Below are 47,050 nucleotides of genomic sequence, written 5' to 3'. Positions count from 1 at the left end.
TAATTCTGACCACCTACTTAGTAATTTTCAACTAAGCCGATGAGATTTTGTCGCGGAAAGTTGTGCAACCATTTCTGTACGAGATGAAACATCAAGCTTACGGAACATTCGTTTTAAAGCTTGCTTGACCGAATTTTCTGTGATCCAAAGTGCCTTCCCTATTTCTGCGTTGGTTTGTCCCAATGCAACTAATTCAGCAATTTGACATTCACGCGGCGTTAAGCAGTCTGTTTTAAACGATTGAATTTTTAACCGTACTGTTGAAACCCAGACTGATAAGTGTAAGCAGATCGCACTTAAATCAGTTAAGTTTTGTGTATCGAATGCAGACATTGACTGTTCACGTGTGCAACCCACTACACCGATTAATTGTCCACCACTAACAATCGGCCCTGCCATGACGTGCCAATGATCTAATCGAGGACAAATCATTGTCCAAATCTTAGGTGATGTCACTAAGGCTTCATGAACAGGTGCGTGGCGTTCTACAAGATAACGGACAACTGGATTATGTTCAATAGATAACCCAATTTGCCAGGTTTTTTGAAGACTACGCTCTGCTAAAGACAGTTGCTCAAAGAAAAAAATCCCCGCTCGCTTTGCTACAAAATACTCACCAATTCTTGGGATGACACGCGATCACAAATCTTGTTCATCTTTGACTTGGTTGATGGCTTCAAATAAAAGCAGCAAAGTACTGGTCATTAGACCTCTTGCATGAATAGAAGGAAAAGATACTATAGGTAGGTCAAGGGAGCTAAAGCAATGACCTACGAAAAACTCAAAGAACTAAAACGAAGTGAATTTAAGCGTCGGTGCGGCGTACATCCAGAAACATTTGAGAAAATGGTGAACATTCTCAAACCAGTACGCTTATCGTCAAGGAAAGCGAGGAGGACAGAACAAGTTAAGTGTTCAAGATCAATTACTGCTCACCTTAGAATACTGGAGAGAATATCGCACACAGTTTCACATCGGACAAACATGGGGAGTCAGTGAAGCTACCGTCTGTCGAACGGTGAGAAAAGTAGAAAATCTACTGATTCGTTCGGGGGAGTTTCGTTTGTCTGGAAAAAAACAGTTGCATCAGTCAGCTTATGAGTGGAAGGTTTTAGTAGTAGATGTTACCGAAGTACCCGTTGAACGACCGAAAAAAAACAGCGTCACTACAGAGCGTGGCTTTTAAGAAGCGTCACACCTTAAAGGCGCAAGTAGTACTCGAACAGGATACGGGGCGGATTGTCTGTACCGCCATCGGCTTGGGTCGAGTTCATGATTTTCGCTTGTTCAAAAATAGTCGTCTACCTTTATTGCCCTCGCAGTTAGTTCTTGCCGATAAAGGTTATCAAGGTCTGGTCAAGCTTCATCAAAACAGTTGTACGCCAACTAAAAAGCCCCGCCAAACTCAAACATTATCTCAAGCTAAACGACAACACAATTCTTTACTTAGCCAGTCTGAGAGTACTCGCAGAACACATCAACCGACGACTTAAGATTTTTAGGATTCTTTCGGAGCGTTATCGCAATCGCCGTAAGCGATTTGGCTTACGGTTTAACCTGATTGCTGGTTTACTCAATCACGAACTTTCCCTGACTTTTTGATTCATGCAAGAGGTCTATTGTTGCAATCTCAAAAAGTGTACTCGAACGAGGACTATCAAAAGCCAATTGGTTTTTCTAAGCTTAACACTAATGCTAATGATAGGAAAAAACCATGTTTCAATATGCTCACCCTGAAGTTTTAGTCGATACACAATGGTTACTCGCTCATCTCAACAACCCAATGGTACGAGTAGTTGAAGTCGCAGGTACTCCGCCCTTGCAGGGCGGAGCCTGCTGCGACCGCCCAGCCGCGGTTAATACCAGTCCAGAACCTTACAAAGATGCTCATCTTCCTGGGGCAATTTTCTGGAATATTTTTAGCGATCTACTCAAGCCTGACCTGAGCATGAATCTAGAACCAACTGCTATTGAAAAACTGCTATCACATTCAGGGATTTCTCATAACACAGCAGTAATTGCCTATGGCAGTTATCCTGACACAGGAGCTTGGCTCTTTTGGCTTTTGAAAACCTTTGGACATGACAAAGTGTATGTCCTCAATGGTGGTTACCAAAAATGGGTTGCTGATGGTTGTCCACTTACATCAGAATTATCAAATTTTGCACCTACTCAATATCAAGCTCAATCCCCTGATTCTCGTTTTCGGGTACTACAGGCAGAAGTTCAAGCATCTCTAGGACGCAATGATTGTGTCTTACTAGATGTTCGTACTCCTGAAGAGTATTATGGCGAAGTCTTTATGCTTAAACCACCAGAAGGAGCAGAACGAGGCGGGCATATTCCAGGTGCTATACATCTTGAGCATACTCTAACGCTCAATAAAGATGGTACCTATAAATCAGCACAAGAGCTACAGACTCTCTACAGCAGCAAAGGCATCACAGGAGATAAAAATATTTTTCCTTACTGTGCTATTGGTGGACGTTCGGCATCGACATGGTTTGTTTTGAAATATTTACTTGGTTACCCTAATGTCAGAAATTATGATGGCTCTTGGAATGAGTGGAGCCGTTTACCTCATACACCAATTGAGCAGTCATCATTATTGTAATCGGCTTTGGCAGCTTTGAATCAGCCCAAAGATTTTGCCAATTCTTTGATCAGGTGAAAAACTTTTTCAGATCTTGATGATTTTTGGAGAATTTGTGTCTCTCTCATCGAAGAAAGCCCTTTTTGACGCGAGTCAATTGATTATGAGAAATTTTGAGAGCCGCTTAATCAGTCTAAATGAAAAAGAGGGTTTGATAGTAATTTTTATTGGGTTTTTAGTTAACCATTTCTGACACTTTTGCTCGTGTTGACTCTTTCTTTTTAATAGCCATTTCTCATGAATGCAAGGCCAATGAGAGGAATTGGCAACCAGAGACGAAAATGAATTGAAAAAATCAAAAAATAGATTTTGCGGTTTTCTGTTCGAGGTGCTATTTATTTCTAGCTTCCTATTGTCTGAGGGACTTGAGTTATATTAAAAGTTATTAATCCGATACGGAAGAAGAAACCACCTGTGACGACTGAAACCAACTTGCCTTCTTTGAGAGAGTCATCTCCTTCGATTAATAGTTCTACTGAGCAAGCTTCGTCAGTTAACACCAATGACAATTTTCAGTGGACAAAACAATGGTATCCGATCGCTGTCGTTGATTTTCTTGATCCAACTCGTCCTCATCAAGTGCAACTTTTAGGCCAAGATTTAGTATTGTGGAAAGATGGTACAGGTCAATGGCGATGTTTTGAAGATGCTTGCCCTCATCGACTAGCCCCCCTTTCGGAAGGTCGAGTTGAAGCGGATGGTACCTTGTTATGTGCTTACCATGCCTGGCGTTTTGAAGGGACTGGTAAATGTGTCCGTATCCCCCAAGCCAAAGACGCAGCAACAGAATCAGAAATTTGTGCCAATGTCAAGGCTTGCGCTAAAGTTTATCCAACACAAGAACAGCAAGGATTATTATGGGTTTGGGGCGAATCAGGTTCAGACGCTTTAATTGAAAGCCAATCTCGTCAGCCTAGAACTATACCCGAATTAGAAACCAACTCAGATCAGGTCGTAAAATTATTTTGGAATATTCGAGATTTGCCCTATGGGTGGGACTTTTTTATGGAAAATGTGGCAGATCCCGCCCATGTTCCCGTTTCACATCATGGACTGGTGGGAAATCGCTACAGAGATGCTCAGTATTATGATATGCCCCGAATTCGAGAAATCTCAACTCAAGAAGGATTTTCTTTTGGGGTGACGACAACGAATCCGACAGTTATTGGTGCTGTCCATGACTTTCAGCCACCCTGCTTGATGAAAATTAGTTCGACTTTTACTGATGGTGGACAACTCATTTTAGTTCTTTATGCAACACCAACTCGTCCAGGATGGTGTCGTCATATTGGTTGTCAGATCTTAGTGAAAAATCATGAGGGAAAAACCCCCAAAGGTTTAGCATTTTTCGCCCTACCGATGCCTACTTGGCTCGGTCATGTCTTGGCTTCTTTGTTCTTGCATCAAGACTTAGTATTCTTACATTATCAAGAGAAAACCCTGCTGAAGCAACAAAGCGAAAAATGGCTAGATGCAGTTTATACCCCCAATTCTCAAGATAAAATGGTCATTACTCTACGTCAATGGTTGCAAAAACGAGCAGGTGGCGGTGTTCCCTGGTTTGGTGGGTCTAATTTGATGTATCCTCCTCCACAATCAGATAAACGCCAGCTTTTTGATGTCTGGACAACTCATACTCAACACTGTACCGTTTGTCAGAAGGCAGTATCGCGAATTGAACGCTTGAAAGCACTATCTTATGCAGGTGCAATACTTTTGTTGCTCGTTGCGCTGATGGTCGATGCGCGAGCGGTTTCGGTTCAAGCTGCTCTAATGAGGGCGGGAGAATCTTTTTTAGGAATTTGGCCCCCTGTTTCGTTCTGGGTATTGTTCGGTTTGGCTGCTTTATGTGGAACGACGGGTTATTTACTACAAAGATTTAGTCGCTTGTTTTATGTCTATGAGTTTGATCATGCTCAAAATCATTAAATTTGAGATCAATTTATATAGAGCGCACGGCAGGCAGACCCTAAGTGGAATATCTGTGGGATTGACCAGCTTATTCTCTCCATTTAAACAAAATCAAAAACAAGTGGACTATTTTAAAAACTTGCTCAAACAGAGATTGATAGAAACTAACCCATCTCAAAAGATGAAGAAGTTGTTAAAGCATCTCTAAGGGAGTCGGTTGAATAGGTGGTGGAAAGGCAGTATCTAAGGCTTTCAATTCTTCAGCACTCAAGTGTAGATCTAAAGCGGCACGATTCTGCTCTATGTGATCAATACGGCTTGATTTAGGAATAACAATCACATTTTCTTGGTGTAGGAGCCAGGCAAGTGCTACTTGAGCCGTCGTTATTCCTCGTTCGTGGGCGCACTGGCGAAGCCAGATCCCTGAGGGATCGCCTTGAGAACTCGGTTGTTCAGTAATCGTCCCTGCTCAATTGGAGAATAAGCCATAAGCGGAATCCCACGCTCTTTACACCAGGGAAGCAAGTCCCACTCAATTCCTCGTCGTTTCAAATTGTAGAGAACCTGGTTTGTTGCAATTGCATTTCCACCCTTTAAATGAGTCAGTTCTACCATGTCACTGAGGGCGAAATTGCTCACGCCATAGCTTTTAATTTTACCTGCTTGTTGGAGTGTCTCAAAGGCTTCTAGAGTTTCTGCCAGTGGCACCGAACCCCGCCAGTGTAACAAGTAGAGATCTAAATAGTCTGTATTCAACCGTTTAAGACTCCGTTCGCAAGCGGCGATCGCTTTTTGTCTTGAGGCATTGTGCGGATAGACTTTGCTAACTAAAAAGACCTCAGAACGACAGTTAGCGATTACCGAAGCAATGACTTCTTCGGCTCCGCCTTCTCCATACATTTCAGCCGTATCAATTAGAGAAAGTCCCAGAGCTAATCCATGACGCAAAGCCTCAATTTCACTCTGATGATGACGAGCATTTTCCCCCATCCGCCAAGTTCCCATGCCGAGAACGGAAATATTCTGACCAGAGGGAAGTTTAAGAGTTCGCATAGGGGACATTCTAATAAGAGTTCTTTCTGTGTAATTTTATCAACGACTAAGCAGTGGCATAAGGCATTGCTGGGGTAAGGACTTGTTCAATTTCTCGCAAAATTTCATCGCTTAACTCGACATCGGAGGCGGCTGCATTATCGACCACTTGTTCAGGACGGCTTGCGCCAATAATAGCAGCAGACACCCGTTGATCTTGCAAAACCCAGGCTAAAGCCAGTTGTGCCATTGAAATGTTTAGACGTTGAGCGATCGGTTTCAGGTTTTGTACCGCTTTTAGAACGCGCTCATCGAGTAGATCTCTCATAAAGCCATTCATTTTCTCATTTGCCGCACGGGAATCTTGAGGGGGTGCTTCACCTAGTTTGTATTTGCCAGTGAGAACCCCTTGAGCCAGAGGTGACCAGACGATTTGACCAATTCCATTTTCTGCACACAGGGGAAACACTTCTGCTTCTGGTTTACGCCATAGCATCGAATATTGAGGCTGACTGGAGATGAATTTCTCCACATTCGGAAGATTGATCGCGGCCTGAATTTGGGCGGGACTCCACTCACTAAAGCCAATGTAACGGGCTTTTCCTTGACGCACCACTTCTGTTAGGGCGGTCATGGTTTCTTCGAGGGGAGTATTCACATCATAGCGGTGACACTGATAGAGATCGACATAATCGGTGCGAAGTCGTTGCAGGGAAGCATCGATCTGCTTATGAATTTGAGTAGCCGATAATCCGAGATCAGTGTCGGACATGGGAAAATAAACTTTGGTCGCCAGGATATATGAGGCACGATCAACTCCCTGCAGGACTTCCCCTAGCAATGATTCTGCTGCACCCCGTCCATAGACATTAGCAGTATCGATAATATTAATCCCAACATCAAAGGCTTTGTGAACGCAGGCTTCGGCTTGTTGGCGTTCTACAGCACCTCCGTAGGTTAACCACGAACCTAAAGCAATTTCTGAAATCTGAAGATCGCTATTACCAAGCTGTCGATACTTCATGTTTGTATCTCCATTCAAGATTTATTGATTAAAGTCTTGATTCCCTTAACCTAAGAGATTAAACATCGACTCAACATCTTTCTTCTGGTAGAGCAAAAGCGGTAACTAATTGCGATTTACAACATAGGGTCACGTTGTAAATGAATTGATTAGGTTCTCTAAAATAAGTTCAATGTTGTTGGGTGATGGCACTCTTAATTACGTCAACATATCAATCATGTGTGAGCGTAATTAGGCAGGCTAAAATAGGAAGAAACGCTAGTTCGGCTCAACCTGATAAAATGACCGTAATTACCTTTTAAGATTAACTGAAGAAACGACAATTTTTCAAGCAACAATGACCGTAATTTTTTCGTATTGTTGTTAAACACTTTTCTATCAAAGTAGTTAATCTTGATCGTGATCGCTTTTTCATCGGTTGACACATCAATCATTGCCATTTGACTCTACCCAGTTCATCATTATCATCAAAAAGATTAAAATGATTATCATTTTAATCATTAATTTTTCTCAAAAATTCTTTAAATTAATTCATCGTAATTCGGTATTAAAAATGACAATTAAATAGAAGACCGAAGCAGTAAGGTAACAGTTAAATTCCCAAAAACGTTCAAGTTTCGCAAAGCTCTTCTCAACCGCAGCGATCAATAGGAGTTCTGAAAAATGCCACAAACCCTCTTTAAAATCGACCTGACTAAATCCATGTGCGAGCAAGAAATAGTCGGTCATAATCGTTGGCATCCCGATATCCCAGCAGTTGTTTCCGTCAATCCTGGCGAGGTCTTTCGCATCGAATGTAAAGACTGGACAGATGGACAGATCAAAAATAATGATGATCCCAGTGATATTCGAGACGTTAAGCTAACCGTTGTTCATGTTCTGAGTGGCCCAATTCATGTCAATGGCGCACAACCTGGCGATATTTTAGTCGTCGATCTCCTAGATATCGGAACCTTACCGGGCGATGAATGGGGATTTACAGGAATTTTTGACCGAGGGAATGGCGGCGGTTTTTTAACTGACCATTTTCCCAATGCAGCAAAAGCAATTTGGGATATTCAGGGAATTTATACCAGTTCTCGTCATATTCCAGGCGTTCAGTTTGCTGGCCTTTCTCATCCTGGTTTAATCGGTTGCGCTCCGTCTCATGAACTCTTAGCCTTGTGGAATAAACGAGAAAAAGCTCTCGTCGAAAAAGGTGGGCCACCCTGGAAACCGCCAATCCCTCCGCTTGCTGCTTTACCGAATCCTGAAAACGCCATTTTAGGGTCACTCAAAGGCTCAGACTTTGAACGAGTAGCCGCCGAAGCCGCCAGAACCGTTCCTCCACGCGAACACGGTGGCAATTGTGATATTAAAAACCTCTCTAAAGGGTCACGAATCTATTTTCCTGTCTATGTTGAGGGAGCAAAACTTTCGATGGGTGATATCCATTTCTCACAAGGGGATGGTGAAATCTCTTTTTGTGGAGCAATTGAAATGGCAGGATATCTCGATCTTCATGTGGATCTAATTAAAGGAGGCGTTGAAAAATACGGATTGATTAACCCCATTTTCAAACCTGGCCCTGTTGAACCGCGTTACTCAGAGTATCTCGTTTTTGAAGGAATCTCAGTCGATGAGTTTACAGGAGAACAATATTATTTGGATGCTCATGTTTCCTATCGTCGTGCATGTTTAAATGCGATTGAATACTTGAAAAAATTCGGCTTTACAGGCGAACAAGCGTACTTACTCCTGAGTTGCGCTCCCGTTGAAGGTCGAATCAGTGGCATTGTCGATATTCCCAATGCTTGCTGTACTTTGGCTTTACCGACTGGAATTTTTGAGAAAAATATTTTACCCGTTTAAAATTATGCCTTTGTATGAATATTGCTGTACCAGTTGCGGTGAGTTTGAAGCGTGGCGGACACTAGCAGAACTTGAACAACCGATGTCCTGTCCTAACTGTAATCTAGTAGCCAAGCGTCTTTTTTCCCCTCCAATGGTCAACTTAAATTCAGTGCGACTTAAACAATCTTCTAAAAACCCTGAGCCAAAGTTAATTAAACACAACAGAGAAGAACCAGAAACCCCAAGAGTACAGAACGCCAAAACAGCAAGACCTTGGATGATTAGTCATTCACCCCCAAGATATTAAAATGATCGCTCACCTTTAAATTGAGTGGGCTGGTTTTTCAGACGTTAGTGATGGGAAGAAAGCGTTCTCTTTAAGGATGTATCTTTTCAGTACGGAAAGTAAAAGTAAGCTAAACCCAATGATTTGAGCGTAAAGCGTTAAAAGCGTGTGCATATTCCCATTGATTACGATAGCGCGTCCAATTAGGCGGAACGGGTTGGGTTAACCATGTGGCTTTCTTCAGCATTCATTGGTGCTTTCAAAAATCAGCCAACTGAAAAGCGCCAGCATTAAAAAAACCGTTCCAGCTAACGTCATCTTAAAAGTCGAACGGCCTTGGCGCATACCTATAGGTATGCGCCAAGGCTGTGAGAATTGAACCAAGTTCAAAAACGGCACCAACTGAACCAAAAAAATGATAAACATTTTCAAAAACTGTAACTCTAACCCAAAGCTGCTGGTCAAATCGCATTAAAAGGCAGGAATTCTAACAAATGTGCCATCGATAAACTAAGACTGAGGGAAGTTAACATAAGCGTGAGAAATCGCCATGTTTGTATAAATGTCATTTGTCTGACCTCGCAACTAGAACGCCAGCACTATGATGGATATGTTTGAGCAATCATGCGCTGATTTGGCGTAAATATAGGGTTCGTGCAACCAGGGGCAATCAATTTATCTGTACTATTAGATAACCTTTTTTTAGCCTTGATTAATCAGAAATTTTAATTAAAACATTGCCTAGTTTGTCTCCTTTTAGGCAATGTTTTGGGAATCAAAGACGTGGCTACGGTACTTTTATGTGTGAATCATAAACATAGTTTTAATGATACAGTTCTCTTTTAGATGGTTTCGTTAAAGAACTTTTGTGAGCTAACAAATCTATATCCCAGGAGAATAATCATGGAAATAGAACAAAAAGTGAAGATGCGTCTAGGTTGGCTTGCTGATGTATCAACAAACCCAAAACGCTGGTAAGGTGTGCCGTCGCTGTGGCATTTCTCGTCCGACTTTAAGGAAATGGGTACGTCGCTACGAAGAATTAAACATTAAAGGATTAGTAGCTCAAAGCCGTCGCCCTTTCAACGTGTCAGCCTTTCAAGGTGTTGGCACAACAAAAACAGTGGATTTTAGAATTAAGGCAAACGCGACAATTAGGAGCGAGACGGCTGCTTTTAGGAACTCGAGAGATTGCATGGTTTGTCTCTGTCTACGGCAACCATCCATAAAGTCTTAACTCAGGCTCCAGTCAAACCTCTTAAAAAAACCAGACGCGCCAGAAAGGGTAAACGACGCGCTTCACAAAGATATTCTTTTGAGAGCGAGTTCAGATAGATGGGAAGTAAAATTGCTCCATTCGATGTATCAGTACACAGCTATTGACGACTGCACCCGTTTGAAAGTCATCAAACTTTATCCCAACAAGCAAGCCGTCAGCACTCTCGATTTCCTTGTCCAAGTGGTGGAGGAATTTCCCTTTCCCATTCAGAGGATTCAGACTGACCGAGGAGAGGAATTTATCGCGCATCAAGTCCAGTATCGTTTAATAGACTTAAAGATTAAATATCGTCCCCCCTTACCTCGTTCTCCCCATCGAGGGTGGGAAAGTTGAGCGAACGCAAAGAACCGATTTAGAAGAGTTCTACGATTTAGTTGACCTCAAATCTCCTGACTTATTTGAGCAACTGCAACAATGGCAAGATTACTACAATCGACTCTCGAAAGCATGGCTCGATTAATCAAACACCTTGGGACAAGTGGGAGTCTTTAAAAGCACAAACTCCCACTCTTGAAGAAGTTCAAAAAATTTATGGGTTAAAGAAAGAAAGAATTCGAGATGCTGACTATCGCGCAGATATTGGAAAACCTCGAAGAGTTATCCGTTTATAAGTTCTAAAAAGCTAGGCGTTTTTGAGTCAAACAATTGTAACGATCTATGTAAATCCCACATTATAGCCTACTTTTTAGGATCTCAACTTCTGTTTTAAGCAAAGATTTTTCAGAACGAACCCGATAATCAAACGATAAAGGTTACTTATTTATTTTAACGATTTTGCCTAATCTGCTTAAAACTCAATTAAATCGCTGTATCCCTTGCTGGGTAATAATTTCAGATGTAGATTGCCCCTAGTTGCACGAACCCTATATTTACGCCGTATAATGAATTCCCGTGATTCTTTCAATCGCCCGAAATCCCAGACCATTCAAATACATTTTTAAGCAAAATTTTTTAACTTGAGGATGATAACCTCTTGACTCATAAGAGTCCCGAAAAATTCGACAGCAATCTTTACATTTCCATCGTTGTTTACCATCTTGATGACCATCTTTACGAATATTAGAAGATTTACATTGTGGGCATTGCATCTTGTATAACTGAATCTTGCTATTCTTCCTTTGTAACAAAACCACTGTCCATTCAGCAACGCTGGATTTTCGAGAACGAGTCGATACAGCCGTTCGATTATCGTCCTAATCTATACTTCGATGGATATAACAGGGCTTTTAACTATGTTGTCACCCCGTCAGGGGAATCATCACTATGATGATTGTACCTTCCCCGATTTGACTGTTAATTCTAATCTGACCATTATGAGCATCAACACTGGCTTTGACGACGGCTAAACCCAAACCACTGCCGTGAATGGATTGAGCATTACTACAACGATGAAACAGTTCAAACAGGTAGGGTTGTTCATCTAACGGAATGCCAATGCCCTGATCCTCGACTTGTAGAATAAGCTGATCTTTTTTATGTTGCACTGCTAAACGGATAGGGGTAGCGTTGGGAGAGTATTTGATAGCGTTCGTCAGTAGGTTGATTAGAATTTGTCGAATCAAACCTGAATCTGCCTCAATCTCGTAATCACCAACGTAGGAAAGTTTAATCAGGTGGCGATCACTCCGTAGTTGAAGGGATTCAATTAATTCATCGCAGAGATCTTTCAGGTTGAATTTAGTTGAATAACACTGTAACTTCCCGAAATCAGATTTGCCAATCAGTAAAACTTGCTCCAGAAGATGGATTAGATGATCGATGGATAACTCCATTCTATTGAAGTAGTGACGTTGTGTTTCGATTGCTAAATTGGGATAACCCTGGCACAGCAAAGAAATATACCCTTGAATACTAATGAGCGGTGTCTGAAAATCGTGAGTTACTAATGAAATAAGCTTTGACTTTAAGCGATTGAGTTCTTGTTCCCGTTCTAGTGCCTGCACTGCAGTGATTCGTGAACGACTCAGAGCTTCTAATACTCGCTGGTTACGCTTCAATAGTGGCAGAATTAATAATAAAGTCATTACAGTTGAACTGATCGTCTCTAGTAACCACAACCAAAGACTGTTAGCATTACCATTGCTCACCTTATAGACAATCAACCCGATCGCAACCTCAATCATTCCGATTAGGAGCAGTAGACTGGGAATAGATATCACTAGAGTAGTCGGAGAACGGCGATCAGAGCGAGCATTCATGACCTGGTAGAACAAGGATACAAACGTTGAAGGGAGCCAACGGTATTTTGAGACGACAGGTTGGAAGAATGGTATCATAAGTTACATACTCCTTAAAATCGTCGCCTCTAATTGTTCAAGAGTGTGATCGCCTTGATACCAGATACTGTTGATGAATATCGTTGGAGTGTCACAAACTCCGTTAGCGATGCCACTATCAATATCCTGCTGAATTCGGTCAGCATTGATACGCCTGGATATATCTTGAAGAAATTTGGGGATATCAAGCTTCAATTCATTGGCATACTCCACAAGTGAACTATCGTCTAGGGCATGTTGATATTTAAATAACACATCGTGCATTTGCCAGAACAGTCCTTGAGCTGCTGCTGCCTCAGCCACTTGAGCCGCTATTTGAGCTTGGGGATGTTTTTGAGGTTGAGGAAAGTGACGAAATACAACACAGACCTGATGAATAAACTGCTGCTGAAGCATTTGAATCATTTTGTAAGCAGCACCAGAGTTGGGACATTGGTAGTCGCCATAGATAACCAACATCACGGAACAGTCTCTGGATCCCAAAATATAATCGCGATTGGATATAGAAAATAAAATACGCTCGTGTACGTTACTCATTGCAGCCTCTATGATAGAGATACCATCTAATCTCCTGGTGCTATGTGACTTACTATATGAGGTTTACACGGCTTTGTCGCCAACTCTGAGTTGAGCGTTTTGAGAGAAAAAAGACGAGTCCTCACAGTCCTGAAGCGAGTGAGGAACTGTACTTAAGTTTAGTTACCCTGCATCACAGGTTTGCCAAACCCCGTTTCAGTGCCACAATCACAGCTTGAGTCCGATCGCTCACCCCTAACTTACTCAAAATTCGGTTGACGTGAAATTTGACGGTACTCTCAGTAATGTTTAAATCTACGCCGATTTCCTGATTACTCATCCCGATTGCCATGTGACGCAGCACTTCCAACTCACGATCGCTCAATTCTGGGTTGCTCATTCGCTCAATCAACTTGACAGCAACCTCTGAAGGAATGTACTGCTTGCCGCTATGAACGGCATAAATTGCTGACATCAACTCATCCGGCTTGCTATCTTTAAGCAAATACCCTTTAGCTCCGGCTCTCAATCCCCGATAAATGTCTTCGTCGCCATTGTAAGTTGTCAATACAATAATGCGTGGATCGGGAAACTCAGAACAGAGGACAGTGATCGCTTCCACCCCGCCCATCTCTGGCATTCGCAAATCCATCAGGGTGACATCGGGCTGATGTTGTCGAAATAGAGCGATCGCCTCTTTGCCATTGCAAGCTTGTCCCACAACCGTAATGTCGGGTTTGCACTCTAGAAGGAGAGTTAACCCCTGGCTAACGATCGCATGATCATCTGCAATCAGGACTCTAATCTTGTTACTCATAGTTCCACTCACGATTCACCGATACGACAATTTCTGTTCCAGATCCAGGGGTACTTTGAATCGTTAACTGCGCTCCAATCTGTTCTGCCCGTTCTGTCATTCCCAGCAAGCCAAAACCATTATTGACGAAGGAAGGGGCAACATCAAAGCCCTGTCCATTATCCTTAATTCTCAAAGTGCACTGAGTGAGTTCATACACCAGATCAATTTGAATTTCGGTCGCTCTGGCGTATTTGGCGGCATTGGTTAAGGCTTCCTGCCCAATTCGCATCAGGTTATTTTCCACTTCAGCGGGAAGGAAATAGACCTCACCTGCCAACTCACTCATGATTTGAGTCGAAGGAAATAACTGCTCCGCCAGACGGTTGAGCGCATGATATAAATCGTTATCGGTTAATAGTTGAGGGCGTAGAGCCTGCACCGATCGTCGTGCTTCGGCAAGCCCAAACCGAGCCAGGTCACTACTGGTTTGAATGCAGCGTTGAGCCACTGGAGGATCATTGATCGCTTTAAGGGCTGCCGCTTCCAGGTGGACAATAATTCCTGTAAACGCTTGCGCCAATGTATCGTGAATTTCTCGTGCTATGCGGTTACGCTCCTTAAGAATAAAGGCTTCTTCGGCTTGTTTGCGTTCGCGCAATTCAGCATTTCGCTGTTCTGTAAAATCACGATCAATGATTAAAACTTCATCGTCTCCAATCGATGCAATCCGGCTTTCAAAATAATGAATCACGCCGTCGATCATCAATTGACTTTCAAAGACTGCAGTTCTCTAGTTTGAAACGCTTTTTGGATGTAGTGCAGGCATTCTTCAGCAACATCGTGAGGCAGTATATCAATCACGTTGGCTCCCACCCGCTCCTGCTCAGGTTTGTATACAAGAATATTGGCATTGGCAAAGATTCCCAGGTAATTACCGTGACGATCCATCCGAATCAACAGGTCTGGGATTGTGGTAATAATTGCCAGATTCAACGCTTCTTTTTGCCGAAGAGCCAGCTCAATTCGCTCTCGTTCTTCAATCTCGTTGGTTAAGCGGGTATTTTGGTCGAATAGTTGATTGGAGAGTTGTTTGAGGCGAAGGGTTCGTTCAGCCACCTGTTGTTCTAAAGTCCGATTGTAATCTGCGAGCAGCCGTTCTGTTTGTTTCCGTTGAGTAATATCCTGGAATGCGGCGATCGCATAAACGATATGACCCGCATCATCAAAAATGGGAGTACTGGTCACTTCTACCGAAATCATCCGATCTCGATGACGAAATTCCATATCGCTGACGTTAACCGTTTCTCCTGCCAGCGATCGTAGAATTGGGAGTTGCTCAATGGGATAAGGCTGATCCGTTCCAACTTGATAAAGCTGTATTTGCTGCAACAGATCGGGTGTAACACTTTCATGTAGTAAATCAATGCCCGACAACTCGTAAGCCATTTGATTGGCATAGCAGACTTCACCGTTCTCATTGACCACACTAATGCCAATGGGTACCGCATTCACAAATTGAGATAATTGATTTTCTCGCGCTCTGACTTCAGCATAAAGTCTGGCATTCGTCAGGGCGATCGCCGCCTGCCCCGCTAACAGTTGTATCACTTCCAGGCGATCGGTGGTAAAGGCTCCTGCTGTAAGAGAGTTTTCTAAGTAAACAATGCCATTGAGTTGCCCTTGATTGAACAACGGAGTACAGAGAATAGAGCGAGTTTGGCGAGATTGGATATAGGGATCATTAGAGAAGTTTTGATCCTGAGTCGCATCATGCAACACGACACTTTCTTTGGTTCGCTCTACATAGTGAATGATTGAGATTGGGACACGGCGATCGAGTGAAATTTGGGTTGTTGATATGCGGGTTGGAGTAGCATCTAGACTAGAATCGACTTCACCTGACGCTTCAATCTTCCACGATCCAGCATTTTCAGAAATCAAAAATCCCGTTTGTGCGCCAGCATTCTCAATCAGTATTTTCATTAAAGACTTGAGCAGTTGTTCTAACTCAATCTCTCCTGAAATTGCCTGAGAGGCTTTCATCACGGTCGCCAAATCTAACGCTGATCCGGTACTCGTGGTGCTAGTGGTAGAACCAGTTGTAGTTGATTTCGTGGAGTTTGAAGGGGATTGGGAGAAAAATTGGGGATACTGAGTTTCTAGGGCATTAACTTTGGCGATCGCCCCCCAATAGGTATAGCAATAATGAGCTTCCCTCAAATAGGTTTGAGCAATCTTGATTCGCCCTCGATGTAAATAGTGCCTTGCTGCTAACTCATAAGCTAACGCTTCCTCCTGGATATATTGATTATCGTGGGCACCTTGAATCGCTCGTTCATACAGCTCTTCCGCTTCAAAAAACTGCCCCAAAACTCGGTGTTTTTCTGCCTCCACTAAGTCATATTTGTGCAAAAAATTCATTGGAGCATGAATTACCAACTGGTGCATCCTTTCCTGGTTTCGGTGGACTCGATCAAGCCATCTTTCCGGTTCAGCAGGAGCCACTTCAGTCCATTGGCTCAAGGATGCCAGCGAGTCATAGAAACAGAATTGAGCAATAACGAGCCTGCCAACCACACCATCGATATACTGTTCTGCCAGTGCGGCATGATGAATCGCTTGTTCAAATTCACCAAACAAATAGCTCAAAATGAGTTTGTTCAAATAGTAAAGATAAACCACACTTCGATCGCTGGCGGCAATGGCATCAGGCAGCGATCGCTCCTCGTCATAAGCCTCGCCAATTAACTGAACAGGAATCTCATTTTGACCTGACAGATTGAGAACCGTTTGCCAAAGGATTGAGATCGAGTCAAATGGGGTTTTTTGCCTGACTTGCCAGATAATTTGGCTATAATCTGCGACTTTTTGTTCTAGTTGCGGTAGGGTCTCACCCATAAAATAGGAATGGTCACATTCCATAAATGAATAGATACCCGCACATTCAAGGTCACCGATTTCGATCGCAGTCCGACGAGCCTCTTGTAAAACAGGGATGGATGCCCTCAAAGGCTCCTTTAGAAACACCCAGCCTGTTCCAAACGGCCCCTGTATCCTCGCTTTAATCAGCTTGGAATGAGAACGTTCGGCTAAATCCATTGCTAATTTGCCAAGTCGGTATCCTGTTTCAACAGAGGGAATGGGCAAGCTGAGGATGACCCCACCAAAACAAATGTAACTAATAGCAGACCGGATAGCATTGCCATACTGGAGTGACAAATTTACGCCTGTCACGGACAGGAGTGCAAATAAATTGGGGGCTGCAAAAGATGTCAGAGCCTTCATTCTGGTTAAGATATCCATGACTGCCAATAAATTGGGATCAGTCATTTCTGGTAGTTCAAGCAATGCTTCAACATCTTGTTTAGCTAAACGAGCGATCGTCTCCTCAATTGCTGCTTGAATTTCAGGCAGGTCGGGAGCTTCCGGGATAGACAGACCCAGTTGATTCAATGCTAACAGCCCAATCTGAATCGCTTCTCCAAAGTTAGATTGGGACATAGCCGCCTGAACTTTGACCTGATAAGTTTCTACCGTGTGTAGAACTTCGCGAGCATTTTGCAAAACAACAGTTGCCCAGTTCTCCATCTGTTCAATGTCACCGCATAGATAAGCGACCTCGGTGATTTCTTGATGCAGTGTCAGTGTCAAATCATAGTGATGCTGCCAGGGATCAGCGGTGAGCCAGGTTATCCCTGCGGCTAAATAGCTCAAAGCAGCACTGTAGGCGGTTGCAGCTTTTGCCTTTTGACCCGCTAATAAATTGAGTTGAGCAAACTGGATGCGTTCTAGATCGTCAATCTGTAGTGATGGATGATCGATCGCTGATGGGTTGCTGACATTGAGATGATCAACGATCGCAAACAACTGTTCCTGTTGCTCATCCGACGAAGTTTTTTGGAGTAAGTTACGACCAATCTGCAAGTGAATGGCTTGTTTCTGCTGGTCATCCGTTAGAGCATAGGCGGCTTGTTGGACTCGATCGTGCAGAAATCTATACTTTTGCTCCAGCACATCCTTATCTGATTGAGAGACTGGCAAAATCAAGTTAAACTGAACGGCGATTACTAAGTCTGAAAGAATATCGCTGAGGGATGCCTCACAGATTGTTGTGAGAATCGCTAAACTGAACTCTGTCCCAACGCAAGCCGCCAGATTGAGAATCTGCTGAGTCGATCGCGGCAGTTTTCTGAGTTTGTCAATTAGCAACTCTACAACATTCTCAGTAATGTCTTTCGCCTCGATCTGATCAATATTCCATTGCCAGGAGCGATTGTCCAGATTGAAGTGGATTAATTGTTCAGCATAGAGCGTTTTTAGAAATTCATTGATAAAAAATGGATTCCCTTCTGTTTTTCTTAAAACTAATTCAGCGAGTGGTTGAGTGTTTGTCGAGTGAGTGCGTAATGTTTCAGCAATCAGTTGAGCGATCGCTTCCAGGCTCAACGGTGTAAGCGTGATTTGATTAATGGCAGCATCTCCGCGTTTCAACTGTTCCAACGTGATCATTAACGGATGAGTGGAATTCACCTCGTTATTGCGATAAGCCCCAATCAGCAGCAGCGATCGCAACTCACTATCGGTCATGATCCGCTCAATTAATTTGAGTGTTGCTAAGTCTGCCCACTGTAGGTCATCCAGAAAGATCACTAAGGGGCGATCGCTGGAGCACAATGCTCGGATGAAATTTTGCAAGACTGAATTGAATCGATTTTCTGATTCTGTCAAGCCAACCGCTTCTACGGGGGGTTGCTTGCCGATAATCAATTCAAGCTCTGGGATCAGATCAATCAGCAGTTGCCCATTCATACCCAGAGCCGCTAAAAATTGATCTCGCCATTGTTGCAGTTGGAATTCAGGCTCTGCTAACAGTTGACAGACAAAGGACTGCAGGGCACTCATGATCGCCGAGTAAGGAATATTCCGTTGAAGTTGGTCAAATTTGCCAGAGATAAAATAGCCTTGTTTCTGAGTAATTGGCTTATAAATTTCCTGAACTAATGCAGATTTGCCAATGCCAGAGTAGCCGGAGACTAACATTAACTTGCAACGGGGTGATGGGGTGATGTTTTCTCCTACTTCTCCACTCCCTGCTACTTTCTCAAACGCTGCCAATAGCGCTGCAATCTCAGCTTCACGTCCATACAGTTTTTGGGGAATTTGAAACTTATCGGTGACATCACACAACCCTAATTCAAAGAGGTCGATGCGATCGACCTGCAACTGGTGTAAACAGTTCTCTAAATCCGCTTTAATTCCCCACGCACTTTGATATCGATCTTCGGCATTTTTTGCCATCAACTTCATCACAATTTCCGCCACGACCAAAGGAATGTCGGAATTAATCTCTTGGGGTGGGGTTGGCTGTCTGGCAATATGGCAATGAATTAGCTCTAAAACAGGGGTGCTATCAAATGGACGTTGCCCCGTCAGCAGTTGATAGAGCGTTACACCAAGAGAGTAGAAGTCTGTGCGGTAGTCCAGCAGACGGTTCATCCGCCCCGTTTGTTCAGGGGAGATATAGGCAACCGTCCCTTCTAAACCACCTGAGTTTTGAAATGCAGGTGCGGCGTAACTGAATTGGGTGGAAATGCCAAAGTCAATCATTTTGACCATACCCGTTTCAGGATTAATCACAATGTTGCTAGGGTTGATGTCTTTGTGAATCACATTCGCAGCGTGAATCTGCCCCAGAATTTCTGTAAGCTGAATACCCAGGTGAAGCCACTCCTGTAAAGGCATGGGACAATACTGGGCAGGCGATCGCTGCATCCAGCGGTCTAACGACTCTCCCCCAAAATCTTCCAAAACCATGACGAGGGTTCGTTCATGATTTTGCAGACTGTATACCTGGATCGCTCCTTCTAGATTGAGCGATCGTGTAATTTCATATTCATGGGTGTAACGAGCAAGGGCGGTTGGAGTTGGATAATCTGGCTTGAGAACTTTGAACACCACTAAACGGCTATCTGATTGTCTAACTCCTCGATAAACAAGAGAATTAGAACTTTCGTGAATCTTTTCTTTAATCAGAAAATCACTCAGTGATGTCATCATTTGAAGGGCATTAAAGAGGCGTTCAAATCATTGTAGGGAAAACGGAAGGCAATGTTGAACAGATTGATCTGAGAGCAACGCAGCTTCTTACCCATGATGGTCGAGTAGTGCTTGTACCCAATGCGAAAGTGGTTTTCTCTTATATTATAACTGAACTTCCTAAAATAATCGACGTAATGGACGCAGCAGCAGGACTCTCAAAGGAGAATTCGGCCAAGTCGAAATTGCTGTACCAAGAGACAGGAATGGAGGTTCTACAGTTGTAGATAGCAAGAGCCAACTGAAAAGCCGATTTTTTCGTTCGTTATCTAAACTTAACAAAAGCTGGCAAACTTTTAAAGTCGTTGCTCAAAAACCTAAAAGTTACATATTCTATCTACAACTGTAGAGCCAAGAGTCCTATTAACTGGTTCAGCAACGCCTGTGTAATCTAGTTTGCCACTTTTCTGCCTTATATAATATAGGTTATGAATGCAGAACAACGACGAATCCAAGAGAATGCTCAGGGTAAAGTTAACTGGTATCATTGGGGTTCTTATTTAAGTGAGCGACAATGGGGTACTGTCCGCGAAGATTATTCCCCCTATGGTAATGCCTGGGATTCCTTTCCCCATGATCATGCCCGTTCCAGAGCTTACCGTTGGGGTGAAGATGGATTGGGTGGCTTTTGTGATAGCGATGGACTAGTTTGCTTTGCCCTGACCTTCTGGAATGGGCAAGATCCCATTCTAAAAGAGCGATTGTTTGGTTTAACCAATAGTGAAGGCAATCATGGCGAGGATGTCAAAGAGTACTACTTTTATGTGGATAACACCCCCAGCCATTCCTATATGCGCTGGCGTTATAAATATCCCCAGCAAGCCTATCCCTACAATGCGTTGGTTGAAGTGAATGGTCAGCGCACCCGCCAACAACCAGAATATGAATTAGTTGATACGGGAATCTTTGAGGGCGATCGCTATTTTGACATTGAAGCCGAGTACGCCAAAATTTCACCGGAAGATATTTGTATTCGGATACACATTACCAATCAAGGAGGCGACGCGGCTCCAATAGATGTACTGCCAACCATCTGGTTTCGCAACACCTGGAGTTGGACAGGGCAGCATTCCGCAGGGCATTTAACTGAAGATGCAAAGGGAGTGATTAAGCTAAGTCATCCAACTTGCGGCGATCGCTGGCTCTACTGCGATGCGATAGAAGGACAAATTCCAGCTTTACTATTTACAGAGAACGAAACTAACTTTAAACGCATCTTCAATAGTGCGAATTCCACTCCCTACGTTAAGGATGGCTTTCATACCTACCTAATCAACAAAGAAAAGGATGCGGTTAACTCTCAACAAGTGGGCACAAAAGCCGCTCCTCATTACCATCTCACCATTCCCGCCCAGCAGACCATTACACTACAACTACGCTTTACCAATCAGTTCATCCATAACGCCTTTGAGAATGATTTTCGTGAAACCTTTCAGCAACGGCGGCAGGAAGCGGATGAATTTTATGCTGCCCTGTTGCCCCACGCCAGCCCAGATGATCGCCTAGTTCAGCGACAAGCGCTCGCGGCTTTGCTCTGGAGTAAACAGTTTTATTACTACGATGTCTACACCTGGTTGCAAGGCGATCCTGGGGAACCTAAATCCCCTGCTCAAAGACTCACTGGGCGAAATTCCCCTTGGCAAATGCTCTATGCCAAAGATGTGATTTCCATGCCCGATGCCTGGGAGTATCCCTGGTTTGCTGCCTGGGATTGGGCTTTTCATTGCGTGGTACTCGCCTTGGTCGATGTGCATTTCGCCAAGCAACAATTGCTACTGCTCTGTGGAGAGCGATATGTCAGTCTCAGAGGGCAAATTCCAGCCTACGAATGGTCTTTTAGTGATGTCAACCCTCCTGTGCAAGCCTGGGCTGCCTGGAAGGTATACCAGTATGAGAAGGAAACTACAGGAACGGGCGATCAAGCCTTTTTAGAACAAATCTTTCAAAGCCTTCTGGGTAACTATTACTGGTGGATGAACCGGGAAGATAAGGAAGATGATGGGCTGTTTCAGGGGGGATTTCTGGGACTGGATAATATTGCCATCTTTAACCGCAGTGCGCCCCTCCCTACCGGAGGTTATTTAGAGCAATCGGATGGCACCGCCTGGATGGGTATGTTTTCCTTGAATTTGATGCTGATTGCAATTGAGTTGGGTCGTCAGGATCAGGTTTATCAACGAATGACCCGCAAGTTTATCCGCCATGCTCTTGCCACTGCAAAGGTAATGAACCAGATCGGTACGGATGAACGAATTTCCCTCTGGGATCAGGAAAAGGGCTTTTACTTCAGTGCTTTAGCCTTACCGGATGGAAAAAAAGTTCAGCTCCAGGTGTACTCCTTGGTCGGGTTAGCCCCACTGTTTGCCGTAGCAGTACTGGAGCCTGAAATTTTGAATCTGCAACCTGTGAAAGACGAACTGGATTGGCTAGATAAGCACCTTCCTGAAATTGCCAACTGTGCCACCGTGGCAGGGCAGGGGGAGAAAGAACGATTACTGTTTGCAATCGCCACGCCAGAGCAACTCAAGCAGATTCTGACTCACCTACTGAACGAAAATGAATTTCTATCACCCTATGGGGTTCGTTCCATTTCTCGCTATCACCTGGAGCATCCCTACGTCCTGAACTACCACGGCCATAGCTATTCCATCAACTATGAACCTGCCGAATCGAATACAGGAGACTTTGGCGGCAATTCCAATTGGCGTGGCCCCATCTGGTTCCCCATGAACTACCTGCTGATTGAGTCGCTACAACGCTACTATCGCTATTTTGGTGATTCCTTTCAGGTGGAGTGTCCAACCGGATCAGGTAAGTATATGACTCTGAAGGAAGTGGCTCAGGAGTTATCTCAACGGTTAGTTAACCTGTTTCGCAAACAGCCTAATGGTCAGCGCCCCATGTATGGAGAGATTCATCTTTTCCAACACGATCCCCACTGGCAAGATTTGCTGCTCTTTCATGAATATTTTCATGGAGATACGGGATTTGGTTTGGGAGCCAGTCAACAAACGGGATGGACTGCCCTGGTTGCTGCTCTAATTCAGCAATTAAATGATCCCACCTTCTATTCTCAACTTGAAGAGCGGCTTCTGTTCTAGATCCATTCCTAGAACTCCTCTGGGTCTGGTGCGTGAGCAATTATGAATTTATCTATTAAAATCTGAATTTATGGAAAAACGCTCCAGCCAGCCAACGAGTCACTCTACCCCTCTTTCATCCTTAGAGAAATTTTCTCAATCCAAACGGTTTCTAGAAGCAGTTCAAAAACTTAACCCGGTTCTTCTCTGGGCGGCGATCGCAGGGTTGCTCACCGGCTTGATTGGAGGAGCTTTTCGTTTGCTGGTCTTGACCACCCTCAATAGTCGGGTGCAGTGGATTGACTCACTTAAAGGCGTACCCTGGATGGGCGTGCTAGTATCTATCCTTGTGTCAGGAGTGATGGTGTACCTGGGGTTCTTGCTAATGCGTCGTTATGCCCCCGATACCTCTGGCAGCGGCATTCCCCAAATTGAAGGCATGTTAGAGAGGTACTTTCCTCTAATCTGGCAACGGGTGTTACCGATCAAGTTTCTCAGTGGTATTCTTCTTTTAAGTAGCGGCATGGTGCTGGGGCGAGAAGGCCCGACGATTCAGATGGGGGGTAGTATTGGCAGAATGGTGGCTGATTGGTTTCGGGCTTCTCAGGAGCAGACCAGGGTGTTGGTGGCTGCCAATGCAGGAGCGGGGCTGGCTACCGCATTTAATGCGCCCCTGGCAGGAATTGTGTTTGTGTTTGAAGAAATGCGACCGACCTTTCAAAGCTCGATGACGGCTTACAGGGCAGTCACCCTGTCCTGCATTAGTGCAACCATTGGGCTGCAATTGCTGTTAGGCAATAGTCCAACCTTGAAGTTAACTGAGTTCCAGATTCCTCCCCTTGCCTCGTTGTGGATTTTTGCCCTGGTGGGCATCGCCTGCGGTGTGATTGGTTACTACTTCAATCTTTTTCTGGTTAAATGTTTGAACTTTTTTGCCAATTTTCGGGGGATTCACTACAAGCTGACGGGTTTGTATGTGGGGGCTTTTGTGGGCTTAATGAGCTGGCTCTACAATCCAACGACGGGGGGCGGCGAGGAGATAATTATCTGGTCTTTCGATAATTTGGAATCCAGCTATGTCCTGTTACTTCTATGTTTGGTTCGGTTTGGCATGACGATTCTGTGTTACGGCTCCGGTGCCCCTGGGGGCATTTTCGCGCCGCTTCTCTCCCTGGCTACTCTGTTTTGTCTGGGGATTGCCCGTCAGACGAATATCTGGTTCCCTGAAGTTTTACCCCATCCAGAGGTATTAACGATTGCAGGGATGGGGGCACTGGTCGCAGCCACCGTGAGAGCACCTTTAACGGCAATTTTGCTGACAATCGAAATTACGGCTAATTACCGATTAATTCTGCCAATTCTAGTAAGTTGCTTGATGGCAACCATGACAGCCCATCGTTTAGGCGGCAGACCCGTTTACACTGTACTGCTGGAACGGCGACTCGTTCAATCGAGTCATTCCAGCCCATCGGACGAATAGCTGCTCTGTATCTTATTTCAAGCGATCAAGTAAATGATCACCAATTCGCAGGGCATTAGCCATAATCGTCAGCGTAGGATTGACGGCTGAACTAGAGGGGAAGAAACTACCGTCCACCACATAGAGATTGTCTACATCGTGGGTACGGCAATTTAGATCTAGAACGGAGCTACTGGGATCTTCTCCAAAGAGGCAGGTACCACATTGGTGAGCCATCACCTGGATTGGCATATGGTTACGGGGATAGATGCTGAACGGAATCAGATAATCGGCTTGCTCGATCGCTTTGAGAATCTCTGTCCAGCGATGAACCAGGCGATTCTGCGCCTCCAGGTTATTAGGAGTGTAATCCAGATAAATTTGCTCCCTCACGACCTGCACTCGATTAGTGGGATTGGGCAAATCCTCAGTTTGAAACCACCAGCCGACTGAATGCTCTGCTGCAAGCTGATACTGCGGTCTTAAATCTAGATCCACTTTAGGGGCAAACTTGAGTAGGTCAGCCAATCGTGAAGGAGCCTCTGCTGGAATCATGTCGGTTAAAACATTTCCCGTGTTTTGAATAAAGCCCATGGGATAGGGAAAGCCCTCCTCGCCCCAATAGAAATCGCTGACGGCGATCGTCTTTTGATACATTGATGGATTCTTTTTCTGGCTTAATGCCACCATGGCCGTCGTCAGGTGTTTCATGAAATTCCGTCCCACCTGATCGGAGCGATTCGCTAATCCGTTGGGATGGCGATCATTGGCAGAACGGAGCAGCAACACAGCAGAATTAACGGTTCCACAAGCTACCACGACCACATCGCCACTAAACATCAACGTTTCATCACCAATTTGGGTTTCCACTGCTGTCACTTCTCGTCCGGATTCGCTGGTGTGTAACCGCAGTACCTTCGCCAATGTTTTCAATGTGACATTGGCATAAACGAGGGAAGGCTTCACGCCATTGACTTCAGCGTCTGCTTTACCACGAACCAAACACGGAAAGCCATCACAGCTATCACAGCGAATGCAATCCCAGAGTGTGCGCTCAACTTCGTTCAACTTCAGCCCTACAGGTAAATGAAATGGATTCAACCCCTGCTGCTTCAGCCCATCGACAATTTCTTGCATTCGGGGTTCGTGACTGACTGGAGAATAGGGATAAGCGGACTGACGCGGCGGCTCTGTGGGATCGGTGCCGAACTCACCATGAACGTCATAGAGCTTTTCAGCTTGAGTATAGTAGGGTTCAAAATCTTGATATTTCAAGGGCCATTCTGGAGAGACACCGTCCTGATGCAGAACTGCTTCAAAATCCCGTTCTCGCATCCGTAACAGGGCTGCACCATAGACCTTTGTATTGCCACCAACCCAGTAGCTCATTTGGGGACGAAAGGTATGCCCCTCTTTGTCATACCACTGCTCGTGGGTATGATAGCGCTCATTGCCATAGACTTCGGCTGCACGCCAATTTTCTTTCTCTCTGGGCAGGTAGCTACCTCGCTCCAATATCAGAATCTTCTTACCGCTAGGAGCAAGACGCTGGAGTAAGGTTCCGCCGCCTGCTCCAGTACCAATGATGATAATGTCGTAGTGTTCTTGAGTCATGCTCATCTCCAAAGGTTCTCCAGTCAATCAACATCGAGTTTCTAAGATCTGCTTGTCCGATTCATCTGAAAAATTTTCCAGATCGGGATTAGAACCTGTTATCGGGTATTGTGGGGGTGATGTCCACAATGAATACAACGATAGCGAGGATCGTGATAGAGCTTGGCACAAAATACTTTGTGTTTGCCCATTGTGTATACATAGAGTTCAGCGGCGGTCAACATTCCACTGATCGGTGCCACAAAATAAAGCCAAATGGCAGTCCAAATTCCAGATGGCAACGCAGAAGCAACCGTGCGAGCGGGGTTCATGCCAAAACCAGATAGAGGTGATTCAAAAATGACATAGCTGACAATCAAGCACCCAGCAAATAATGGAGTTAATGGTGCTAATTTGGCTCGGTTACTACTATAAAGAACCACCCACATCATAATCACTGCAATGATATATTCTGCGACAAACGCTACTACAACTCCTGGTTTACCTGGCACGGTTACGACATAACTAACAGGTGCTTGGGTAAAAGGCAATTGAAGCAACAGTGCAACTAACAGAACTCCTAATAATCCTCCAATGAATTGAAAAACAATATAAAAAATTGCATCCCAAGCTTTAATTTTATTGAGTCGATAAAATGTCAATGTAACTGCTGGATTAATATGCGCGCCTGATCGCTTTCCCCAGGGAGAATACATAATCCCCATTGCAGTTAGCCCCATCCCCAGTCCCATTAACACCCGTTGCATGAAAGGACTAGGAAAGACATGATGCGCTGAAGACTGGGGATAGAACAGGATCGTACCAACGACTCCAGCCGCAACCATGAACATTCCTAGCCCCCAAGCTTCAATTAAATATTCTGGCCAGTGGCACTTCAGAGCGGCGATCATCTGCATAGAAGGTAAAAAACTAGTTGTTTCATTAACGGCAACAAAAGTTTCTGTTGACGCTGTTTCCGACGATTTTGCTGGTATGTGTATCAAATGTCAATTATACCGACCCGAACGACAATTACAAACATAGTAGTATCGTCTTGCTAATCGGTGATTATTCATGAAAAATAGGGACGTAAGCTATTAACATACTTTTATAATCTATTATCGTCTATAATGCTATTATCTATTCTAAAAATGAGGAATTTGTAATTGTCGTTTTGAGTCTGAGTAATTGTCGCTTGATGGGTATGTGTTTTAGAAGCCCAAAAATAAGTGTGATACCTCTGAATAATCCTCTAAATTCCCTTTGGTTTCATAATCCTTTCCAATGATGGAAAGCTTTTGCATATTGAAGCCTGCTTTTTGCAGTTCTACAACGGCAGCTTCTGCCTCAACATGGGATGGAAAAATGCTCAAAACTTCGTGTTTGTCTGACATGGATTTATCTCCTTAAAAAACGAATCAGTCATTGAAAAGTTGAAATCTTCTAGCTTGCCATTAAAAGACCGTGAGCAAGAATCATCAGCACAATTAACGTGACGATGATGTATGGTTGATTGCGCTGTTGCCAAAACGCAAATACTGAAAATGCAACTCGTGCAACCGGAGTCAGGAGCAACTTCAGCAATCATTTTCAGTAGTATAGGCATAGAAAGTCAAAAACTAGTGCAATGGATAAAAGTTTGACACGACGCGAATCAACCGATGAGTCAGAGGCAGGCTATCTAACCCCATCCCGGCACAAAGCAACATCAGATAGAGGATGGAGTATTTGAAGACCGATCGCGCGTGCAAATCGGCGGGTTGTTTTTTTAACGTCCATGCTTTTTTTACGAAGATGGCACCGAGTAGAAGAGCGATTGCGCCATAGACGACACCCATCACACCCAGAGGATAGACCAATAACAGCGTGACAGGAATCAGCGCCAGGGTGTAATAGAAAATTTGTCGAGCAGTGGGTTCTGCACCCTCCACGACAGGCAGCATCGGTACACCGACTTTGGCGTAGTCTTCCCGAATCAGAACCGCCAATGCCCAGAAGTGGGGCGGAGTCCATAAAAAAATGATGGCAAACAGCACCCATGCTGCCCAACTCAAATCACCCGTCACCGCTGCCCAACCGACCAGCGGAGGAATTGCCCCCGCCGCCCCGCCAATCACAATATTTTGAGTGCTGTGTCGCTTCAGCCAATGGGTGTAGACCAGGACATAAACCACAATCCCCGACATGGCGAGGCAGGCACTCAACAGATTTGCAAAGACTGCCAGCAGTGAGAAGGAGATCAACGTCAAGGCGATCGCAAACAGTAAAGCATCCCGCGGCTGCACCCGACCAGACGGTAAGGGACGATGACGGGTACGCTCCATGATGTAGTCTATATCGCGATCGTAAAGACAGTTGATAGTATTTGCCGCCCCCGCTGCACAAGCTCCACCGATTAAGGTAATCAGCAACAAAACTGGATTAACCTGCCCTGCCGCCGCCACCCACATACCGCCAGCAGTCGTAATCAGCAACAACAAAATGATGCGGGGCTTGGTCAGTTGCCAATAACTTTGAATGACCTGAGAGATGTTTTCGTGTTGGCGGGAAAACCCCGCAATGGTTGTTTCTTGCATTTGCTTGTTATACCGAGTTTACATGAGGGAATCGACGGGTAAGCCTTTCTGGTTTAAATCAGCGAGGGCACCGTCGGAGTAATGGGAACTTCGAGCACCGTCGGACCGGATCGAGAAAATGCCTCGGCACAGACCTGCCTGACTTCATCGAGGGTTTGGGCACGAACCCCCGTGCAACCGTAGCCCTTCGCCAACGAAACGATGTCAAGGTCAGGCAAGTCGAGTCCGGGTACGCCCGGATTTTTTTGAAACTGACCAAAGGACTTGAGGATGGCGTATTCACCGTTCCTGGGTACGACGAAGAGGATGGGGAGACGCTGCTGGGCTGCTGTCCAGAGTCCTTGCACGGAATACTGGAATGAGCCGTCACCAATAATTGCAAGCACGGGTCGGTTCCGCCCACTGTCGCGCTCAGCCAGGGCGATCCCAACGCTGGCAGGTAGGTTCCAGCCTAGACTCCCACTGGCGAAGGTATAGAACGAGTCGGGGTGGTTGATCGGCCATGCAGTATGGATCTCGCCGAGGTTTGAGGGCGATTCTTCGATTAGAACGGTTGTTTCTGGGGTTGACTCTCGCAACGTTTGGAACAGTTCCAGTGCAGTCAGTTGACCATCGACTGCGGATACCGAGGCGGCGGGATGGGGAGCCATGCGATGCGGTTGCTTCTCGACAGAGGTAGCCCGTGATGGACGAGCCTTCACTTGCTCAATGAGCGTTTCAAGGGCAAGAACAGCATCACAAAGCAGGCTCTCACCGACAGGGGCACGAGCAGCTTCTTCGGGATCGTCAGTGATGTGCAGTAGCCTGAGTCCGTCAGGCAAGTACGACCCCGCTACATATGGATAGTAGCGGAATACGGGCGCACCAATGACGATCGCCAGATCGTAGCTTGCAAGCTTCTTAGAGAGCAGACCAAGGGCAAATGGAAGTCCCCCCGCATAAAGCGGATGGTTTTCTGGAAACGGAGGACGTTCTGATGCGGGTGCTGCCCACACTGGAATATTCAACTTTTCGGCAAGCTTGATAGCCTGCTCCCAACCGTCACCCCGTGCGATCGCTGAACCATAGATTAAGGTTGGATTAGTGGCGGATGATAGGGCATCTGCGAACTGGGCAATGCGTCTCGGATCAGCACCGATGCGGGTAGCAACTGATCGCACCACGGGCTGACCCAAAGCAGGCTTATCCCAGTCATCGAGGGGAATTGACAGGAAAACCGGACCAGCAGGAGGTTGCAGAGCGGCAGCGTAAGCGCGCATAAAAGCCGCTGGCACGTCTTCGGCGCGGATTGGTTGATAACTCCACTTAACCCAGGGTTTGGGTAACGTTTCAGGTTCAATGTTGGTGAGCCAGGGTTCCATCAGGAGCATTTCACGAGTCTGGTTTCCAGCAGTGACGATTAACGGTGTGCGGTTCATGAAAGCGGTCAGGATATTACTCATTGAGTTGCTCAGACCCGCTGAGGTATGAACGTTCACAAGGGCAGGATGTCTGGTTGCTTGAGCGTAGCCATCGGCTGCACCAACCGCCGAAGACTCGTGGAGCGTCTGGACATATCGAAAGTCAGCAGGGAAGTCTTGTAGGAATGTTTCCTCCGTTGACCCTGGGTTCCCGAAGATCGTCGTTAATCCAAGTTCACGCAAAAGCTCGAACGTCACTTCTCGAATACTTTTTGCCATAATTCCTCCTGGGTAAATCTTCTCAAGCGCAAGTGACAGTTGCCGATCGTTTGTCTACTGCTCGTGATAATCCCACAGCAAGCCACCATCGACAAAGAAGGTGCTGCCCGTAATGTAGCTCGCATCATCAGAAGCCAGAAATGCAACCAAAGAGGCAACATCATTGGGTTTGCCTAAGCGATTTAAGGGAATGTTTTTGAGCAGTGCGTTTAACTCCTGTGGATTGTTGAGCAGCTTCGTGTTGATTGGAGTTTCGATCGCACCTGGAGCCACATTATTAATCGTGATGCCATAGGGGCCTAGTTCGACCGATAAATCTCGCGTCATCATTTTTACGCCCCCCTTACTCAAGCAATAGGGCGCGAAATTGGGGAAAGGCAGTTCTTCGTGAACGGAACTGATGTTAATGATTCTGCCAGTCCGTTTCGTATCCAACAGATGTTGCACCAGTGCTTGAGCCGCAAAAAATGAGCCTTTCAGGTTCACATGCAGCACGTTGTCATAATCCTTTTCTGTGACTTCCCAGAAAGGGGCGCGACGCTCCATGCCCGCATTGTTGACGAGAATATCCAATTGTCCAAAATGCTTAATCCCCTCATTTACCAGATTTTGTACCTGCTCCACACTTCCAATATCTGCCTGCACCACATAGCCATCGGGAGCGTGATCCTTTGCCAAGTGACAGTTCCCCCCAGCCGCTTTTACTTGTTGCAGGGTATCTTCTGCACCTTCGGGATGGGAGCGATAGTCGATGACAATACTGGCTCCTTGACTGGCGAGTTTGATTGCGATCGCTTGCCCAATTCCCTGACTGCTCCCTGTGACCAGTGCAACTTTTCCTTCCAGACTCATAAATTTTTCTCCTTATAAAAAACCTTGAGATTACCCTCTCCAAAGATAAAGAATGATGAATAAAATAATCCAAATCACATCAACAAAATGCCAAAACAAAGAGACAGCACTGACTCCTTTATGACCGCGATCGTAGTTACCAGGAACCAGCGATCGAAAATACATAATCATTAACAGAATCACTCCAGTGAGAACATGCAAGCCATGAAACCCAGTTAGCAAATAAAAGGTTGAGCCTGCCAATCCCTCATCCAGTCCAAAGGGCATTTTGCTCCATTCAAGAGCCTGTCCAATCAAGAAAATTACGCCCATCAGTGCTGTAAGCAACCAGAGGCGACGAAACATAACTAACTTACGACCCCTGAGAGCGCGTTCAGCCAGGATAATCACCCCACTACTGGCAACAAGAATCACAGTATTAATTGCCGCTCTGGGAATATCAAACCCCGTTATCCCTGGTGGAAACCAGTTAGGATTTTGTGAGCGCAGCAATCCGTAGGTGATAAAAAAGCTGAGAAAAACGATGCTCTCTGAGATCAAAAAGATGGGAAATCCAAATGACAAGTTATCCCGACGATGTGGGTGATTAGGTTCTGGTGTCAATCTTGAATTGATCGGGCTTTCCATTTTTCCACTCCTGAGCAGTTTAGCAGACTTAGATTGAAGACGAATCACTTGTTACCCGATGCGCTTCACCATAGGCATAGGGTTTGGTAGGAATTTTGGGAATTTCAATAAAATTCTCCTCTGGCGGTGGTGAGGTCGTCATCCACTCTAACCCCGTTGCCTTCCAGGGATTGTCACCCGCTCTAGAACCCTGAATCCAGGAGCTAATTACATTGACAATAAACGGAAGAGTAGACATCCCTAACAAAAAGGCTCCTAGGCTTGCAACCACGTTCCAACCTGTATATTGCGGGTCGTAGGACGAGATGCGCCGCACCATCCCCTGTAATCCCAGGGGATGCATCGGGAAGAAATTTAAGTTCGCCCCAATGAATGCCAACCAGAAGTGAAGTTGCCCCCAACTGTCCGATAGCATCCGTCCCGTGATTTTGGGAAACCAGTAATAGATGCCGGAAAAAATTGCCATTGTTACCGTTCCAAATACCACATAATGGAAATGCCCCACGATGAAGTACGTATTATTTACATGAATATCGAACGGTACAGAAGCCAGCATGATGCCCGTAATCCCAGCAAACAAAAACATCGCAATCGCTCCAAGGGAAAATAGCATGGCAGCTTTGAGATGCAACTTGCCTCGCCAGACGGTCGCAACCCAGGCAAATACTTTCACGCCCGTTGGCACTGACACCAGCATGGTGGATGCCATGAAAAACATTCGCATCCAGCCAGGAGTTGCCCCCGCAAACATATGATGCACCCACACAAAGATGCTAATGACGCCAATCAAAAGGGAAGAAACGGCAACAAATGGATACCCAAACAGCGGCTTGCGAGAAAAAACGGGCAATACTTCCGAAAAAACGCCAAAGGCAGGCAACGCCATCACGTACACAGCAGGGTGAGAATAGAACCAGAACAAATGCTGGTAAATCACTGGATCGCCGTCTTTGAAAGGGGCAAAAAAGGTGGTGCCAAAGGCTAGGTCAAACAGCAGCATGACCGCGCCGCCAGTCAAGGCAGGCAGACAAACCAGTTGGAGCATCTGGGCACTGAGGATAGTCCAAACGTAAACAGGCATCCGAAAGAAGGTCATGCCCGGTGCACGCATTTGGAGGATGGTTGTCACGAAGTTGACTCCACCCATGATGGATGATACCCCAGAAATAGCAACCGCTAATAACCAAACAAATTCTCCATTCACAAATTGACCAGACGGATTTTGGACACTCACGGGAGGATAAGACCACCAACCCGCCTGGGCAGTCCCACTGGGTAGGAAAAAGCTGAACAGCAGCAAGATCCCTACCACTGGGATCAGCCAGAAGGCGATCGCATTCAACCGGGGGAACGCCACATCCTGTGCCCCAATCATCAACGGCACCAGGTAATTTGCAAGTCCCGCATTTGCTGGAAAGATCCAGAGAAAGATCATGATCGTTCCGTGCATGGTGAACAGCCCGTTGTAGAGGGAGCGATCAACCAGATTGAGTTGGGGAGTCAGCAATTCTGCTCTCACAATCATGGCAAGCAATCCACCAATGAGAAAAAAGAAAAATGCAGTCACCAAGTATTGCACACCAATCACTTTATGATCAGTACTAAAACTAAAGTAACGCTTCCAGTTGGGCTGTAGGGGTTGAATTGGCTCACCAGCGTGAGAGGTAGAAATGTTTGTCATACAAATGAATTATCCTGATGCGAGTGCAAAATAGAGAGAATTTCAAGGAAAGTTACGAGGTTGGATGGTGGGCCAATTACTTCTGAGCGGAATGGCTGGCGGTTGATTATGCTCAACGTTAGCGGGAGCAGGGGGTAGGATGGGTCGAGCCGCTGCTCCCGCTAACCACTGCTGATAGGCTTCAGGGGTATCGACATACACATTGGCGGTGTTCACGGCGAAATAAGTGCCACTGAATTGGGAATCATAGAGTGTATATTTACCGACTCGGTTGGGATTGAATCGAAAATCGATTGTGCGGTTTGGCACAATATCTTGTTTAATCCGAAAGTTTGGTACATAAAACCCGTGTAGCACGTCTTCAGACTGCAACAAAAGATGGGCGCGGCGATCGATAGGAAGATGAAGTTCGTGGCTAATAACGTTGCGATCAAGATAGCGAAAAGTCCATGACCATTGTTTCGCTACGACTTCAATCTTCTCTTCAGGTTGTCCATCGGTTGGGCTGGATTGAGCATGGGCGGGAGCTTCTAATGGATGTAGATGAACCGACGGTAGAGAACCTAGTAAACTCATGCGTTGATAAATGGAGAAACTATAACTAGCAATCCAAACGACTAGAATGAACGGAATGAGCGTCCAGGTTGCTTCTATTTTGAGATTGCCGCGAATTGGAGGTGCATCGCTGGTGTCCCGATTCCCCACTCGGTAAAACAGAATGGAGTAAATTAACATTCCAAAGACACCCAGAAAAACAAATGAGCCGAGGGTAACTAAAAAACTAAATAAATGCCCCACATAATCTGCTTCGGCGGTAGCAGGTGTGGGAAGCCAGTTATAGGCTTGTTGCCCCAGCCAGTGACTCCCAAAAATGATGGCTACGGCAAAAATGGCTAATAGGATCAAATTGAACGTTTGCATAATTTCAGATCGCCCTAACGCGCCCCCAAAATATGGTTTGGATTTTCGCCCATGCGGATCAATTTTGCGGCTGTATTATGAACCCCAAATTCCGCTCCTAATTGCGCTCCTAGGGTGCCATGTACAAACATATACCCCATGAGAAACAATGCCGCAGCCAGGTAGCCCCATTGAACCTGACGGGGATGATTTTTACGCAAGCGAAACCGTTGCCAGCCCCGCCAAATGGTCATTCCCACCATCATCGTGAACAAGAGAATCCCGCCCACACCATGTAACAGCATGGTAGTACCTGCTTCTAGTCCCCAGTCACTTTTCATATCAACCGGCGGTTGTGCTAGCAGAATCTCGAAAATTCCAGCGGTAACGGTAAAAAATGTGATGATACAACCCGCAATTGCGTTATACCAGGCAACATCAAAGAAATTGGCGCGACGAACTGGAATTTGGAATATCTTCAGAACGGGTTGATCAAGGGGAAATAACGCCCCTGCAAAATCGAAGATCAGTGAAATAATGAAAATTCCCAGCGTGAAATGCACTAGGTTTGGGTGGAGCGGGAATCGGTAGGGTAGCCCATTAGCACCCAAATCCAGCCCCAATTGTTTGACTAGCTGTTCAATCAGTTCTGGGTTCATTTCAACAGCCCCTCTCGTGTTGCCTGCACCACAATCCTGTTATGAATGCCGTACACCCAGTCCACCAAACTTCCCAGGTAAATCTGGAGAGTGACCATACAGATTAAAATCGTGGCGGCTCCCAGATAGACCACTGGCACCTTTAATGGATCACGTCTCCGAATAATGCCGCGCCATGTGGTCAGTCCAACCAAAACTGCTGCGATCGACCAACCGTTAATTGTGTGGTAATCTAATACGGGTTCAGCGGCTGGAAAAGGCTCTGCCAACGCCGCCTCAAACTGCCCAAAAATGACCGCAAAGAACACGGCAACCGATGCCACAACCATATTCCACCAACTCACCTCAAACAAACGATGGTTACGGTTGAGGTAGCCTGCAATATCGCAAACAAAGGCAAGGAACACCATCCCAATCACAAAGTGAACAATGATCGGATGAAGGGTGTCTGGATAGGGTAGATTTTGATCGTTTAGCTTAAACGGCAGGTCTTGGTCGTTTTCATTTAACTGAAGCAGAATCTGATGCAGAATCATAAAACTTCCTAGAGATTAGTTACGGAGACGACGGTTGAGTTGAATTGGGTTGAGTTGGACGGATTTGCTCATTGGGTGGCGTTTGAAGTCCAATAATTGTCGCGATCAAGAAGGCGATCGGAGCCACAATTGCTAAAGCCTTTACTAAAGGGCGATCGCGTCGTTCTGTAGGACTTAGCACGAGTTTTGGAATCGCTTCTGCCACTTTGAGTCGGTGATAACGATGGAATGTTTCCTCCTGAATCCATTCTTTTGTTGCTTTAAAGTTATGCAACGGAGTCGGTAACATCTCCAGATAGGTTGCGCTGCGGATCAGATCCCCTGGCTTACCGCCAATTTGCATTTTGTCAAACAGGTTAGCAACACCATTGCCCAATCCCAATTTCATCAATGTGCCGCGCAACGAGACATGGGCAGGCTGTAATGGTTTTCCTTTATGAAGTGCAATGATGTTGTGGGCAATTGCGGCTCCCTGTTGATAGGCAACCTGTGCTAAAGCAGGCTGGCGGTGTTCCTGAACATCGGCACAATCACCAGCCGCAAATACCGATGGAAAATCCAGTAATTGCAGGGTCGGTGTCACCAACGGTAATCCATGTTTATCTAAATGATCGGCGGGAATTTGAGCCGCGAGACTTTTGAGTAGAGGGTTGACTGTCGTTCCCGCTGTCCAGATAGTAGTATGAGTAGATAGTGTTTCTAACGTCGAACTGTCAACCGGCTGAAACTCTAGTTGATCGGCAGACACCGCTTTTACACTCACCCCCATGCGTAGTTCAACCGGAATGGTTCGCGTGTGGAATGAATGTAATGCAATCTCTTTCAAGGAGGCATTCACATCGCCTTGCAAAATCTCTTTGCCATGATTGAGCAACACAATCCGAATTTCATGGATATCTCCCCCCTGTTTGGCATACCAGTTGGGCAACAAATCGGCTAAGGTTGCTGCCATCTCCACCCCAGTGGGTCCCGCTCCAACGATCGCAAACGTAAGCAATGAGCGACGCTTCTGTTCATCTGTTGTCTGACTAGCTTTCAACAAACAAATCTGGATCTGCTGTTTCAACCCCAGAACATCTTCGCGCGAGCGAAATGGATAGGCGTGTTCCTCAGCCCCGGTTGTTCCCAGGTACCCCTGATTACTTCCTACTGCCAAAACCAGGTGAGAAAAGGTGTAATTCTTGCCAGATGCCAGATCGATCCGTTTTTGTTTCAGGTCAATTCCCACCACCCGATCTTGCTCAAATGTAATATCACTTCCAGTCAAAAGCTCTTGATAGGTTGGGCAAACCGTATCTTCTGGTAATTCGCCTGTTAGAAACTCATACAGCATTGGTTTAAAGACAAATCGCGACTGTGCATCGATTAGAATGATCGACTGTACAAATTGTTGATGCCTCAAATGGAGTGCGGTAAAAAGCCCCGTAAAACCGGCACCGACTATAACTGTAGGGTTCGTAATGGAATTCATTGACTAAGGTGATAGTGTTCTCAATGAGAAATTCAGAAAAGCAAAGAGTAGCTAATTACTTAGATAAGGTTTCCTCTATTTTGAATTAAAAAAGTGCAACGAAGGTGCAATCTGGCGACAATAAAGTTACGAGTTTTGCACAAACCCAAATTAAAATACAAGTCGTAGTTAAGCCACGTTTTGCTAGAAACCTGAAGATTCTCCTCAAAAGAACTAGAGTTCTGGACGTGGAAGTGGCTTAACCCAGCAGACTAAACTCCATCTTTGTCTATCTCTAAATCTAAGTTGATAGGGATTCTATATAATATAATGACACTACTCCAACTCTCATGGTTGATGGCTCAAACCCAATTCCAACAAGCAGCCGCTCCACTCATAAATCGCGCTGAAGAGCGACTCGTTTACGTTGGGGTCGTCTTATTAGCCATTGCGATCGCTGTTGTTCTGGGCTTGCTCAGTCGTCGGCTGGACATTGCTATTCTTATCTCGTTGGCGTTAAGTGCATTTTTAATTGTCGTGCTGTTAATGATCTAAGGAGTAATGCAATCTTTTATACCTCAGAACTAATATCTAGTTAGTTTAGAATGTTATATAAAGGAAAGTCTATGAATACGGGACTTCTCAGTACATTTGCAGCCAGTTTATTTGCACTCCTCAATCCATTGGAGGTACTGCCTGTATTTGTCAGCTTCTCAGCAAAAGAAAGCAAAGCGGTGCAGAAACGATTATCGCTTCTCTTATCGCTCACGGTACTGGGTTTGTTGTTGCTGTTTTTGTTTACTGGGTCTGCCCTGCTCAAATTCTTTGGCATTACTTTAGATGCCTTCCGAATTGCCGGAGGAATTTTGCTACTTGGGGATTGAGTAGCAATCGTACAGAAAGTTACGCTAAGGCTAAAACCCAGTCATAGTAATTGTTTCACGACTTAAATATTCAGAATATTTTGAGGTGAGGAAAATGTACCAATAAAACTAAGGTCTGTTTGGTACAGCGATCGGGAACGCAGTTTCAAGGGTTTGAGGCGGCTGATGCTCAGACGGTTTAATTGGTACAGTTCATAAAAATCACAAGAGCGTAAGAAATTGTCCAGATGCTACTCAAACCCCTACTTCTGATTGGAATTAATCTGGTAACTGGTGAAATTAAAGGCAGTTCCCAAAATGTGATCGAGCAGGACAATCAAACTGTTTGGCAAGAAGCTGAATCCGTTTATCGTAAGATTGTGATTCCCCTGGCGATGCCTCTACTGGTGAGACCCAGCGTGATCGCCAACGTAATCCTTTACGCAAATGAGGTGGAGTCTAAGAACAGTGGATTTTAACTGATTGAATTAGCCGCAGTGTGTGTGTTTATCTCTGCGATCGTGTGTGCAATTTTGTTATCAGGTCGGTGGCTGCAAGGTGCGATCGGGGCGATTGGATTAAACATTGCCACTCGCATTTTAGGCTTACTAGTTGCCTCGATTGGGGTGCAATTTATCGTAGTTGGAGTCACTCAAATTATCGTCCAAACGATCGCTCCACAGCTTCGCTAATGACCTTGCTTCTCATGCCACGACTGAAACAAAATTGACTACGTTCAGCCGCCTGTGCCGCCTGTTGGTGATACTGATGCCTGGATACCGATTTTCTCGGTGGGAAAGATTGCAGGGAGTGGATTTATTTGAATTTGGGCGAGCGAGCTTTGCTGTCCAGCCAGTTCTAGTCGTACCATTTGCAGCCAATGCTGAAGTTGAGGAGCGATCGCCGGTAGCATCCTCTCTTGCCGAAACGTGTCTTCAACGGTTTGCAACAATTGAGCCGCCACTTCAAAACCAAAAATGTACAATGATCCTGCTAATTTATGGCTGATAAAGATAGCTTGTTCGCGCATTGACTTTTCCAGCTTGTCTGCTTGTAACAGCGCAATCGCCTGCTCCAACTCGCAAATCTTATTTAGGCTCTTTGAATAGGCCCGTTGCCAAACGTGGGCTGTCACCTGGTCGATCTGTTCCAGCTTGGCTTCCGATAAGGGATGAGCTATCGAGGCATCAACCCGAGCAGGATTAAGGCGATAACCCTGACCATAGAGCGTCTCAATCAAGTCCCAAGCACCGACTTCTTCGAGTTTGCGACGAATTCGACGGATGTGAGACTTGATCGTTGCCTCCGTGGGAATTTCCTCATCTAAACTCCAAAGGCGATCAATAAAATCGCTCCGACTGAACACTCGACGAGGATGGCGCAGCAGCAGTTCTAGAATTAAGTATTCTTTGCGCCCAACTTTGAGTAATTGCTGATCATAGGTGACCTGACGTGAGGTTGGATCAAGGCGAAGGCGATCGCACGTCAACATTGAACAGTAAGTGGTTGCGCTTCGTCTTGCCAGAGCTTGGATGCGGGCAACCAATTCCTGGATGTGAAACGGCTTAGTGACATAATCATCTGCACCACTTTCTAAACCCAACAGTTTATCAGGTATACTAGAACGCGTCGTTAACAGCACCACCAGAATTGAGTTTCCTGCCTGACGCAAGCAACGACATATGCTGATGCCATCCAACTTGGGCAACATTATATCTAACAATGCCAGGTCGTAAGTAAACTGCTGGAGCAATTCCTTAGCGGTTTCTCCATCGTTTGCCACATCCACCAAAAATCCCTGCCCTGTCAGCGAGGATTTCAACAGGTCACAAGTATCAAGATCGTCCTCTACCAATAAAACTCTCATTGTGTTAGTGTGAGTAGTCTACTTACAAATTAATAAAGCTTGTAAGTGCAGAGTTTCTTTGAAACTGCACCAAGTTTTCACCTTTACTGTCTACAGTTTATGAAGATTTTTATTAGTCTACAGAAATAATTATAAAAATTTAAGATTTCTACCTTATTCCACCTCGACTCATTAGCGGGACATTCACTCATGTTTCAAAGAATTTTAGTGGCTGTTGATCAATCTGAGATCGGAGTACTCACGTTTAAAGTAGGAGTGGATTTGGTAAAATCCATGAATGCTCAGATGATGCTGATACACGTGATTACACCAATCACTCCTGGCTATTTGAATCCAGTCTTTCCAATGCCTGGTACGATGTTTAACTCAGGCGAGTGCTCTACAGTTGTAGATAGAATAGAAGATGTAACTTTTAGGTTTTTGAGCAACGACTTTAAAAGTTTGCCAGCTTTTGTTAAGTTTAGATAACGAACGAAAAAATCGGCTTTTCTAGTTGACTCTTGTTATCTACAACTGTAGAACATATTAATAAATATGAATTTGGCAGAGAAATTTAGCCTATTTCAACACCTTTGTGACACGACTCAGTGGTTAAAGTAAACATCTTGATTATACGTTGAGATTTTGAGGAGATAAATGGGGAATTTTCTCCTTATTATACGTTAAGTTATCGCTTTCTCGACGTACAACTTCCCTTATACGCACACTTTTAGTCACCAGATAATTCTAATTATACGCACAGAGGCGTTTTTTGTCCGTTTGTTAGACAACGTCCTACTTGATCAACATCTTTGTGACACGATCAGGTAGATTAACGACGAATTATTAAACCTTAAAGCCTTAAATCACCGCCGATTCAGTAACGCCAGAAGATTCGCGGTAGCTAACTCGCGATGGTTGATCGCCGAACGGACAGGGCCGCCGCTAACAGCGAAGAACCGCTAAACAGTAAGCTAATCCCCGCGTATAAACCGATTAACCATAGTGCGCTATAAGGAAAACCGTTGAGAACCATAATCCCTAAAATCAGCGTGATCACCCCGTTAATGACCATCATCCACGACATCCGATGACCAGCTTTGTGAACGAAAGCCATGATAATGGTGTAAATTCCCTCGACGATGAAGAGAATCCCGAAACCAAGGGTTAGAGAGAGTAAAGCCGCTTCTAGATTCGAGAGAATATAAATCCCAGCGATCAAATAGAGAATCCCGACGATCAGAGTTAGCCAGAAGCCTCGAATCGGGTGGGACACGAAAGACCCGACGATCATTGCGATACCGCTAAGTAGGGCAATCCAGCCGATAACACTGGTAAAAAACGCCGAGGCAATCGCGGGTAAAGCGATCGCTAGAATCCCTGCGACGATCAACACGATACTTAGGGCGATAATCCAACCGGTCGACTTGCGGATTGTTGTTTCAGAAGGTGGTTCGGCAGTGAACATATTCTACCTCTTTTAACAAGTCAATAAAAAATCAAGTTTATTTTATTTAATTGATAGCGAAATGGTCTTGAGCAAACCATTAAGAACGAAACACTCAGGAGTGGTTACAAGAATTTGAAAATTGTCCTCATCTGGAGATACATTTGCATTAATCGACCTAGCTTTAATTGGAGCGCAAATGGATTGTCCTGACTGTGCCTCAGCATTAAAATACTCAACCGCTTAACCTTCTTTACGGCAAATTTCCGATTTTTTATCTTCAGATGAAGAAAAAGGCGCACTACAATTGACCCACTTGACCAAATCAATCTCAAAAATCATGATGATGGCATACAGGGTAGCAACCCCAGCCATCAAAGCAACAGCAGCGATCGTAATCGTATGCTTCATTTAATAATCTCCAACAAAAAAAGAATAAGAGATACTACAAAGACTTTATTGAGAAAACTTAACTTGTTGATTTAGTGCAGCAATATCTTCCTTCGTCAAGGTCTGGTTATTAATAGTCGCTTCAAGCAGGCGGTCTTTTGCGACATCAGGAGCAGCGAAAAGACAAGTAGCATTACCACTAATGGGAATATTTTCATCATTTTGGGATTGGTATTTGATATCTACCATTTGTAAAGATGGTTGATCGACGGAGTTAGTCACAGCAATCGGATCGGCAATACCCAAGTAATTTTGTACTACGGCTACGCAATTTGTAGCATTAGTAGAAAGCGGTTTTGAGGGATGACAACTGACCAAGCTGAGGGTTAAAGGAAGGGGAATCCAATACGATTTCATAATTTATTTTTAACTAGATAATTGTCTTTAAACGAGCATTCGGTCATGTTTTAAAAGCGTGGAAGTCTTATTAATTAAAGACGGACAAGGCAGTAATTTAGAAGAGATCCACACTTGTTGAAACATGACCCCTCATAGATAACCAGAGATTTTGATTAATTTTTCATTATCTCCTATTTCTCTGACTTAATCTAACTGCTCACAACAAATGATCTTATTAAAAAGGAAAATTCCTCGCAGAATGTTACCCAAGGGTTGAACCACGCCTTTAAAAAACGTAAACTGCCCCAGAACGGTTGATATTAACTGACCCATCACCAGGAGTTTCTCCACCCACCTGCGTAACCCGAACGGTTACGGTGTTTCCCTGTATAGATGTGTCGTATTTCAAGCTGATTGCTTGACCATCGGGATAAACAAAGACGTTGATAGGAGTGGAGTCAAACGTAAAAGCCGTACTCGCTCCACGAGGAAGTTCGACTCGCGTTCCACCTGAAATTCCAGCAAACAAAGCTACTGGGGTATTATTTTGAACGACCACACGAATGGTTTGATTTGGCGATACTTGCCCAACCGTTCCAACTGGAACATTTTGAGCAACGATTGTCGGATTGGAAACAGGGGCAGCAGTTAGCGACACAGGGAATAGTCCTGCCCCTAGAGCAGCAATTCCCATTAGCATAGACAAAGAATGAAAACGCATGATACTCCTTAAAGTCATTAGTTAGTAGAGACGAGAGGTGATCAGGTTAGGGGCATTGAACGGCTGAGGTGGCTTGCGCTCTGGCGGCTTCAACTTCTGCCCCAGCTTGTCTGACTTGGACAGAAGCATCTGCTAATGTCTCTTTTGCAGAGATGCCATCAATAGTCTTCTTAAAGTTCTCTTCTGCTTTCTTTAACTCATCTAATCGAACATCCTGCAAGACACTTTCAGCCCGCTTCACTTTGTCCAGTGACAGTTGAATGCGATCTCGAATTGCTTTCAATTCACTCACTTTCGATTCAGGAGTGAGGCTAGCAAGACTTACTAATTCTTGTTGCAACATCGCTAAATCCTGACAAAGTCCGACAGTTGCCTCTTTAGTTGAGGGTTGTTGCCCACAACCAATTAGTGCAAAACTAAACAGTGAGCCAAGAATGATTAATGTGCTATTCACTACTAAATCCTCTAAGATTGACAACACATTGCGAGAAGGTCTGAGATAAAACACAAAGCTACAGTAATCGGCAAAAGTAAAAAGCTGGTGCAATCCAGAAGAATTTATGATTTGCAATATAAGAGGTAATAGACAATCCAGTGGTCAATTAAACTAAATTTGCAGAATTCAGATTCATTAATTCTGCCCATTGCACCAGCTTTTTACTTTTTACAGCTACTATTGAAGGGTTCCTTGCTGGCGCATCACATTAATTGTCAGCGCACTTATGGAAGAATTAACAGCGATTATTTGGCGGCTTTTGCTGATTGATGATGATGAAGACTTGCGAGCAATTTTTCAGGCTACTCTCAGCATGATCGCAGGTTTAGAAATCTTATTGGCTGACTCTGGAGAAACTGGGTTGGCGATTGCTCAACAAGAACCGTTGGATGCAATTTTATTGGATGTAATGCTGCCAGGAATGGGCGGAGAAGTTATTTTGCAGCATCTTCAATCTCATCCGCTAACTCAAACCATTCCTGTCATTTTTATGACCTCTAGAACCCATAGTGATGAGCGGCAGCACTTGTTAAATATTGGGGGTACCGCAGTTATTTCCAAAGCTTGTAAACCACCTCAATTCGCGGCACAAGTGCATAAAATCTTGAATCGCATAAAATGTAATAGACAAGACTTAATCTGACATTCATCCTAAACTAGAAATGAACAATGAACGAGGAAAGTCACAATGAACACAGAAGAAAAGGCGTTGCTGAATTAACTAATGATTAAGACAGAGTGGGGACTTCTCTAAATCTTAAGTAATAAATTAATAGACGAACGGAATGCTCTAACATTTCTAATGATTTGGAGTAACATAGAGTTGAGCGATGCAATCTCGCTAAATAATGCCTCAAACGAGTATTTTCTCCTTCTACACGAGTCAGACGATTTTTTTTGATTACCTTATGCTGCTCAGGAGGGATGAAATTAGGATAGACGGCGTAACCGTCGCTCAGGTAAGCCAAACTTCTCCATTTTTCGATCCTTGACCACAAAAGTTGAAAAGTTTGACCGCTTCTATCGCCGACGATGAAATCTAGGATTCCCGACTTGAAAGCGTTTAAAGCTGTCCAGATCCAGATTTTATGACTTTTTTTCCCGACGAAGGTTTAAGTTCATCGAGTTGTGCGAAATTCGGAGGCTCATCTCGATCTTCTGTGATTTGGATTCCCGCCTCCTTGACCCAATGCATGACTGTAGTGTGGTGGATTCCCGTCACCCGTTCAATTCCTCGCTCATCCCATACCATTGAGGTACATTTTGAGACAGAGTTTATTAACTTCGGGGTGATAGCCTAAAAGCGATCGCTCGTTTACGAATTGGCGACCACAGTGCTTTCAATGTAAGCACTGTTTCCATAACGGCGACCGTTTTGAAAGGAGTTTTTTAGAATGACAAGATAGACATTTCATACTTCCTATTCTGCCATTATGACTTGAAAAAGATTCTGGACACACTTGGAAGAAGATCCTAGACAACTCGATAGCTCAGAACCTTATTCTCCCGTAGTCCTGTCTGAAGCTAGACAGAGAATTTGGAAGAAGAAACTGGACAATCGTGCAGGATTGGAAGGAGGAAGTGGACAGTCGTGCTTTGTCAAACCTTCTTTAAAAATAGTTTAATTGTACTAAATTACCGACTTAAATCTGTTGAATAGTAGCAATTCTCGCCTAATTTCAGGATCTTTTCCTCAGTTAAAATTTTTGAACGTGAAAATGGACAGCCATTTTTTGAAGGTAAAGTTGGACAACTTGTTTTAACTTATATTTAAAAAAAACCATTCATTAGTTAATTCAGCAACGCCAAATAAATTACTGTTGATAAGGTATTTTTGAAACAGTAATCTTAAGAAAAGAGAAAAATTCAGAAAATAAAGGGGTAAAGTAGAATGAATTGCTTTTTTAGTTCACAACCCCTTTAAAATGAATCGTAACATAGCCAGTTTTGTCTTGCAATTGATAGAGCCTGAGCCGTTGCAATTGCTAGAGCCTCTGCCGTTATCTGTTCATCCCGCCTGTGTCTATCTATCACAGTTGAGTGAGCGATCGCGCGACACGATGCGACGCCACTTGAATGCGATCGCTCGTCTATTGACAGGAAATCGTTGTGATTATCTGAATTTGGATTGGGCTAAATTGAGGTATCAGCATACGGCTTTATTGCGGACGGAGTTGCCTCGAACCTTTGCGGCTTCAACGGTGAATCAAATGTTATCAGCCCTTAAACAAGTGCTTTCTGAAGCTCGGAAATTGCATTTAATGAGTTTAGAAGACTATACCGATGCCGTAACCCTCAAGCCGATGAAAACGTCCTCACAGCTAAAAGGGCGGTTGTTAAGTTCATTAGAAATGCAGGCGTTGATGTCGGTTTGTTTGGCGGATCTGAGTTTAATTGGCAAGCGGGATGCGGCTTTAGTAGCGATTCTATTAGGAACGGGAATGCGTCGTGCTGAAGTGGTTCGTTTAAATCTAGAAGATTATCAGCCCCCAGGTACGCTCATGATCCGACAAGGCAAAGGGAGTAAGGCGCGAACCGTCTATCTGCCTAGTTCGAGTCAGCCGATTTTAGCTTCTTGGCTATTGGTGCGGGGCAACAGTCCTGGGGCGTTGTTGATGAGCATTAGTAAAGGAAATCATTTGCTAGGACGACGCATGAGTGAACAAGCAGTTCTGTTTTTGCTCCAAAAACGGGGACAAGATGCCCAAATTCAACCTTTTACGCCTCATGATTGCCGACGTACCTTTATTAGTAGTTTATTGGCAGCAGGGGTCGATCTGGTCACGGTGTCGCAATTGGCGGGTCATACTTCAGTAATGACTACAGCAAAATACGATCGTCGAGGAGAAGAAGTCAAACGGCAAGCGGTGGAATTGTTAACTTTGCCGTTTTGAGTGTAGGTTTAAAATTGAGCTATATGCAATGTACAAAGCATTCAATGCCAAATTTTAATCCGAAAACTGACCATCTCTCAAAACTAACTTCCAAATGGCAACATCAGCCCACGAAAGCTCTACGAGTGCCAGAGGTCTTGCTTGAAGAAGTCGAAGCCTATGCGAGATTATTAGATCAAGGGAGAGGCGATCTATCCATTTCTGCTAAAAATAAGCCGCCCCCACAACAATCCTATTCCTCCCAAGGGGAGAAGATTTGGCTTGGAATTCGACCGAGTTTAAGGCAGTTAGGATGGTCGATTTTAAAAGGGAGGGGAAATGAGCATCCCATTGTGGTCGATTATGGGTTAATCGAAACTGAAGCGAAGTCTCCTTTGCCCCAACGATTGGTAGAAATCGAGTCAGATTTGACGGAATTAGTTAGACAATTTCAGCCCCATCACGTAGCTCTCGAAAAACCGTTTATTAATGCGAATTTTGCTTCAGGATCTTCTAGTTTGCAAGCATTGGGTGTGATTAATTTAGTTGTCTATCGTCAATGCCAGGTTTTTCCCGTATTGCTCTATCGTGCCACTTGGAAAAGTCATCTTGGTTCGCCAAAAGCTGATCAAAGAGAAGTTGCCGAAACGGTTCAGCTATTATTTGATCTTAAGCGTTTGACCTCCCAAGTGGGAAGTGAAGCAATAGCGATCGCCTATGCGGGATTTTGTGGATTAGGAATCAGTGAAAAATAAGAATTTGGTTTTGGGCTAAAACGTAAAATAAGGTCAAGAACCTTCAAAGAGACTGTTATATAAGATCTATGATCTGTTTTATGGAGATTTCCTACGAATATGACAAATGGCTCCACTCAAAATGGCAAAGGAATACGCGATTCTACACTTTAACCCTTTGCCAAAACATCTATGGTGAATGGATGATTACAAAAACTTGGGGCAGTGCGATGACGAGAGGGTTTGGTAAATCTAAAGATGAGAACTGCCAAGATTATCAATCGGGTTTACAGACTTACCATAAGCTACAGCAACGACGAGAAAAGCGAGGCTATCAGCAGGTGAATTAGGAAGGTTTTAGGAATTTGAAGGATTACACGTTGCTCCGACTAACCCTGTGCCAGTAATTTTTTGACGCAGAAGCAGAATTTCTTTTTCCGGGTCGGTGAGTAAGCGCGATTCAACAATAGAACTCTTGCAAAAG

43 protein-coding genes and 5 pseudogenes are annotated in these 47,050 nt (G+C 44.7%); 18 read left to right on the top strand and 30 right to left on the bottom strand.

Features of this window, described 5'->3' with window-relative positions; all coding sequences use genetic code 11:
- Positions 1–27: 27 nt before the first annotated feature.
- Positions 28–456: a helix-turn-helix transcriptional regulator gene (locus CFPU101_RS20440; protein WP_206817166.1), complete on the bottom strand. Its 429-nt coding sequence runs from the start codon at positions 454–456 to the stop codon at positions 28–30.
- Positions 457–765: 309 nt separating this feature from the next.
- Here CFPU101_RS20440 and CFPU101_RS20435 point away from each other — a divergent pair.
- The 3 genes and pseudogenes from CFPU101_RS20435 to CFPU101_RS20425 all read left to right on the top strand — a co-directional run bounded on the left by CFPU101_RS20435 (position 766) and on the right by CFPU101_RS20425 (position 4,582).
- A pseudogene (locus CFPU101_RS20435) lies at positions 766–1,602 on the top strand (IS5 family transposase).
- A 112-nt stretch (positions 1,603–1,714) separates the two neighbouring features.
- The gene (locus tag CFPU101_RS20430; protein ID WP_206817165.1) at positions 1,715–2,614 is read left to right on the top strand and encodes a sulfurtransferase; all 900 of its coding nucleotides are present in this window, start codon (positions 1,715–1,717) and stop codon (positions 2,612–2,614) included.
- Between the two features lie 453 nt (positions 2,615–3,067).
- Positions 3,068–4,582, top strand: coding sequence for a Rieske 2Fe-2S domain-containing protein (locus CFPU101_RS20425; protein ID WP_242578131.1), 1,515 nt, complete (start codon positions 3,068–3,070; stop codon positions 4,580–4,582).
- A 175-nt stretch (positions 4,583–4,757) separates the two neighbouring features.
- Here the strand turns inward: CFPU101_RS20425 and CFPU101_RS26045 are convergent, their stop codons facing one another.
- Genes CFPU101_RS26045 through CFPU101_RS20415 form a run of 3 tightly spaced genes read right to left on the bottom strand, consistent with a single transcriptional unit; the run spans position 4,758 to position 6,620 of the window.
- Positions 4,758–4,952, bottom strand: a complete 195-nt coding sequence (locus tag CFPU101_RS26045; protein ID WP_277988784.1) for an aldo/keto reductase — start codon at positions 4,950–4,952, stop codon at positions 4,758–4,760.
- Positions 4,949–5,617 carry an aldo/keto reductase gene (locus CFPU101_RS20420; protein WP_277988782.1) on the bottom strand — a complete coding sequence of 223 codons (669 nt, stop codon included), beginning with the start codon at positions 5,615–5,617 and terminating at the stop codon, positions 4,949–4,951. Before CFPU101_RS20420 ends, CFPU101_RS26045 begins: the two co-directional genes overlap by 4 nt.
- Positions 5,618–5,663: 46 nt before the next feature.
- Entirely contained in the window at positions 5,664–6,620 is a 957-nt protein-coding gene (locus tag CFPU101_RS20415; RefSeq protein ID WP_206817164.1) for an aldo/keto reductase family protein, read from the bottom strand.
- Between the two features lie 663 nt (positions 6,621–7,283).
- Between CFPU101_RS20415 and fmdA the strand changes: the two genes are divergently transcribed.
- The 3 genes and pseudogenes from fmdA to CFPU101_RS20400 all read left to right on the top strand — a co-directional run bounded on the left by fmdA (position 7,284) and on the right by CFPU101_RS20400 (position 10,629).
- Entirely contained in the window at positions 7,284–8,471 is a 1,188-nt protein-coding gene (gene fmdA, locus CFPU101_RS20410; protein WP_206817163.1) for a formamidase, read from the top strand.
- A gap of 4 nt (positions 8,472–8,475) precedes the next feature.
- The gene (locus CFPU101_RS20405; RefSeq protein ID WP_206817162.1) at positions 8,476–8,760 is read left to right on the top strand and encodes an FmdB family zinc ribbon protein; all 285 of its coding nucleotides are present in this window, start codon (positions 8,476–8,478) and stop codon (positions 8,758–8,760) included.
- Between the two features lie 882 nt (positions 8,761–9,642).
- A pseudogene (locus CFPU101_RS20400) lies at positions 9,643–10,629 on the top strand (helix-turn-helix domain-containing protein).
- 258 nt (positions 10,630–10,887) lie between these two features.
- Here the strand turns inward: CFPU101_RS20400 and CFPU101_RS20395 are convergent.
- The 6 genes from CFPU101_RS20395 to CFPU101_RS20370 form a co-directional block, all read right to left on the bottom strand.
- Positions 10,888–11,106: an IS1 family transposase gene (locus CFPU101_RS20395; protein WP_206817161.1), complete on the bottom strand. Its 219-nt coding sequence runs from the start codon at positions 11,104–11,106 to the stop codon at positions 10,888–10,890.
- A gap of 150 nt (positions 11,107–11,256) precedes the next feature.
- Positions 11,257–12,216, bottom strand: coding sequence for a sensor histidine kinase KdpD (locus CFPU101_RS20390; protein ID WP_206817160.1), 960 nt, complete (start codon positions 12,214–12,216; stop codon positions 11,257–11,259).
- Positions 12,217–12,297: 81 nt separating this feature from the next.
- Positions 12,298–12,831: a thioredoxin domain-containing protein gene (locus CFPU101_RS20385; RefSeq protein ID WP_206817159.1), complete on the bottom strand. Its 534-nt coding sequence runs from the start codon at positions 12,829–12,831 to the stop codon at positions 12,298–12,300.
- Between the two features lie 172 nt (positions 12,832–13,003).
- Positions 13,004–13,639, bottom strand: coding sequence for a response regulator transcription factor (locus CFPU101_RS20380; RefSeq protein ID WP_206817158.1), 636 nt, complete (start codon positions 13,637–13,639; stop codon positions 13,004–13,006).
- Positions 13,620–14,372, bottom strand: a complete 753-nt coding sequence (locus tag CFPU101_RS20375; RefSeq protein ID WP_242578133.1) for a sensor histidine kinase — start codon at positions 14,370–14,372, stop codon at positions 13,620–13,622. The genes CFPU101_RS20380 and CFPU101_RS20375 overlap by 20 nt, the downstream gene beginning before the upstream one ends.
- The gene (locus CFPU101_RS20370) at positions 14,372–19,666 is read right to left on the bottom strand and encodes an AAA family ATPase (RefSeq protein WP_206817156.1); all 5,295 of its coding nucleotides are present in this window, start codon (positions 19,664–19,666) and stop codon (positions 14,372–14,374) included. The genes CFPU101_RS20375 and CFPU101_RS20370 overlap by 1 nt, the downstream gene beginning before the upstream one ends.
- Positions 19,667–19,692: 26 nt before the next feature.
- On the opposite strand from CFPU101_RS20370, the gene CFPU101_RS26360 reads away from it, so the two are divergent.
- The 4 genes and pseudogenes from CFPU101_RS26360 to clcA all read left to right on the top strand — a co-directional run bounded on the left by CFPU101_RS26360 (position 19,693) and on the right by clcA (position 24,265).
- Positions 19,693–19,932 carry a mechanosensitive ion channel domain-containing protein gene (locus CFPU101_RS26360; protein ID WP_206817167.1) on the top strand — a complete coding sequence of 80 codons (240 nt, stop codon included), beginning with the start codon at positions 19,693–19,695 and terminating at the stop codon, positions 19,930–19,932.
- Positions 19,845–20,054 (top strand): annotated as a pseudogene (locus CFPU101_RS26355) (hypothetical protein); the annotation flags it as partial. The gene CFPU101_RS26360 and the pseudogene CFPU101_RS26355, both read left to right, overlap by 88 nt.
- Positions 20,055–20,133: 79 nt before the next feature.
- Complete coding sequence (locus CFPU101_RS20360) at positions 20,134–22,806, top strand: glucosidase (protein WP_206817155.1); 2,673 nt, start codon at positions 20,134–20,136, stop codon at positions 22,804–22,806.
- Between the two features lie 70 nt (positions 22,807–22,876).
- Positions 22,877–24,265, top strand: coding sequence for a H(+)/Cl(-) exchange transporter ClcA (gene clcA, locus CFPU101_RS20355; protein WP_206817154.1), 1,389 nt, complete (start codon positions 22,877–22,879; stop codon positions 24,263–24,265).
- Positions 24,266–24,277: 12 nt separating this feature from the next.
- On the opposite strand, the gene CFPU101_RS20350 is transcribed toward clcA, so the two are convergent.
- The 13 genes from CFPU101_RS20350 to CFPU101_RS20290 all read right to left on the bottom strand — a co-directional run bounded on the left by CFPU101_RS20350 (position 24,278) and on the right by CFPU101_RS20290 (position 36,818).
- Complete coding sequence (locus tag CFPU101_RS20350) at positions 24,278–25,864, bottom strand: GMC oxidoreductase (protein WP_206817153.1); 1,587 nt, start codon at positions 25,862–25,864, stop codon at positions 24,278–24,280.
- A gap of 92 nt (positions 25,865–25,956) precedes the next feature.
- The gene (locus CFPU101_RS20345; protein WP_206817152.1) at positions 25,957–26,748 is read right to left on the bottom strand and encodes an aquaporin; all 792 of its coding nucleotides are present in this window, start codon (positions 26,746–26,748) and stop codon (positions 25,957–25,959) included.
- Positions 26,749–27,048: 300 nt separating this feature from the next.
- Entirely contained in the window at positions 27,049–27,231 is a 183-nt protein-coding gene (locus CFPU101_RS20340) for a hypothetical protein (protein ID WP_206817151.1), read from the bottom strand.
- 49 nt (positions 27,232–27,280) lie between these two features.
- Complete coding sequence (locus tag CFPU101_RS26350; RefSeq protein WP_206817150.1) at positions 27,281–27,412, bottom strand: DUF1634 domain-containing protein; 132 nt, start codon at positions 27,410–27,412, stop codon at positions 27,281–27,283.
- A gap of 44 nt (positions 27,413–27,456) precedes the next feature.
- Entirely contained in the window at positions 27,457–28,413 is a 957-nt protein-coding gene (locus CFPU101_RS20330) for a heme o synthase (RefSeq protein ID WP_206817149.1), read from the bottom strand.
- Positions 28,414–28,466: 53 nt separating this feature from the next.
- Complete coding sequence (mdlC, locus tag CFPU101_RS20325; RefSeq protein ID WP_206817148.1) at positions 28,467–30,092, bottom strand: benzoylformate decarboxylase; 1,626 nt, start codon at positions 30,090–30,092, stop codon at positions 28,467–28,469.
- Positions 30,093–30,146: 54 nt separating this feature from the next.
- Entirely contained in the window at positions 30,147–30,944 is a 798-nt protein-coding gene (locus CFPU101_RS20320) for a glucose 1-dehydrogenase (protein WP_206817147.1), read from the bottom strand.
- A 30-nt stretch (positions 30,945–30,974) separates the two neighbouring features.
- Entirely contained in the window at positions 30,975–31,571 is a 597-nt protein-coding gene (locus tag CFPU101_RS20315; RefSeq protein WP_206817146.1) for a heme-copper oxidase subunit III, read from the bottom strand.
- A 28-nt stretch (positions 31,572–31,599) separates the two neighbouring features.
- On the bottom strand, positions 31,600–33,252 hold the full coding sequence (gene ctaD, locus CFPU101_RS20310) for a cytochrome c oxidase subunit I (RefSeq protein WP_206817145.1): 1,653 nt from the start codon (positions 33,250–33,252) through the stop codon (positions 31,600–31,602).
- A gap of 42 nt (positions 33,253–33,294) precedes the next feature.
- Positions 33,295–34,173, bottom strand: a complete 879-nt coding sequence (locus tag CFPU101_RS20305) for a cytochrome c oxidase subunit II (protein ID WP_206817144.1) — start codon at positions 34,171–34,173, stop codon at positions 33,295–33,297.
- A 14-nt stretch (positions 34,174–34,187) separates the two neighbouring features.
- Positions 34,188–34,811 carry a DUF2231 domain-containing protein gene (locus CFPU101_RS20300; RefSeq protein ID WP_206817143.1) on the bottom strand — a complete coding sequence of 208 codons (624 nt, stop codon included), beginning with the start codon at positions 34,809–34,811 and terminating at the stop codon, positions 34,188–34,190.
- Positions 34,808–35,347 (bottom strand): DUF2231 domain-containing protein, encoded by a 540-nt coding sequence (locus CFPU101_RS20295; RefSeq protein WP_206817142.1) that lies wholly within the window; start codon positions 35,345–35,347, stop codon positions 34,808–34,810. Before CFPU101_RS20295 ends, CFPU101_RS20300 begins: the two co-directional genes overlap by 4 nt.
- A 19-nt stretch (positions 35,348–35,366) precedes the next feature.
- Positions 35,367–36,818, bottom strand: coding sequence for an NAD(P)/FAD-dependent oxidoreductase (locus CFPU101_RS20290; RefSeq protein ID WP_206817141.1), 1,452 nt, complete (start codon positions 36,816–36,818; stop codon positions 35,367–35,369).
- 309 nt (positions 36,819–37,127) lie between these two features.
- On the opposite strand from CFPU101_RS20290, the gene CFPU101_RS20285 reads away from it, so the two are divergent.
- From CFPU101_RS20285 to CFPU101_RS25720, 3 genes and pseudogenes are all read left to right on the top strand, one after another.
- Entirely contained in the window at positions 37,128–37,352 is a 225-nt protein-coding gene (locus CFPU101_RS20285) for a hypothetical protein (protein WP_206817140.1), read from the top strand.
- Positions 37,353–37,423: 71 nt separating this feature from the next.
- Positions 37,424–37,681: a MarC family protein gene (locus tag CFPU101_RS20280; RefSeq protein ID WP_206817139.1), complete on the top strand. Its 258-nt coding sequence runs from the start codon at positions 37,424–37,426 to the stop codon at positions 37,679–37,681.
- A 227-nt stretch (positions 37,682–37,908) separates the two neighbouring features.
- Positions 37,909–38,352 (top strand): annotated as a pseudogene (locus CFPU101_RS25720) (MarC family protein).
- Between the two features lie 44 nt (positions 38,353–38,396).
- On the opposite strand, the gene CFPU101_RS20265 reads toward CFPU101_RS25720, so the two are convergent.
- A complete protein-coding gene (locus CFPU101_RS20265) occupies positions 38,397–39,527 on the bottom strand; it encodes a response regulator transcription factor (RefSeq protein ID WP_206817136.1) in 1,131 nt (376 codons plus the stop codon).
- Between the two features lie 189 nt (positions 39,528–39,716).
- On the opposite strand from CFPU101_RS20265, the gene CFPU101_RS20260 reads away from it, so the two are divergent.
- Complete coding sequence (locus tag CFPU101_RS20260) at positions 39,717–39,995, top strand: universal stress protein (RefSeq protein WP_206817135.1); 279 nt, start codon at positions 39,717–39,719, stop codon at positions 39,993–39,995.
- A gap of 415 nt (positions 39,996–40,410) precedes the next feature.
- Here the strand turns inward: CFPU101_RS20260 and CFPU101_RS20255 are convergent, their stop codons facing one another.
- From CFPU101_RS20255 to CFPU101_RS20235, 5 genes are all read right to left on the bottom strand, one after another.
- Positions 40,411–40,902, bottom strand: a complete 492-nt coding sequence (locus CFPU101_RS20255; protein WP_206817134.1) for an HdeD family acid-resistance protein — start codon at positions 40,900–40,902, stop codon at positions 40,411–40,413.
- Between the two features lie 294 nt (positions 40,903–41,196).
- Entirely contained in the window at positions 41,197–41,364 is a 168-nt protein-coding gene (locus CFPU101_RS20250; RefSeq protein ID WP_206817169.1) for a hypothetical protein, read from the bottom strand.
- Positions 41,365–41,409: 45 nt separating this feature from the next.
- Complete coding sequence (locus tag CFPU101_RS20245; RefSeq protein WP_206817133.1) at positions 41,410–41,760, bottom strand: hypothetical protein; 351 nt, start codon at positions 41,758–41,760, stop codon at positions 41,410–41,412.
- 268 nt (positions 41,761–42,028) lie between these two features.
- On the bottom strand, positions 42,029–42,463 hold the full coding sequence (locus CFPU101_RS20240; protein ID WP_206817132.1) for a hypothetical protein: 435 nt from the start codon (positions 42,461–42,463) through the stop codon (positions 42,029–42,031).
- Between the two features lie 46 nt (positions 42,464–42,509).
- Complete coding sequence (locus tag CFPU101_RS20235) at positions 42,510–42,917, bottom strand: hypothetical protein (protein WP_206817131.1); 408 nt, start codon at positions 42,915–42,917, stop codon at positions 42,510–42,512.
- A 268-nt stretch (positions 42,918–43,185) separates the two neighbouring features.
- Between CFPU101_RS20235 and CFPU101_RS20230 the strand changes: the two genes are divergently transcribed.
- Positions 43,186–43,602: a response regulator gene (locus tag CFPU101_RS20230; protein ID WP_206817130.1), complete on the top strand. Its 417-nt coding sequence runs from the start codon at positions 43,186–43,188 to the stop codon at positions 43,600–43,602.
- A gap of 85 nt (positions 43,603–43,687) precedes the next feature.
- On the opposite strand, the pseudogene CFPU101_RS20225 reads toward CFPU101_RS20230, so the two are convergent.
- A pseudogene (locus tag CFPU101_RS20225) lies at positions 43,688–44,374 on the bottom strand (IS1 family transposase).
- Between the two features lie 510 nt (positions 44,375–44,884).
- Between CFPU101_RS20225 and CFPU101_RS20220 the strand changes: the two are divergent.
- From CFPU101_RS20220 to CFPU101_RS20210, 3 genes are all read left to right on the top strand, one after another.
- A complete protein-coding gene (locus tag CFPU101_RS20220) occupies positions 44,885–45,853 on the top strand; it encodes a site-specific integrase (protein WP_206817129.1) in 969 nt (322 codons plus the stop codon).
- Between the two features lie 44 nt (positions 45,854–45,897).
- Positions 45,898–46,587, top strand: coding sequence for a crossover junction endodeoxyribonuclease RuvC (locus CFPU101_RS20215; protein ID WP_206817128.1), 690 nt, complete (start codon positions 45,898–45,900; stop codon positions 46,585–46,587).
- Positions 46,588–46,667: 80 nt separating this feature from the next.
- A complete protein-coding gene (locus CFPU101_RS20210) occupies positions 46,668–46,916 on the top strand; it encodes a hypothetical protein (RefSeq protein WP_206814864.1) in 249 nt (82 codons plus the stop codon).
- The last annotated feature ends 134 nt before the right edge of the window (positions 46,917–47,050 follow it).

Source organism: Chroococcus sp. FPU101 (assembly GCF_017312365.1).
Classification (GTDB): Bacteria; Cyanobacteriota; Cyanobacteriia; order Cyanobacteriales; family Microcystaceae; genus Chroococcus.
This window is presented reverse-complemented; position numbering and strand designations above follow the sequence as displayed.

Coding starts and splice junctions, on each gene's coding strand:
- CFPU101_RS20390 (WP_206817160.1), bottom strand. CDS start 12,216: ATGAATGCTCGCTCTGATCGCCGTTCTCCGACTACTCTAGTGATATCT.
- CFPU101_RS20420 (WP_277988782.1), bottom strand. CDS start 5,617: ATGCGAACTCTTAAACTTCCCTCTGGTCAGAATATTTCCGTTCTCGGC.
- CFPU101_RS20415 (WP_206817164.1), bottom strand. CDS start 6,620: ATGAAGTATCGACAGCTTGGTAATAGCGATCTTCAGATTTCAGAAATT.
- CFPU101_RS20405 (WP_206817162.1), top strand. CDS start 8,476: ATGCCTTTGTATGAATATTGCTGTACCAGTTGCGGTGAGTTTGAAGCG.
- CFPU101_RS20370 (WP_206817156.1), bottom strand. CDS start 19,666: ATGATGACATCACTGAGTGATTTTCTGATTAAAGAAAAGATTCACGAA.
- CFPU101_RS20260 (WP_206817135.1), top strand. CDS start 39,717: ATGTTTCAAAGAATTTTAGTGGCTGTTGATCAATCTGAGATCGGAGTA.
- CFPU101_RS20240 (WP_206817132.1), bottom strand. CDS start 42,463: ATGCGTTTTCATTCTTTGTCTATGCTAATGGGAATTGCTGCTCTAGGG.
- CFPU101_RS20430 (WP_206817165.1), top strand. CDS start 1,715: ATGTTTCAATATGCTCACCCTGAAGTTTTAGTCGATACACAATGGTTA.
- CFPU101_RS20350 (WP_206817153.1), bottom strand. CDS start 25,864: ATGAGCATGACTCAAGAACACTACGACATTATCATCATTGGTACTGGA.
- CFPU101_RS20385 (WP_206817159.1), bottom strand. CDS start 12,831: ATGAGTAACGTACACGAGCGTATTTTATTTTCTATATCCAATCGCGAT.
- CFPU101_RS20340 (WP_206817151.1), bottom strand. CDS start 27,231: ATGTCAGACAAACACGAAGTTTTGAGCATTTTTCCATCCCATGTTGAG.
- fmdA (WP_206817163.1), top strand. CDS start 7,284: ATGCCACAAACCCTCTTTAAAATCGACCTGACTAAATCCATGTGCGAG.
- CFPU101_RS20300 (WP_206817143.1), bottom strand. CDS start 34,811: ATGAACCCAGAACTGATTGAACAGCTAGTCAAACAATTGGGGCTGGAT.
- CFPU101_RS20210 (WP_206814864.1), top strand. CDS start 46,668: ATGGAGATTTCCTACGAATATGACAAATGGCTCCACTCAAAATGGCAA.
- CFPU101_RS20345 (WP_206817152.1), bottom strand. CDS start 26,748: ATGATCGCCGCTCTGAAGTGCCACTGGCCAGAATATTTAATTGAAGCT.
- CFPU101_RS20330 (WP_206817149.1), bottom strand. CDS start 28,413: ATGCAAGAAACAACCATTGCGGGGTTTTCCCGCCAACACGAAAACATC.
- CFPU101_RS20220 (WP_206817129.1), top strand. CDS start 44,885: ATGAATCGTAACATAGCCAGTTTTGTCTTGCAATTGATAGAGCCTGAG.
- CFPU101_RS20290 (WP_206817141.1), bottom strand. CDS start 36,818: ATGAATTCCATTACGAACCCTACAGTTATAGTCGGTGCCGGTTTTACG.
- CFPU101_RS20375 (WP_242578133.1), bottom strand. CDS start 14,372: ATGATCGACGGCGTGATTCATTATTTTGAAAGCCGGATTGCATCGATT.
- mdlC (WP_206817148.1), bottom strand. CDS start 30,092: ATGGCAAAAAGTATTCGAGAAGTGACGTTCGAGCTTTTGCGTGAACTT.
- CFPU101_RS20215 (WP_206817128.1), top strand. CDS start 45,898: ATGCCAAATTTTAATCCGAAAACTGACCATCTCTCAAAACTAACTTCC.
- CFPU101_RS20285 (WP_206817140.1), top strand. CDS start 37,128: ATGACACTACTCCAACTCTCATGGTTGATGGCTCAAACCCAATTCCAA.
- CFPU101_RS20360 (WP_206817155.1), top strand. CDS start 20,134: ATGAATGCAGAACAACGACGAATCCAAGAGAATGCTCAGGGTAAAGTT.
- clcA (WP_206817154.1), top strand. CDS start 22,877: ATGGAAAAACGCTCCAGCCAGCCAACGAGTCACTCTACCCCTCTTTCA.
- CFPU101_RS20250 (WP_206817169.1), bottom strand. CDS start 41,364: ATGAAGCATACGATTACGATCGCTGCTGTTGCTTTGATGGCTGGGGTT.
- CFPU101_RS20295 (WP_206817142.1), bottom strand. CDS start 35,347: ATGATTCTGCATCAGATTCTGCTTCAGTTAAATGAAAACGACCAAGAC.
- CFPU101_RS20280 (WP_206817139.1), top strand. CDS start 37,424: ATGAATACGGGACTTCTCAGTACATTTGCAGCCAGTTTATTTGCACTC.
- CFPU101_RS20265 (WP_206817136.1), bottom strand. CDS start 39,527: ATGAGAGTTTTATTGGTAGAGGACGATCTTGATACTTGTGACCTGTTG.
- ctaD (WP_206817145.1), bottom strand. CDS start 33,252: ATGACAAACATTTCTACCTCTCACGCTGGTGAGCCAATTCAACCCCTA.
- CFPU101_RS20315 (WP_206817146.1), bottom strand. CDS start 31,571: ATGGAAAGCCCGATCAATTCAAGATTGACACCAGAACCTAATCACCCA.
- CFPU101_RS20305 (WP_206817144.1), bottom strand. CDS start 34,173: ATGCAAACGTTCAATTTGATCCTATTAGCCATTTTTGCCGTAGCCATC.
- CFPU101_RS20395 (WP_206817161.1), bottom strand. CDS start 11,106: ATGCAATGCCCACAATGTAAATCTTCTAATATTCGTAAAGATGGTCAT.
- CFPU101_RS20320 (WP_206817147.1), bottom strand. CDS start 30,944: ATGAGTCTGGAAGGAAAAGTTGCACTGGTCACAGGGAGCAGTCAGGGA.
- CFPU101_RS20230 (WP_206817130.1), top strand. CDS start 43,186: ATGGAAGAATTAACAGCGATTATTTGGCGGCTTTTGCTGATTGATGAT.
- CFPU101_RS20245 (WP_206817133.1), bottom strand. CDS start 41,760: ATGAAATCGTATTGGATTCCCCTTCCTTTAACCCTCAGCTTGGTCAGT.